Annotated in this window: 46 protein-coding genes; 21 read left to right on the forward strand and 25 right to left on the reverse strand. The window is 72.0% G+C overall.

Annotated features, from left to right (window positions below; translation table 11 throughout):
* Positions 1–122: 122 nt before the first annotated feature.
* The gene (locus tag ACH5AO_RS00635; protein ID WP_398920305.1) at positions 123–296 is read right to left on the reverse strand and encodes a Sec23/Sec24 zinc finger-containing protein; all 174 of its coding nucleotides are present in this window, start codon (positions 294–296) and stop codon (positions 123–125) included.
* Positions 297–547: 251 nt separating this feature from the next.
* Here ACH5AO_RS00635 and ACH5AO_RS00640 point away from each other — a divergent pair, with 251 nt between their 5' ends.
* The 3 genes from ACH5AO_RS00640 to ACH5AO_RS00650 all read left to right on the forward strand — a co-directional run bounded on the left by ACH5AO_RS00640 (position 548) and on the right by ACH5AO_RS00650 (position 1803).
* On the forward strand, positions 548–781 hold the full coding sequence (locus ACH5AO_RS00640) for a hypothetical protein (RefSeq protein ID WP_398920306.1): 234 nt from the start codon (positions 548–550) through the stop codon (positions 779–781).
* The gene (locus ACH5AO_RS00645; RefSeq protein WP_398920308.1) at positions 778–984 is read left to right on the forward strand and encodes a DUF397 domain-containing protein; all 207 of its coding nucleotides are present in this window, start codon (positions 778–780) and stop codon (positions 982–984) included. The genes ACH5AO_RS00640 and ACH5AO_RS00645 overlap by 4 nt, the downstream gene beginning before the upstream one ends.
* A 150-nt stretch (positions 985–1134) precedes the next feature.
* A complete protein-coding gene (locus tag ACH5AO_RS00650) occupies positions 1135–1803 on the forward strand; it encodes a hypothetical protein (RefSeq protein WP_398920310.1) in 669 nt (222 codons plus the stop codon).
* 77 nt (positions 1804–1880) lie between these two features.
* On the opposite strand, the gene ACH5AO_RS00655 is transcribed toward ACH5AO_RS00650, so the two are convergent.
* On the reverse strand, positions 1881–2009 hold the full coding sequence (locus ACH5AO_RS00655) for a hypothetical protein (protein ID WP_398920313.1): 129 nt from the start codon (positions 2007–2009) through the stop codon (positions 1881–1883).
* A 277-nt stretch (positions 2010–2286) separates the two neighbouring features.
* Here ACH5AO_RS00655 and ACH5AO_RS00660 point away from each other — a divergent pair, with 277 nt between their 5' ends.
* Together ACH5AO_RS00660 and ACH5AO_RS00665 are read left to right on the forward strand one after the other, a co-directional pair.
* Positions 2287–3147, forward strand: a complete 861-nt coding sequence (locus tag ACH5AO_RS00660; RefSeq protein WP_398920315.1) for a helix-turn-helix domain-containing protein — start codon at positions 2287–2289, stop codon at positions 3145–3147.
* Complete coding sequence (locus ACH5AO_RS00665) at positions 3144–3350, forward strand: DUF397 domain-containing protein (RefSeq protein ID WP_398920317.1); 207 nt, start codon at positions 3144–3146, stop codon at positions 3348–3350. The genes ACH5AO_RS00660 and ACH5AO_RS00665 overlap by 4 nt, the downstream gene beginning before the upstream one ends.
* Positions 3351–3434: 84 nt before the next feature.
* Here ACH5AO_RS00665 and ACH5AO_RS00670 read toward each other — a convergent pair whose 3' ends face one another.
* From ACH5AO_RS00670 to ACH5AO_RS00680, 3 genes are all read right to left on the reverse strand, one after another.
* Entirely contained in the window at positions 3435–7754 is a 4320-nt protein-coding gene (locus ACH5AO_RS00670; protein ID WP_398920319.1) for an Eco57I restriction-modification methylase domain-containing protein, read from the reverse strand.
* The gene (drmD, locus tag ACH5AO_RS00675) at positions 7751–10999 is read right to left on the reverse strand and encodes a DISARM system SNF2-like helicase DrmD (RefSeq protein WP_398920321.1); all 3249 of its coding nucleotides are present in this window, start codon (positions 10997–10999) and stop codon (positions 7751–7753) included. The genes ACH5AO_RS00670 and drmD overlap by 4 nt, the downstream gene beginning before the upstream one ends.
* 139 nt (positions 11000–11138) lie before the next feature.
* Entirely contained in the window at positions 11139–12404 is a 1266-nt protein-coding gene (locus ACH5AO_RS00680) for a protein kinase (RefSeq protein ID WP_398920322.1), read from the reverse strand.
* Between the two features lie 358 nt (positions 12405–12762).
* Here ACH5AO_RS00680 and ACH5AO_RS00685 point away from each other — a divergent pair, with 358 nt between their 5' ends.
* On the forward strand, positions 12763–14772 hold the full coding sequence (locus tag ACH5AO_RS00685; protein WP_398920324.1) for an N-6 DNA methylase: 2010 nt from the start codon (positions 12763–12765) through the stop codon (positions 14770–14772).
* A 42-nt stretch (positions 14773–14814) separates the two neighbouring features.
* On the opposite strand, the gene ACH5AO_RS00690 is transcribed toward ACH5AO_RS00685, so the two are convergent.
* From ACH5AO_RS00690 to ACH5AO_RS00710, 5 genes are all read right to left on the reverse strand, one after another.
* Complete coding sequence (locus ACH5AO_RS00690; RefSeq protein WP_398920327.1) at positions 14815–16182, reverse strand: erythromycin esterase family protein; 1368 nt, start codon at positions 16180–16182, stop codon at positions 14815–14817.
* A gap of 193 nt (positions 16183–16375) precedes the next feature.
* On the reverse strand, positions 16376–18757 hold the full coding sequence (locus ACH5AO_RS00695) for a glycoside hydrolase family 3 N-terminal domain-containing protein (RefSeq protein ID WP_398920329.1): 2382 nt from the start codon (positions 18755–18757) through the stop codon (positions 16376–16378).
* Positions 18754–19572, reverse strand: coding sequence for a carbohydrate ABC transporter permease (locus ACH5AO_RS00700; RefSeq protein WP_030868196.1), 819 nt, complete (start codon positions 19570–19572; stop codon positions 18754–18756). Before ACH5AO_RS00700 ends, ACH5AO_RS00695 begins: the two co-directional genes overlap by 4 nt.
* On the reverse strand, positions 19569–20525 hold the full coding sequence (locus tag ACH5AO_RS00705) for a carbohydrate ABC transporter permease (protein ID WP_398920332.1): 957 nt from the start codon (positions 20523–20525) through the stop codon (positions 19569–19571). The genes ACH5AO_RS00700 and ACH5AO_RS00705 overlap by 4 nt, the downstream gene beginning before the upstream one ends.
* 10 nt (positions 20526–20535) lie before the next feature.
* A complete protein-coding gene (locus ACH5AO_RS00710; RefSeq protein ID WP_398920334.1) occupies positions 20536–21840 on the reverse strand; it encodes an ABC transporter substrate-binding protein in 1305 nt (434 codons plus the stop codon).
* A 138-nt stretch (positions 21841–21978) separates the two neighbouring features.
* On the opposite strand from ACH5AO_RS00710, the gene ACH5AO_RS00715 reads away from it, so the two are divergent.
* Positions 21979–23001 carry a LacI family DNA-binding transcriptional regulator gene (locus ACH5AO_RS00715; protein ID WP_398920335.1) on the forward strand — a complete coding sequence of 341 codons (1023 nt, stop codon included), beginning with the start codon at positions 21979–21981 and terminating at the stop codon, positions 22999–23001.
* Between the two features lie 581 nt (positions 23002–23582).
* Here the strand turns inward: ACH5AO_RS00715 and ACH5AO_RS00720 are convergent.
* The 4 genes from ACH5AO_RS00720 to ACH5AO_RS00735 all read right to left on the reverse strand — a co-directional run bounded on the left by ACH5AO_RS00720 (position 23583) and on the right by ACH5AO_RS00735 (position 28402).
* Positions 23583–25019, reverse strand: a complete 1437-nt coding sequence (locus tag ACH5AO_RS00720; RefSeq protein WP_398920337.1) for a GH1 family beta-glucosidase — start codon at positions 25017–25019, stop codon at positions 23583–23585.
* A 59-nt stretch (positions 25020–25078) separates the two neighbouring features.
* Positions 25079–26002: a carbohydrate ABC transporter permease gene (locus ACH5AO_RS00725; protein ID WP_398920339.1), complete on the reverse strand. Its 924-nt coding sequence runs from the start codon at positions 26000–26002 to the stop codon at positions 25079–25081.
* 12 nt (positions 26003–26014) lie between these two features.
* A complete protein-coding gene (locus ACH5AO_RS00730) occupies positions 26015–27001 on the reverse strand; it encodes a carbohydrate ABC transporter permease (protein WP_398920341.1) in 987 nt (328 codons plus the stop codon).
* Between the two features lie 93 nt (positions 27002–27094).
* Positions 27095–28402: an ABC transporter substrate-binding protein gene (locus tag ACH5AO_RS00735; protein WP_398920342.1), complete on the reverse strand. Its 1308-nt coding sequence runs from the start codon at positions 28400–28402 to the stop codon at positions 27095–27097.
* A gap of 302 nt (positions 28403–28704) precedes the next feature.
* Here ACH5AO_RS00735 and ACH5AO_RS00740 point away from each other — a divergent pair, with 302 nt between their 5' ends.
* The 4 genes from ACH5AO_RS00740 (at position 28705) to ACH5AO_RS00755 (ending at position 31615) form a co-directional block, all read left to right on the forward strand.
* The gene (locus ACH5AO_RS00740) at positions 28705–29718 is read left to right on the forward strand and encodes a LacI family DNA-binding transcriptional regulator (RefSeq protein WP_398920344.1); all 1014 of its coding nucleotides are present in this window, start codon (positions 28705–28707) and stop codon (positions 29716–29718) included.
* 79 nt (positions 29719–29797) lie between these two features.
* Positions 29798–30118: a DUF2795 domain-containing protein gene (locus ACH5AO_RS00745; RefSeq protein WP_398920346.1), complete on the forward strand. Its 321-nt coding sequence runs from the start codon at positions 29798–29800 to the stop codon at positions 30116–30118.
* Between the two features lie 445 nt (positions 30119–30563).
* Positions 30564–30959, forward strand: coding sequence for a DUF2267 domain-containing protein (locus ACH5AO_RS00750; protein ID WP_398920348.1), 396 nt, complete (start codon positions 30564–30566; stop codon positions 30957–30959).
* 14 nt (positions 30960–30973) lie between these two features.
* Positions 30974–31615, forward strand: coding sequence for a dienelactone hydrolase family protein (locus tag ACH5AO_RS00755; protein ID WP_398920349.1), 642 nt, complete (start codon positions 30974–30976; stop codon positions 31613–31615).
* Between the two features lie 67 nt (positions 31616–31682).
* Here the strand turns inward: ACH5AO_RS00755 and ACH5AO_RS00760 are convergent, their stop codons facing one another.
* From ACH5AO_RS00760 to ACH5AO_RS00785, 6 genes are all read right to left on the reverse strand, one after another.
* Positions 31683–32672: a polysaccharide deacetylase family protein gene (locus tag ACH5AO_RS00760; RefSeq protein ID WP_398920351.1), complete on the reverse strand. Its 990-nt coding sequence runs from the start codon at positions 32670–32672 to the stop codon at positions 31683–31685.
* A 26-nt stretch (positions 32673–32698) separates the two neighbouring features.
* Positions 32699–33703, reverse strand: a complete 1005-nt coding sequence (locus tag ACH5AO_RS00765; protein ID WP_398920353.1) for a glycoside hydrolase family 11 protein — start codon at positions 33701–33703, stop codon at positions 32699–32701.
* A 399-nt stretch (positions 33704–34102) separates the two neighbouring features.
* Complete coding sequence (locus ACH5AO_RS00770) at positions 34103–34726, reverse strand: hypothetical protein (protein ID WP_398920355.1); 624 nt, start codon at positions 34724–34726, stop codon at positions 34103–34105.
* Positions 34727–34769: 43 nt separating this feature from the next.
* Entirely contained in the window at positions 34770–35573 is an 804-nt protein-coding gene (locus ACH5AO_RS00775; RefSeq protein ID WP_398920356.1) for a rod shape-determining protein, read from the reverse strand.
* Entirely contained in the window at positions 35570–35941 is a 372-nt protein-coding gene (locus ACH5AO_RS00780) for a TraR/DksA family transcriptional regulator (protein ID WP_398920358.1), read from the reverse strand. Before ACH5AO_RS00780 ends, ACH5AO_RS00775 begins: the two co-directional genes overlap by 4 nt.
* Positions 35942–35984: 43 nt before the next feature.
* Positions 35985–36308, reverse strand: coding sequence for a TraR/DksA family transcriptional regulator (locus ACH5AO_RS00785; RefSeq protein ID WP_398920360.1), 324 nt, complete (start codon positions 36306–36308; stop codon positions 35985–35987).
* 270 nt (positions 36309–36578) lie between these two features.
* On the opposite strand from ACH5AO_RS00785, the gene ACH5AO_RS00790 reads away from it, so the two are divergent.
* From ACH5AO_RS00790 to secD, 4 genes are read left to right on the forward strand one after another with little or no spacing between them, the layout of a single operon-like run.
* A complete protein-coding gene (locus tag ACH5AO_RS00790; protein WP_398920361.1) occupies positions 36579–37556 on the forward strand; it encodes a HAMP domain-containing sensor histidine kinase in 978 nt (325 codons plus the stop codon).
* Entirely contained in the window at positions 37553–38239 is a 687-nt protein-coding gene (locus ACH5AO_RS00795; protein ID WP_398920363.1) for a response regulator, read from the forward strand. The genes ACH5AO_RS00790 and ACH5AO_RS00795 overlap by 4 nt, the downstream gene beginning before the upstream one ends.
* The gene (locus ACH5AO_RS00800) at positions 38236–38631 is read left to right on the forward strand and encodes a hypothetical protein (RefSeq protein WP_398920365.1); all 396 of its coding nucleotides are present in this window, start codon (positions 38236–38238) and stop codon (positions 38629–38631) included. Before ACH5AO_RS00795 ends, ACH5AO_RS00800 begins: the two co-directional genes overlap by 4 nt.
* A gap of 45 nt (positions 38632–38676) precedes the next feature.
* Complete coding sequence (gene secD / locus ACH5AO_RS00805; RefSeq protein ID WP_398920367.1) at positions 38677–40992, forward strand: protein translocase subunit SecD; 2316 nt, start codon at positions 38677–38679, stop codon at positions 40990–40992.
* Positions 40993–41205: 213 nt separating this feature from the next.
* Here secD and ACH5AO_RS00810 read toward each other — a convergent pair whose 3' ends face one another.
* Positions 41206–43089 carry an ABC transporter ATP-binding protein gene (locus ACH5AO_RS00810; RefSeq protein WP_398920369.1) on the reverse strand — a complete coding sequence of 628 codons (1884 nt, stop codon included), beginning with the start codon at positions 43087–43089 and terminating at the stop codon, positions 41206–41208.
* 168 nt (positions 43090–43257) lie between these two features.
* Here ACH5AO_RS00810 and ACH5AO_RS00815 point away from each other — a divergent pair, with 168 nt between their 5' ends.
* The 4 genes from ACH5AO_RS00815 to ACH5AO_RS00830 all read left to right on the forward strand — a co-directional run bounded on the left by ACH5AO_RS00815 (position 43258) and on the right by ACH5AO_RS00830 (position 48780).
* Positions 43258–44157 (forward strand): YbhN family protein, encoded by a 900-nt coding sequence (locus ACH5AO_RS00815; protein WP_398921062.1) that lies wholly within the window; start codon positions 43258–43260, stop codon positions 44155–44157.
* A gap of 210 nt (positions 44158–44367) precedes the next feature.
* A complete protein-coding gene (locus tag ACH5AO_RS00820; protein WP_398920371.1) occupies positions 44368–45477 on the forward strand; it encodes a mechanosensitive ion channel family protein in 1110 nt (369 codons plus the stop codon).
* A gap of 147 nt (positions 45478–45624) precedes the next feature.
* The gene (locus tag ACH5AO_RS00825; RefSeq protein ID WP_398920372.1) at positions 45625–47844 is read left to right on the forward strand and encodes an NADP-dependent isocitrate dehydrogenase; all 2220 of its coding nucleotides are present in this window, start codon (positions 45625–45627) and stop codon (positions 47842–47844) included.
* A gap of 138 nt (positions 47845–47982) precedes the next feature.
* On the forward strand, positions 47983–48780 hold the full coding sequence (locus ACH5AO_RS00830) for an N-formylglutamate amidohydrolase (protein WP_398920374.1): 798 nt from the start codon (positions 47983–47985) through the stop codon (positions 48778–48780).
* Between the two features lie 234 nt (positions 48781–49014).
* On the opposite strand, the gene ACH5AO_RS00835 is transcribed toward ACH5AO_RS00830, so the two are convergent.
* Genes ACH5AO_RS00835 through ACH5AO_RS00845 form a run of 3 tightly spaced genes read right to left on the reverse strand, consistent with a single transcriptional unit; the run spans position 49015 to position 51547 of the window.
* Positions 49015–49476 carry a hypothetical protein gene (locus ACH5AO_RS00835; RefSeq protein ID WP_398920376.1) on the reverse strand — a complete coding sequence of 154 codons (462 nt, stop codon included), beginning with the start codon at positions 49474–49476 and terminating at the stop codon, positions 49015–49017.
* A 5-nt stretch (positions 49477–49481) separates the two neighbouring features.
* A complete protein-coding gene (locus tag ACH5AO_RS00840) occupies positions 49482–50057 on the reverse strand; it encodes an RNA polymerase sigma factor (RefSeq protein ID WP_398920378.1) in 576 nt (191 codons plus the stop codon).
* 59 nt (positions 50058–50116) lie between these two features.
* Positions 50117–51547, reverse strand: a complete 1431-nt coding sequence (locus tag ACH5AO_RS00845; protein ID WP_398920379.1) for a S8/S53 family peptidase — start codon at positions 51545–51547, stop codon at positions 50117–50119.
* A 166-nt stretch (positions 51548–51713) separates the two neighbouring features.
* On the opposite strand from ACH5AO_RS00845, the gene ACH5AO_RS00850 reads away from it, so the two are divergent.
* Positions 51714–54287: a CHAT domain-containing protein gene (locus ACH5AO_RS00850; RefSeq protein ID WP_398921064.1), complete on the forward strand. Its 2574-nt coding sequence runs from the start codon at positions 51714–51716 to the stop codon at positions 54285–54287.
* A gap of 183 nt (positions 54288–54470) precedes the next feature.
* Here ACH5AO_RS00850 and ACH5AO_RS00855 read toward each other — a convergent pair whose 3' ends face one another.
* Positions 54471–56174, reverse strand: coding sequence for a LuxR C-terminal-related transcriptional regulator (locus ACH5AO_RS00855; protein ID WP_398920381.1), 1704 nt, complete (start codon positions 56172–56174; stop codon positions 54471–54473).
* Between the two features lie 95 nt (positions 56175–56269).
* Between ACH5AO_RS00855 and ACH5AO_RS00860 the strand changes: the two genes are divergently transcribed.
* Positions 56270–57352 (forward strand): M12 family metallopeptidase, encoded by a 1083-nt coding sequence (locus ACH5AO_RS00860; protein ID WP_398920383.1) that lies wholly within the window; start codon positions 56270–56272, stop codon positions 57350–57352.
* Positions 57353–57671: the final 319 nt, after the last annotated feature.

Below are 57671 nucleotides of genomic sequence, written 5' to 3' on the forward strand. Positions count from 1 at the left end.
ACGATCCATGGTGAAGACCTCGCGGCACACGCAACGCCCGACTCAGCTGTCAGGCACGACTGCCAGGACCGTGCACCTCATTGCGTTAGCCGTTCTTGACGTCGACGGGTGTGGGGGCACTCCTACCCGAGGAAGTCCTCGTGGGAGTCGTAGATGTTGTCCCTCGAAATGCTGTTCTTGTGGCCGCAACCTTCGCACTTCCAGATGTACTTGCTGTCGTCGAAGCCCGACTGCGTGTTCAGATGCTCGTTGCACCGGTCGCAGAACCAGTCGACATCCGGGAATCTTCCGCTCACTGCTCTGCTTCTCCCTGACTTCCTCAGACATCCATGACGCTCCGGTCGACCTGCCTGTGACGCCCTCCTGATCGACACGCGCAGGGAGCATTCGCCCAGCCGGACGCGAACGACGCGTACGAGAACAGTATCTTCTCCATGTACTGAGTTCACAAGGTGCTCAGCGATCTCATCGTCATCTGCTGTCTCTCTGTGGTATCTCGGCAGATGGGACGCGATACGGGTGAGAGCAGGGGCGCCACCTTGCCCCAATGCCCCCTGCAATCGACTTTCGCCTGGGGCTCAACGGAGCCTTCGTGGTGGTGGAGACGGAGGAGCACCGGCGCTTCGGACACGTGGAGTCGCAGGGCATCGGCATGGTGGTGGACGAGGTGGGCTCGGCCAGCCACCTCTGCCCGCGTCATGGGATGCTGCGGTCGCAGGCCCTCGACACCGAGCAGCCCGCACGCCTCATTGAACGTCCGGCAGGAGGGACAGCGACGTGAGCACCGATCGGGCAAAGAGCAGCAGCGAGCATCTGACCTGGATCAAGAGCAGCTACAGCGGATCAGGCGGCGGTGACTGCGTGGAAGTGGCCACCTCCCTGAGCGTCGTGTACGTACGGGACTCGAAGGCCGTCGGCGGTGGCCCCGTGCTGCGGGTCGGCCGGGACGGGTGGGCCGCGTTCGTGGCGCGCGCGGCCGGGTGACCCCGGAACATCCACGGACGGACAGACACCGGCATCAACCTGATGGGTGAAGACGTCAGCAAGGCAGAAGGGGATACACCGGGGTGCGTGTACGGAGGGCCGGCAGCAGCATCGAGGCCTCTGTCGACACGCGCTCTCACCCGGGAATCCGTGAGGGCCCGGCAGTTCCTCGCCGCGGGCGAGTGGCGCCTGTCCCCGGCTGACGCCGAGGCGGTAGTGGCTGTCCTCGCCCGCCTCACCGCCCCGCTCCCGACCCGGCGGGGCACAGCGGCGCGGACCAGGGCGACGGACCGCGACAGACGACTTCAACGCATACTCCGGACCACCGTCCACCACCTCGACGCCGGTGCCGTCAGCCCGTCTGCCGCCGCCCTCCTGGCCGCCGTCGCCCGCGCTCTGCTGCCCTGGCACGCGGCCCCGAACCCGCCCCTCGCGGCCGCGGCTCCGAGGTACGGCATCACGCCGGACACGACGGAACGCGCGGCACCGCCGACCGAAGCGGGCGAAGCCCTGCTCCCCGGCCTGACCGCGCTGTTCACCGCCCTCGCCGCGACGGACGCGCCCGGAGCCGTCCCGCTCACACCGCCGGTCGAGTCCTGGCAGGCCCGTCACGCGGGCAGATTCCGTCACTACACCCGACCCGCGCGGGATGTCTGGGCGGCCGAGACCGTCGGCTGCCCGGAGTGCGGGGGCAAGGACGGCCCGTGGACGGTGACCTGCGACTGGCACCGGGCCACGTTGGGCTGCCCGTGTGGGGCGGTGCTCCGTGAGCACGGCCCCGCCTTCTCCGAGATCTGGCTCGTCCTGCCGGACACCTGACCCGGCCCGCGGGCCGGTGCGTCGCGCGGGCGGCACCCTGCTCGGACAGACGGGGCGTCCGGCCGTCGGCCGCGTCATTAGCCGTTGGTCAGCAACTGGTCGATCCAGCTCGTCACCCGGTGCTTCACCGCGTGCCGGCGGTTGCAGTACTCGCGCCACCGGCGCTGCTCCAACGGGCGCTCGCACCACTTGCACATCTGCCTCACGGCGCCCATCCCATCATGCCGCGATCGCAGGGCGGCATGGAGCGAGGTCCGTTCCGAACGCCGGCCCGGCCGGCACCGAGCCGCCCGCGATTCCGCCGTGTTCCGCGGGGGCGGGTCCTCGCCGGGCGCGGTTGTACGGGGTTCTGTACGGCTGTTGTACGGGGCCGGGGCCGTACCCATGACGTCGCGGCTCGCGTTGAACAAGGTCCCGGCGGCGGGCTGAGCGTCGCTGCGGTACGAACGAGCGGGGTGCGGTGCGGGACGGAAGGGCGTGGGCATGAGCACGGTGCGGGAGACACGGAGTGGCCGGGCGGCGAAGGCGAAGGAGGAGGGCGGGGGTGATCTGCCGGGGGCGTGGGCGGCGTACGGGAGGCTGCTCCAGCATCTGCGGAAACGGGCCGGACTGAACCAGCAGCAGCTCGGGGAGGCCATCGACTACTCGATGGAGCAGGTCGCCTCGGTCGAGCAGGGGCGACGGCCGGCGAAGGCCGCGTTCACGCGGGCGGCGGACCGGGTGTTGGAGGCGGGGGGAGTTCTGGAGGTGCTCCAGGACGAGGTGGATCGGGCGAAACTGCCGCGCTTCTTCCGTAACTTCGCGCTGATTGAGGCGGAGGCGGTGAGCCGTTTCGACTATGAGCCCCTGCTCGTGCCAGGGCTGTTGCAGACGGAGGCGTACGCGCGGGCTCTGTTCTCCGGGCACTGCCCACCGCTGAACGAGGAGATCATCGACCAGCGTACGGAAGCACGGCTCGGGCGGCAGAAGCTGCTGGCACGAGTGCCGCTCCCAGAGTTGTCCTTCATCATCAATGAGGAGGCGCTACGGGATCCGGTGGGCAGCCCCGAGGTGATGCGTGCACAGTGGCAACGAGTACTCGAAGTAGCCGCGTTGCGGAACGTGGAGGTGCAGGTCATGCCCGCCCAGCGGGGCTTCCACCCTGGCAAGAACGGTGCGTTCGTAGTGGTGGAGACGCACGAGCACAAGCACCTCGCATACTTCGAGTCCCAAGGTGTCGGGTGCGTCGTCTCGGAGCCCACCGACGTCAGTACCTTCGCCTTGCGATATGGCAAGCTGCGATCGCAGGCCTTGAACGTCGAGGAGTCTGCGCGACTCATCGAGCGGATGGTGGGAGAGACATGAGCGTGGAGCGGATGGCCGAGCACGTGGACGGGCTGCACTGGTTCAAGAGCAGCTACAGCGGATCGGACGGCGGCAACTGCGTAGAGGTGGCCGCAGGTCTGGAAGCCGTGTACGTCCGGGACTCCAAGGTTGCGGGCGACGGACCGATGCTGCGAGTCGGCCGGGACGAGTGGGCGGCGTTCGTCGCGCTCACGGCGGGATAACGCCGACCAGGACTCCCGAGCGAACAACGGGCTGGTTCACGTCACTTGAGGTGACGTGAACCAGCCCGTTGTCATGCCACCGGCTCAGAAGAGGGCGCCCTCGGCGCCCTCACCGAAATCCGACCCACCTCGCGCAGCCACCTGTTCCTTGCGCTTCCGGACGGCCTCGGGGGAGGGCAGGGGCAGGTCGGGGTACTTCTCCCTGGCCTTCTTCTCCGTCACTCCCTTGTGCAGACCGAGGTGCACCTCGTCGGCGTACGCCTGGTGGTTCAACTGACGTAGACGGTCAATGATCTCGGTCCGAGCGAGCAGGCCGATGGTGTATCGGGTGCCCTGGTCGGTCTCGTGGAAACCGTGATCGAGGGTGAAGGTCTCGTGGGCTGGGTCCGCGGGCGAAGTGCGTCCGGTGTCATCCAAAAGATCGTGCCAGTTGTAGGCTTCAATAGTGGCTTTATCGATCTCCTCGTGGATCCGGCGAAGCCCGATGATGTCCTCATCTTGGCAGTCGGGATGGTGGACGAGGTTGTAGGTCTCGGTGAGACCCATTGCTCGACTGAGCATCAGCTCACGGCGGTAGGTATCTAGATATGCGCCAGCGGCACGGAGCCGTGCGGTGAGAGGAGGGCGGACCAGGGTTTCAAAGATGTCGGTGGGCGTGTAGCGAAGATCGCCCTTCATCGTAGAGGCGCGATCAATGGCCCACCAGTAGTGAGGAGAACTGGAAAGAACAGCAAGCAATGCAAAATCGTCGGACGCAAATACACAGAGCATGTGTGAAAATACCTGGCCAGTCGGCACCATCACAGGCATCACTGACTTGCTGGTACTGGCGACTACGATGCACTGAGACAGGTTAGCGATCGCGGTTTCCAAACCCGGTGCGCGCTCGGCATACTGCCACCATCGCTCACGACGAGCCTTCCTGTTGTTCTTGTCTCGTTCAGGCTTCACCTCTCGAAGGACCTGCCGATAAGCGTGGACATAGTCCTGAGCGGTCTCTAGAGACCAGTTCCGGAAGTTAATGATCCAGCGATCACTGGAATGGCGCAGATCGTTATTTACATCCTGACCGTTCAGAAACGGATACACCACAGAAGCATATTTATCGTCACTCTCGATCCATTCTCGAGCAACCGACTCGGCAAGAGTGAACCCCATACCATCCACTTTGCACCCGTTGAAGGAAGCACTCGAATTCCTCACCAAGCTCCTCCCCCAGGAATCCTCCCGAGTGACAGGGTTAAGAGATGTGGAGATACCGCGCGGTACCACCACGCCTCCCAATACTCGCTGAGCTTTGTCGGACAGAGAGTGGAAGCTAATCCAGACTGCACAATACTCGAGTTGCGCCGACCGAGCTGGCCAAGGTTCGCTCTTTACCGCTCTTCGGATCAGGCCACCCCCCTGCTGAACCTGATCCAATCCCACCTCTCTCGTGTCCCCCTGGGCAAGGGTGTTCGTTGCGATCAGACCAATCTGACCGACCTCATTCAGCAACGAACAGACCCGGAGCAAGAAATATGCCACCAAGTCAGCATTACCTCTCACTCCACCGGCGAGGTACTCAACGAGAGTTTCGCGATAACCCTCTCCCATGGCTCCAGTGATTTTACTACCTCCCAGGAAGGGGGGGTTTCCCACTATTGCGTCAAAGCCACCTCGACTACTGAAAACTTCAGGGAAAACCAACGGCCAATGCACTGGATGCCGTTCAAGCGCCTCACCTGGCAACTCTGCTGCCAACCACTCCCCCGCCGTAGCCCGTGCCTCACGCACCACGTCAGAGTCGTCCTCGACTCCGTCCTCCATGATTCGCTGGACGATCCACGCAGCACGCGGAAACAGATCTCTGACGCGCTCACCGCCGTCCTCCTCATACCAAGGCACCCGCCTCGAGGCGCAAGTAGCCAGCGCAGCCCCCGCAATCAGGTCACCCACCAACCGCAACCGCCGCGAGTGCCGGTTGACCTCCTCCAGCCGCTCCCGCTTCTTCTGGAGTGCCGGAAGGTCGACGCCCTTAATCGCGGTGATCGCCAGACGCTCGCTCGTCAGTTGGTCGACCAGCTCCCGTGCCTGCTCGGCCAGGACGTCGGTCTGCCCCTGCGGCTTCATGTGGACGGACTGGAGCTGTTCCATGGTGTGCACGCCCAGCAGCGAGTCACCGCACACCAGCCGGTCGTCCAGGAACGTGAAGGGCCGCTCCGGGTCCATCGACACCAGCCACAGCGACAGCTTGGCCATCTCCACGGCCATCGGGTTGATGTCCACGCCGTACAGGCAGTGCTCGATGATCTGGCGGCGGGCCTCGACCACCACCGGGTCCTGTTCGGCGTCGGCCGCCGTCACGGCGTCCACGGCGCGTCCGGCCCGGTAGACCATCGCGTCCGTGCGGCCCTCGTTCTCCCAGGCCTCGATGAGACGGTCACCCAGATAACGGCACGCCGCCACCAGGAACGCCGCCGAGCCCATCGCGATGTCCGCGACCTTCAGGTCCAGGATCTGGTCGGCCGACTTCAGGCGCCACTCCCCCGTGTCCGCCGTCTGGAGCGGGCCCGGCTCGTACACCAGGGGCTCCAGCGCGTGTAGCACGACCTCCTCCGCGAGGAAGCGGGGCGTGTAGTGCGTGCCCGTGTTCTTCCTCAGCGAGGACTCGGTCACGTAGAGCGCGCCGTTCGGGATGACCGTCGGCAGGCCGCGCAGGTCGTCGCGGAGGATGCCGACGAACGGGAGCAGCCGCTCCGTCAGCGCCGGGTCCTTCGTGACCGCGTTCAGGCGGCGACGGGCCTCGGCCGCGTCCTCCGTGCCCAGCGGGGCGAGCTTCTTCTCCAACTGGCCGGCCGTCGCCGGGGGCTTGGGGTCCTTCCACTTCTCGTGGACGGCCTTCGCCAGCGCCTTCGGCGAACCGCCCGCCTTCGCCGCCAGCGACTCCAGCTCCCGCAGCGGGACCTCGTGTTCCAGGCCCTCCGGGCCGATCAGGCCCACCATGTGCTCGGTGGCCCGGCGTCCGTCGAAGGACAGCAGGCCCTCGTACACGTAGCCGATCTGCTCGACGTCCAGCGCGCGGAAGCTGAGGGTGCGGACCTCGCGGTCCTTGCCCTTGCCGACGCGGACCTCCTGCACGGCCTGGAGCATGTGCAGGACGGTGCGGTCGTCGATGGGGAGGAGCGGGGTGGTGCGCTCCAGCCACGGGTACGTGTCCGGGTCGAAGATCGAGCCGTCGTAGGCGGGCAGGCGGAAGCCGGAGCCCGGGTGGTCCACTCCCCCGTGCACGGCGTGGAAGAGGGCGATGAGGCGGTGCCAGGCGGACGTCGTGTGTTCGAGGGACGTCTCGCCCTCCTCGTCCGCCCGTGCCTTCAGCTCGTCGCGCAGGAAGCGGGCGGAGTACGAGCGGGCGTACACCTCGTTGTCGGCCGGGAGCAGGCCGCGCTCCTCGGCGAAGAGGAGGAAGACGACGCGCATCATCACCGCGACCGCGCCGCGGTAGATCTCGCCCGCCGGCACCCCCGACGCGTGCAGTCCTGCCGCGCCGTTCTCGACGGCGCGCACGTCCGCGCGCCCGATCGCGTCGACGAGGAGTTCCACGGCCTGCCGGACCTGAACGCCCAGCGCCTCGGTGACGTCCTCGCCCGCCGCGAGGCTGGCCTTGAGCAGGCCGACCAGGGTCTCGGGCTCGTCGTACTCGAAGAAGCGGCGGCGGCTCAGCAGCGAGGCGAACGCGCGGACGACGTTGCGTTCCGCCGCCTCGTTCCAGCCGATGGAGTCGAAGACGGCAGTCGTCGTGACACCGCCGAGCGGGGCCCAGACCAGGCACCACCAGCGACCGTCCGTGACCAGGCCCAGCGGCACCCCGTGGTGGCGGAGCAGCCGCGCCAGACGGTCGGCCGGAGCGGCGGCCCAGTCGCCGCCACCGCCCGCCCGCGCGGTGGGCGCGGTGCCGGCCGGGACGGTGACGCCGAGGAGCCGTACGCGCTTGGCGGCCGATTCCACGTCGGGCTCGGCGGCGAGGTCGGCGCCCGGTTCGACCAGCGCGAAGTCGGGGCGGACCTCGGTGTTGTGCTCCGCCACGCGCAGGGTGAGGCGGTCCAGGCCGTGGTGCTCGGACTCGCCCGCGCGGAAGGTGAGGGCGTCGTCCCAGCCGAGCAGACGGCGCAGGACGTACGCCACCCACGCGTCGCGTCCGGCGACGGTGTCGGTCTGCCAGTCGGCGTGGTGGGCGCGCAGGCGGGCGCGCTCGTCCTTCTCCAGGGCGTCGAGCTGGGGCCAGGCGCGCAGCAGGACGGGCATGGTGAGGAAGGGGCCGGAGACCTCGGTGAGGTCCAGCCACTCCTGGTGCTGCCGGCGGCCGTCGGCGGCCTGGGCCTTGGCGGCGGCTACTCCACGGCTCATGGGGCGGCGGGGGCTCATCGGCGGGCTTCCTTTGCGGGGACGACGAAGACGACGGCGGCGGGGAAGAGGTGCGAGCGGGGTTCGCGGTAGCGGGCGGCGATGGCGGCGAGTTCGCGCTCGCGCTCGGCGGGGAGGCCTTCGAGGCGGTGCTGCCAGCGCTGGCGGTCCTCCTCGAACTGGCGGCGTTCGTGGCCGGTCAGTTCGTGGGTGGTGAGGAGGGCGAGCTGTTCGCCCTCGCCGTCGCCCTCCTCCTTGAGCTTGGTGCGCAGGGTGTTCTCGAAGCGGTCGAGGGTGGCGGTGATGCGGCGCTCCTCCTCGGCCCGGCGGTCGGCGAGGCGGCCCTCCAACTGGCGGCCGCGTTCGGTGGCGCGTGCCCTGAGGGAGTCGTACAGCGGCTGCTGGAGTCTCGGCCAGGCCTCCGTGAGTTCCCTGCGCAGGTGCGGGGCGGCCTCCGTGCCCTGGGTGAGGGCCTGGGAGAGGACCCGGCCCTGCTCGCCCACCGACTCCCAGCGGCGGAAGCGGCCCGTGTCGCCGAACCAGCCGCCCGCGTACAGGACTTCCTCGTGCAGGCGGGTGCCGTCCGTACCGACGAGGACGTAACGGGCGTACGCGGAGACGAGGGTCGTGGTGACGGCGGGGTCGTCGGTGACGACGGCGGTGACGCGGCTCAGGCCGACCGAGTCGGCGTTCCAGACGGCCGCGGTGAGCAGGCGTGTGGAGAGGGCGACGAGGGGGTGCTTGAGGTGGGCGAGGACCACGTCGTCCCTGCCCTGCGCGGCGACCTGCGGGGAGAAGGTGAGCGGGCGCTGCTCGCCCTCGCGGAGCTTGTGCGCGAGACCGCGGGTGGCCCGCTCCCAACTGCCGGACAGGGGCTGGACGTCGAAGAGGTCGCCCGGTTCGAAGTCCTCGGCGCGGACCGTGGACGGCAGCAGCGGCGGCTGGTGGTCGAGGGCCAGGGCCGTGTCGACGACGCGCTTGATGTTGACCGGGGTGAGGCCCAGCGTGCCGACCGTCTCCTCGTACTGGTCGGCGAGCCGCTTCGTCTGCGCGGTGACGTTCTGCTCGGGGGCGACGTCGCCGCCCGTGCGACGGCCCTTGATGGGCTTCGGCCTGGCGTTCTCGATGTCGACGGGGGCGGTGTCGCCGGTCATGCGGCGCTGTACGGCGTCGGCGAGGACGGCGTTGACGGAGCCCAGGTCGTGCTCCATGCGGGCGACCTTCTTGGCGACGCGGGAGAGGAACTCCAGGTCGGCCTCGTAGGAGCCGGCCTGCGCCTGCTGCCAGCCGGAGCCGATGAAGTGGAAGATCTCCGGGTCCTTCTTCTGGCCCCAGCGGTCGATGCGGCCGATGCGCTGTTCGAGCTTGTTGGGGTTGAAGGGGATGTCGTAGTTGATCAGGCGGTGGCAGTGGTTCTGGAGGTCGATGCCCTCGCCGGCGGCGTCGGTGGCGAGGAGGATGCGGACCTTGCCCTCGGGACGGGACGGTTCGGTCTGGAAGCCGAGGCGGATGCGCTCGCGCTCCTCGGCGGAGAGGCCGCCGTGCAGGCGCTCGACGCGGCCGCCGTCGGTGAGTTCCTCCGCCTGGAGGAGGTCGTGGAGCCATTCCTGGGTGTCGCGGTACTCGGTGAAGACCACGACCCGTTCGTTGGTCCAGTGCCTGCCGTCGGACGTGCGGCAGATGGCCTTGATCTCGCGGATCAGGGCCTCCGCCTTGGAGTCGGGGGCCGCCTCGTGGGTGAGGGCCCAGCGCTCCATCTCCTGGAGCAGGTCCAGTTCCTGGCCGTCCTCGGCCGGGGTGAGGGAGGTGGAGCGGGTCAGGGCGTCGTCCTCGGCGTCGACCAGGCCCGTGTCGTCGAGGTCGGCGACCAGGTCGGCGAACTCCTCCAGCCACTCGGGGACCTCGGCGGCGGCCGAACGTCCGCGGGCGGGGCCGCCGGTGTCCTCCAGATGGGAGAGGTACACCTGGACGGTGTGCAGGAAGGCGGCCGGGGAGGAGAAGAGGCGCTTCTTCAGCAGCAGGGTCACCAGGTCGGCGGCGCGGCGGCCGCCCCGCGCCTTCGGGGTGAGCTTCTTGCGGCGCAGTTCGGCGAACGAGCCGAGCAGCTCGTGGATCGCGCGCTCCTGCTGCGTGTAGTCGACGGAGAGCTCGCGGGTGACGCGGGTGCGGAAGCGGGGCGTGCCGTCGGCGTTGGTGACCGTCGACTTCAGACGGCGTACGACGGTGTCCTTCAGCGCCTCCTTGTCGGGGTCGACGCCGCGCGCGAAACGCTGGTCGTCGATGAGTTCGAGGAGGGCCGTGTACGACTCGGGGTAGCCGTTGTGCGGGGTGGCGGAGAGGAAGAGGCGGTGCTCGAAGTGCGGGACGAGGCGCCGGATCAGCTTGGTCTGCTGGGAGTCGACCGCGTACACCTGCTTGGGCGCGGCGGGGGCGACGTGGTGGGCCTCGTCGAGGACGAGGAGGTCGAAGAAGCGCTTGTGCTCACCGTCGGGGCTCTCCTCGGGGGCGCCGATGACCTCGTCGAGGAGGCGCTGGGCCTTCTGGCCGCGCAGCCAGGGCAGGGAGACGATGGTGAGCGGGTGCACGCGGAACGGGTTGGCCGCCGTGCCGTGGGTGCGGCGCAGGCGGGCGCAGTGCTCGGAGTCGACGATGGTGAACTCCAGGCCGAACTTCTCGGCCATCTCGTCGCGCCACTTGAGGGTGAGGCCGGCCGGGCAGACGACCATGGTGCGGCGGGCCCGGCCGCGCAGCAGCAGCTCCTGGACGACGAGTCCGGCCTCGATGGTCTTGCCGAGGCCGACGTCGTCGGCGAGGAGGAGGTTGACGCGGGGCGCGCCGACGGCGCGGGAGACCGGCTCCAGCTGGTACGGCTCGACGGCGACGCCGGAGCGGAACGGGGCCTGGAGGGTCTTGGCGTCGGCGGAGGCCACGGCGGACCAGCGGACGGCGTCGAGGAAGGCGGCGAGGCGGTTCGGGGAGTCGTAGGCGCCCGTGGAGGCGTCGGGGAGGGAGCCGGCGGGCAGGACGCGGCGGCCGGGCTCGACCTCCCAGATGACGGAGAGGGTGTCGCCGAAGCGGCCGTCGGCGACGGACTGGAGGTGGACGAGGGTGGCGGGCCTGCGCTCCTCCGCGCCGTCCTGGGCGGGCGGCGAGGGTTCGACACGGGCGACCACCCAGGACTGGCCGCGCACCTCGACGAGGTTGCCCTCCTCGGGGAGCCGCTCGGCCCCCGTCCGCTCGGTCTCGCGCTGGGCTGCTGGCGTCATGGGCGCTGTTCCCCTCGGGTGTCTCCTGCGGCCGTCCGTAGACAGTGTCCTGTCTCCCCTCCGGGCGGCGCCGCCGCAGCGTAACACGCAGTATTGGCTGTGAACATAGATTACGAAATCATCGGGTGCCGGGGGCGGGTCACGCGATACGGTCGAGCCGGGCCAGCAGGGCGCGGGCGCGTCCGTGCCGGGGCTCGGGGCCGGGGAGGATCCGGTCCTCGTCGTCGGCCAGCCGCCGCAGCAGTTCCCTGGCCGCGTGGCGCTCGCCGGTGCGGGCCAGCAGGACGGCGATCTCGTACCGGGTGTCCAGGACTGCGGGGTCGTCGGGGCCGAGGAGGCTGCGCTGCTCGGCGAGGACCGACCTCAGTTCGTCCAGTGCCTCGCGGGTGCGGCCGAGGCCGCCCACGCACAGGGCGTGTCCGGCGCGGGCGGCGAGGGCGTCGGCCCGGCCGAGGCCGGGGGCGGCCAGGAGGGCGCCGTACTCCTCCAGGGCGCGGGCGGGCCGGCCCGACCGGCGGACGCGGTCGATCTCGGCCAGCCGGGGGTGCGGGATCACCGGCTCCGTCGGGTGCGCCGGGGCGGCGGGCGCCCAGGCGGCCGCCCGCGCGGCCACCTCGGTCGCGGAGGCGGGACGGTTCTCGGGCCTCTTCTCCAGCAGCGCCTCCGCCAGTTCCCGCAGTCCGGCCGGGACGCCGGGGCGGCGCTCGTCGAGCGGCGGCACGGGGTCGTGCGCGTGCCGGTGGTAGAGCAGGAACTGGCTGCCGGCGGCGAAGGGCGGGGCGCCGGTGAGCAGTTCGTACAGGACACAGCCCAGCGAGTAGAGGTCGCTGGCGGGGACCGTCTCCCCCACGGCCTGCTCCGGGGCCATGTACATCACCGTGCCGGGCGTGCCGTTCACCGCGGTGAAGCGGGTCTCGCCGGGCTGCGGATCGAGGGCGGCGGCGACACCGAAGTCGAGGACCTTGAGGTCGCCGTCGGGGGTGAGCATCAGGTTCGACGGTTTCAGGTCCCGGTGCACGACGTTCTCGGCGTGGGCGTGGGCGAGCACCTCGGCCGTGCGCCGGGTGACGTCCGCGGCGCGCTCGACGGGCAGCGGGCCGTCGCTCCCGAGGACGGCGTCGAGGGCCCGGCCCGGGACGAGGTCCATGACCAGGTAGAGCCGGCCCTCATGGGTGCCGTGGTCGTGGACGGCGGGGATGCCCGGGTGGCGCAGGCGGGCGGTGAGACTCGCCTCGCGCAGGAAGCGGCGCTCCAGGGAGGTGATGTCCGAGAGGCCCGGGCGGGGCGAGAGGAGCTTCACGGCGACCTCGCCGTCGCGCCGCGGGTCGTACGCCGCCCACACGACCCCCATGCCGCCCCGGCCCAGCTCCCGGGTGAGCTCGTACCGTCCCAGGCTTCGCCGCATCGCGCCCGTCCCCAGTCCCAGTCCCGGCGCCCCCGGCGCCCTTCACTCCCCTGCGTCCGGGGGCGAGCTCGCGCACCCGGCCGGCGGGGTCATTTTCGCACCTTTCACACAGGGCTCGGTCCTTGTGGGAGGAGGAGGGGACAACGGGGGTCCTGCGGTGCGGCGGGCCGGGGGCCAGGTCCCGCAGGCCGGACGGGACGTCCGCATTTCTCCCGTGCTCCACGGTTTTCACACAGCGACCCGGACATTTGCATTGTGAACAAAGTCAATGAGCGTAGTAGCCTCTCCTGTATATCCATCCGGAGACCCGTCCACCGCCGGCCCGCACACCAGCGCCCCAGCACCTCGGAGACTGTCGATGAGTAGCACCGGCTCCGTACCCGTCAGCCTCGCCGAGATCGCCCGGATCGCCGGCGTGGGGCGTGCCGCGGTGAGCAACTGGCGGCGGCGCCACGACTCCTTCCCCACCCGCATCGGCGGCACGGACGTCAGCCCCCAGTTCTCCCTGGCCGAGGTCGAGCGGTGGCTGAGGGACAACGGCAAACTCGACTCCATCGGGGGACGCGAGCTTCTGTGGCCCCGGTTCGAGGCGCTGGGCAGCAGGGACGAGTCGGGCCTGGCCATCGCCGAGGCGGCCCGCCGCATGCGCTCCCCCAAGACAGACGGACCGCACGCGGAACTCTCGGCGGAGGCCGAGGAGTTGGCGGCCGAGGCGGCGGCGTTGGGGCGGGACGAGGGGGCGCGCGAGACGTTCGAGTTCCTGCTGCAGCGGTGGCTCGAGACGCACGTACGCCAGCTGAGTACGACACCTGCGCCGCTCGCCGCGCTGATGGCGCGGATCGCGCTCGACGTCCGCGTCGGCGGGAGCGGCGAGGACGCCGGCGAGGAGGCGGGCGAGAAGCTCACCGTCCTCGATCCGGCGTGCGGGACGGGGCACTTGGCGGCCGCCGCCGTGCGGGAGGGCGCGGGCTCGGGTCTGTCGGTGCTGGCGTGCGAGCGGGATCCCGCCCTCGCCGCGCTGGCGTCGGCGCGGCTGGCGTTCCTCACCGACGGCCACGACGTCCGTACGGAGATCGTCACGGCGGACGCCCTGCGCGAGGACCCGTTCACCGGGGCGCGGGCGGACATCGCCCTGTGCAACCCGCCGTTCAACGAACGCGACTGGGGCTACGCGGAACTCGCCACCGACCAGCGCTGGACGCACGGCCTCCCGCCGCGGACCGAGCCCGAACTGGCCTGGGTACAGCACCTGTTCGCCCACCTCAAGCCGGGCGGGGCGGCCGTCGTCGTCCTGCCCCCGGCGGTCGCCTCGCGCAAGGCGGGCCGGCGCATCCGGGGCTCCCTGCTGCGGACCGGCGCGCTCCGTGCCGTGGTGGCCCTCCCGCCGGGCAGTGCCCAGCCGCACAGCGTCTCGCTCCAGCTGTGGATCCTCCGGGCCGCACCGGACGGCTCGGCCGCGGTCCCGCCCGGACAGGACGTGCTCCTGGTCGACGCGACGCGCTTCGTCAGGACCGGCACACGTGAATCCGGCCCCCACTGGGAGCCGTTGCGGGCCTTCGCCCTCTCCGCGTTGGAGGCTCTCGACCGCCCGGACGCCGAACTGCCGGACGGGGCCGTCCGCGTCCCCCTCATCGAACTCCTGGACGACGAGGTGGACGTCACCCCCGGCCGGTACGCGTCGGTGACCGCCGAACCGACCGGCCTCGAACTCGCGGCGGCCTGGCGGGAAACGGCAACGGCGCTGACCGACCTGGCCCGCCTGGCCGGACGGCTGTCGGAACTGAGGTTCTCGGCCGACCTGCCGCAGACCACGACCAGCGTGGGCGACCTCGCCAAAGCCGGCGCCCTGTCGCTGCGTTCCGGACAGCAGGCGCCGGACGGCGCGACGGCGCCCGGCAAGGACTCCGTGCCCCTCCTCACCGTCGCCGACCTGCTGACGGACGGCACCCCCAGCGGGCTCGTCGCCGCCGGATCGGCGCCCGTGATCGTCGAGGAGGGCGACGTCGTGGTCGCCGGTGTCGTACGCGCGTACCGGGCGTGGGTGCACGAAGGGCCCCCGACGGCCCTGGGGCCGCAGCTGTACGCGCTGCGGGTGGACTCGGCCAAACTGAACGCGCACTTCCTCGCCGGCTGTCTGCGCGCGCCCTCCAACGGACGCCAGGCGGGCACCCACGCCTCCAGCTCGTCACGGGTCGACATCCGGCGCCTGCAGGTCCTCCACCTCCCGCTGCGGGAGCAGGAAGCGTACGCCGAGGTCTTCCGGAGCCTCTGGGACTTCGAAGCACGGCTCGGCAGCGCCGAAGGACTGGGCAGGAGACTGGTCAGCGACGTCTCCGACCTCCTCGCGGCCGGCGGGCTCGGCGTCTGACCCCAGCCGGGGTCCCCCAGTGTTCTCGCGTCCGGCCGGGGATCACGGGTTGCCCAGGTACGTGGTCGCCTCGACCTCGTTCAGGTGGATGAGGACGTCGTGGGCCTCGCCGAGGGCGATCCTGTACTCCACGGGGTCGGGCCAGCCGGCGCCCACGCTCCAGGTGGGGCGGGGCTCGGCCAGCCAGGTGCGTACGGAGCGGGGCGCGGTGCGCATGTCCAGGATGTAGTCGCGCTGGCGGGCCCGGTCCAGGGTGTGTTCGTTGGAGCCCGGCTTCGCGGCGTCCACGCGGTAGGTGCGGATCACGCCGTCGTCGGTGCCGAACGCCTTGAAGGCGCCGCTGTGGAAACTGAAACCGACGCTGACGTACTCCCCGCCCAGCGCGTCGCGCAGGAACGCGCCCTGCGTCTTCGGGTAGCGCGGGTCGAAGGAGTCGTAGGAGACGTGGGTGTTGTGGGCCGACAGCAGGATCCGGTCACCGGTGTGCCGGTGCCACCAGGCCACGTTCTCGGCCATCACCCGGTCGCGGTACTCCATCATCCTGATGACCTGGGCCTCGTCGGTGACGTCGTAGGAGTACCCCTCGGCCATCTGGTGGATGGCCCTCGCGTGCTGGACCACCCGGACGTGTTCCCGCCGGCTCTGCCCGTGGGCCACGCGCTGGTCGCGGAGCAGTTCGTACGCCTCCCGGGTGCGCTCGGCGCGCTTCCTGCGTTCCGCCAGGGGGAGTTCGAGGTACCGCTCCAGGTACGTGGCGGCGTCGGTGGCCGGTGCCAGACCCTCGTAGAGGGCGGTGACGCGGGCCTTCAGGCGCGGGTGGGTACGGGCCACGTGATTGGTCACCCGCCGGTACAGCTCCGGTCCGGCGTAGCCCATGTCGTTGCCCGCGAAGCGCACCGGGTCGGTGGGGTGGTGGCGGTTGTAGGCGCGCATCCACTCGATGAGGTCCAGGTAGTCCGCGTTGTTCCAGATGCGGTAGGAGCCCTGGAACTCCTCGCGCGCCATGCGGGCGAGGTCGCCCTTGCCGTGCAGCACGTACTCGTCGATGCGGACGCCGCTGCTCCAGGGCAGTTCCAGGGAGAAGGTCCGGAAGCCCTTCCGTTCGACCAGGTGGCGCAGGACCCGGTGCTTCATCCGGAAGAAGTCCCGGGAGCCGTGGGTGGCCTCGCCCAGGCCCACGACCTCGGCGTCCCCGACCATGCGGCCCAGCGCGTCCAGGTCCCGCAGGCCGCCTTCGGGGTCGGTGCTCCTGAGCGTGTGGGCGCTGCGTCCGATCGCGTCGGCCACGCTCGTCACGGTCGGGCCGGAGGAGTGTTCCGGCGTGCCGGCGGTGGCCGGGGCGGCGACCGTCACGGCGGTCAGGGAGAGGAGGAGGGCCGAGGAGAGCACTGCTGCCTTGCGTGGTGTCATGCCCCACAGGTTTTCGTGCGCGTGAAGGCGTGCGCCAACCCGTGGGCTGCCCGCTTCCGGGTACCGCAGGCACTACCCGGCGAGGGGTGCTCCCTGGGGGGAGGGGCGGCCGGACGGTGCGGGGACGGGGCCGGCGCGACGCGGAACAGCCCCCGGCCGGTACGGACCGGCCGGGGGCTGTGTCGGATCGGGCTCAGCCCTGTTCCACCGGCTCCTGGGTGAAGGCCGCGTGGAAGCGGCGGGTGTGGTCCACCCGGCGTTCCGGGCCGGTCAGGGTGACCGTCGCCGTCAGGCGCGCGTCGGTGCTCGACGCGGCGAGGCGGAGTTCCAGGTCACCGGGTTCGACGATCCGGCGGCCGTCGCGGCCGGTGAAGGAGGCCACGTCGGCCGGGACCGTGACGCGGACCCAGCGGGACTCGCCCGGCTCCAGCTCCACCCGGGTGTAGCCGACGAGCCGCTGCACCGGCTGGACGACGGAGGCGACCGGGTCGTGCAGATAGAGCTGGACGACCTCGGTGCCGGGCCGTTCGCCGGTGTTGCGGACCGTGAGGGCGAGACCGAACTCGCCGTCCGTGCCCGCCTCCCGTGCGTCCACCGCGAGGTCGCTCCACGCGAAGCTCGTGTACGTCAGACCGTGGCCGAAACCGAACGCCGGGGTCGGGTCGATGTTGGACACCTCGCTGACCTGGGCGAGCCGGGCACCGAGGTAGGTGGTCGGCTGGGAGCCCGGCCCGCGCGGCACGCTGACCGGGAGCCGCCCGGAGGGGCTGGTGCGGCCGCTGAGCACACCGGCGATGGCGTGGGTGCCCGCGACTCCGGGGAAGAAGGACTGCACGATCGCCGCGGACTCGGTGACGGCCCGGCCGAGCGCGTACGGCCGGCCGGCGAGCAGGACGGTCACCACCGGCGTGCCGGAGTCGAGCAGCGCGTCGAGCAGCTGCTGCTGGGCGCCGGGCAGGGCGAGGGACTCCGCGTCGCAGCCCTCACCGCTGGTGCCGCGGCCGAACAGGCCCGCCCGGTCGCCGAGGACGGCGATGACGATGTCCGCCTCCTCGGCCGCGTCCACCGCCTCGCCGATGCCGGAGAGGTCCCCGTCGTCGACACCGGTGCCGCGGACGGTCGTGATCTCCGCGTCGGGGAACTCGGCGGCCAGGGTCTCCCGCAGGGTGGGCAGGTCGATGCCGACCGGGACGTCCGGGTGCTGCACGCCCACGTGCTGGGGGAAGGAGTAGCAACCCAGGACGGCGGTGCCCTCGGCCGCGTTGGGGCCGACCAGGGCGATGCGGCGGGGCGCGGCGAGCGGCAGGATGCCGTCGTTGGTGAGCAGGACGACCGCCTTCTCGGCGATCTCGCGGGCCAGCTCCCGGTTCTCGGGCCGGTCCAGGTCGATCCGGCCGCGCAGGGCCTCCGGGTCGTCCAGGTCCACACCCTCGAGCGCGGGCGGCACCGGGCTCCAGTCCGGGTCGAGCAGGCCGAGCGCCGCCTTCTGGCCGAGGACGCGGCGCAGGGCGCGGTCGATGAGCGCCTCGGGGACGCGGCCGTCGGTGACGGCCTCGACGAGCGGCGCGCCGAACGTCTTGACGGTGGGCAGTTCGACGTCGACACCCGCCTTGAGCGCGGCGCCCGCGGCGTCGGCGAAGTCGCCCGCGACGCCGTGCAGGGTCTTGAGGAAGGCGATGCCGAAGTAGTCGGCGACGACCGTGCCGTCGAAACCCCACGTGTCGCGGAGCAGCCCGGTCAGCAGGTCCTCGTCGGCCGCGGAGGGGACGCCGTCGGTGTCCGTGTAGGAGTGCATCACGGAGCGGACGCCGCCCTCGCGGATCGCCATCTCGAACGGCGGCAGCAGCACGTCGGCACGCTCACGCGGCCCCACGGAGACGGGGGCCAGGTTGCGTCCGGCTCGGGAGACCGAGTAGCCGACGAAGTGCTTGAGGGTGGCGACGATCCCGGCGGACTCCAGACCCTGGACGTACGCGGTGCCGATGGTGCCCACGAGGTACGGGTCCTCGCCGATGGTCTCCTCCACCCGGCCCCAGCGGGCGTCACGGACCACGTCCAGGACGGGGGCGAGCCCCTGGTGGACACCGACGGAGCGCATGTCGCGGCCGATGGCGGCGGCCATCCGGCGCACCACGTCCGGGTCGAAGGTGGCGCCCCAGGACAGCGGAACCGGGTAGGCGGTGGCGCCCCAGGCGGCGAAGCCGGCCAGGCACTCCTCGTGCGCGACCGCGGGGATGCCGAAGCGGTTCGCCGAGGTGATGCGGGACTGGGTGCGCAGCAGGGAGAGCGCGCCCAGCGCCGGGTCGACGGGTGCGGTACCGAAGGGGCGGGTGAGCTGGCCCAGTCCGGCGGGCAGGAGCTCGTCGAGGTCGACGGCCTCCTCCATGTCGTGCTGGTGCGGGGCCACTTCGCCGCCGTTGGCGGACGCGCCGACCCACACGCCGTACAGCTGGGCGATCTTCTCCTGGAGGGTCATCGCGCCGATCAGCGCGTCGACCCTCGCGGCGACGGGGTGGGCGGGGTCGTTCCAGAGGGGGATTTCGGGGGTGGTCTCTACGGCCACGTCGGCAGTCACTTTCCTCCGACGCCCATCAGACCCTGGACCAGGGCACGACGGGCGAACAGATAGACGAGCAGGATGGGCACCATGGACAGCACCACGGCTCCCAGCAGACCGGGGATGTCGATGCCGTGCGCGGTCTGGAAGTTGTACAGGCCCAGGGTGACCACCTTGGTGGAGTCCGACTGGGTCAGGACGAGCGGGAACAGGAAGCCGTTCCACGCCTGGAGCGCGGAGAAGACCACGATCGTGGACAGTCCGCCCCGCGACAGCGGCAGGACGAGCTGGAAGAACATGCGCCGCGGGGTGGCGCCGTCCATGGCCATGGCCTCGTACAGCTCCGGGGAGATGTCACGCATCGCGCCGCTGAGGATCAGCGCCGACATCGGCAGGCAGAACGCGGCCGTGGGCAGGATGACGCCCAGCAGGTTGTCGTACAGCCCGGCTTCGCTGATCAGGTAGAACATCGGCACGATGACGGCCTGGGCCGGGATGGCGAGGCCGAGCAGGAACAGCCGGAAGACCGCCGACGTGGCCCGGCCGCGGCTGCGGACGATCGCGTAGGCGAGCGGCGGGACCAGCAGCAGCACGATGCCGATCACACAGGCGGTGACGACGAGCGTGTTGAGGAAGTACTGGCCGAAACCGGAGTCGAAGGCACCGGTGTAGTTGTCCAGCGTGAAGCTGTCCGGGAAGGAGACCGGGCCGTTCTCGGCGTAGTCCTGGCGGGTGCGCAGGGTCGCGGCCAGCATCACGTACAGCGGCAGACCGACCAGGAACAGCCAGAAGAGCGAGCCGACGCCGGCCACGTAGTTCGGTCGGCGCCTCATGACACACCCTCCATGGAGCTGCGCATCTTGTCGTAGCCGGAGACCCGGACGACGATCAGCGAGATGATCGTGGACGCGACGACCAGGGCCAGGGCGATCGCGGAACCGGTGCCGTAGTCGAAGCTCTTGAACGCCTTGTCGTACATGTAGTAGGCGCTGATGGTGGTGTCGGTGCCGGGGCCGCCCTGGGTCAGGATGAGGACCGTCTCGAAGGTGGTCAGGCCGCCGACGATCATCAGGATCATCGAGGTGATCATCGAGTTGCGCAGCTGCGGCAGTGTGATGTGGAAGAACTGCCGGTAGCGGCCCGCCCCGTCGATCTCCGCGGCCTGGTAGAGCACCTGGGGGATCGCGCGGGCGGCACCCTGGTAGATCAGGGTGTGGAACGGGGTGAACTGCCAGGTGCTGACGAACGCCAGCACCCCGATGGCGGTGGCCTGTTCACCGAACAGGTTGCCGTCGCCGAAGAGCCAGCCGGCCTCGGCCGGGATACCGAAGTTCGGGTCGAGCAGCGCCCGCCAGAGCACGGAGACGGCCGTCGCGGACAGCAGCAGCGGAATGAAGTAGATGACGGAGAGCACGGCCCGGTTGCGCTGGTGGCCGGCGGCCCAGACACCGAGCAGGATGCTCAACGGCGTCTGGAGGACCACGCCGAGCACGGTCAGCAGCAGGGTCAGCCAGATGCTCTTGAGCATCACCGGGTCGTCCATCAGGCGCGACCAGTTGTCCATGCCGACGAACTCGGGCGAGCTGAGCCCGTCCCAGGTCATGAAGGACAGCACCGCCACCATGATCAGCGGGACGATCGCGAAGAGGGTGAAGAACACTGCGGCGGGCAGCGCCCAGACGGAGCCGGGGCGGCCCACCTTCGTCGCGGACGGGGCGGGCGGCCGCCGCCGGGACCCCTTGCGGGGTCCGGCGGCGGGCCGGGCGCTCTTGATCTGTGTGGTCATGAGCCGTTCGTCACTCGGTGGGGAGGGCCTGCATGGCCTTGATGAAGCCGTCCGTGTCGAGCTGTCCGTTGAAGAACTGCTGGACGGCCTTGTGCAGGTCCGAGCTGGCCTTCTGCGGGTACGCCTGGTCCCAGGAGAGCTGGAACGACGGGGCGTCGGCGACCAGGTCGTACTGGAAGCGCGAGTACTCGGGGGAGCCCGCGCTCTCGATGAACTTGTCGGTGTTGGTGGTGGTCGGCAGGTTGCCGATCTCCAGGTGCGCCTTGACGAAGTCGTCGGAGTACATGAGCTTCAGGAACTCGGCGACGGCCTCGGGGTGCTTCGTCTTCTTCATCACCGAGTAGTAGTTGTTGGTGTTGCCGGCGACGTTCTTCGGGTCGCCCTTGCCACCCGGAACGGCCGGGAAGGCGCTGTAGCCGAGGTCCTTCTCGGCGAAGTCCTTGTGGTCCGTGAGCTGCTGGGAGTAGTACCAGGAACCCATCAGCTCGAAGCCGGCCTTGCCCGAGGCGACGAGCTGGACCGAGCCGCCGTTGGTGTACTTGACGGAGTCGTAGTTCTCGCCGAAGGCGCCGGCGTCGACGAGCTCCTTGATCATGTCCAGGGCCTTCTTCGCGTCCGGGCTCTCCCAGGCGCTCTTGTCGCCCTCGACGGCCTTCGCGAACAGCTCCGGACCGGCGATGCGGTCGAAGAGGTACTGGAACCACATCTGCGTCGGCCAGATGTCGCCGCCGCCGAGCGCGATCGGCGTGACGCCCTCGTCCTTGAGCTTCTCCACCGCGTCGAGCAGCTCGTCCCATGTCTTCGGCGGCTGGACGCCCGCCTTCTTGAGGACCGCGTTGTTGTGGAAGAGCAGGACCGGCTGGGTGCCGCGCATCGGGACGCCGTACGGCTTGCCGTCGACGACGGCGTTGTTGAAGACGGACGGCAGGAACTTGTTCTCCAGGTCCGGGTTCTTCTTGATGAAGTCGTCGAGCGGCATCAGCAGACCGGCCTTGACGAACGGCTTGATGCTGCCGCCGCCCCAGTTGAAGAAGACGTCCGGGGCCTGCGGGGTGCTGATGATCGTCTGCAGCTTCTGCTGGTAGTCCGCACCGGGGATGGTGTCGAGGACGACCTTGACGTCGGACGTCTTGTTGAACTTGTCGACGAGCTGCTTCTCGACCTTGTTGCTGGCGTCCCCGTAGACCAGGACATGGATCTTGCCGTCGTCCGCCGACGCCCCGCCGTTCCCGTCGCCGCAGGCCGAGAGGCTCAGTGCGAGGGTGAGCGTCGCACCGCAGGCGACCAGTCTGGGCAAGCGCGCACGTGTCTTCATCGTTCGCCTTTCGAAAGTTTCGGCGTCATCACCGAAAGTCCATGCCGTGGGACAGTAGGTCAGACCCGTGTTTCGGTCAACGGTCGGAACCGTACTCATCCAAACCGTTATCGACATGCGGTGCCCTATCCTGCGGGTATGCACGATGATGACGAGGTGAGCGGCAGAGTGACCCTGGCCGCGGTCGCGAAAGAGGCCGGTGTTTCGATGCCGACAGTTTCGAAGGTCCTCAACGGCCGTTCGGACGTCTCCCGCGCGACCCGGGCCAAGGTGGAGCGGCTGCTGGAGGTCCACGGCTACCGCAGGCGCACCCAGGCCGCGTCCCGTTCCCCGCTCATCGAACTCGTCTTCCACGAACTGGACAGCATCTGGGCGATGGAGCTGATCAGGGGCGTGGAGAACGTCGCCAGGGAGAACCGCGCCACGGTGGTGCTCACCGAGAGCGGCACCCGGCACACGCCCGCGCCGGAATGGCTCCCGGGCGTGCTGCAACGCAGGCCGCTGGGCGTCGTCCTGGTCTTCTCCACGCTCCCGGAGGACGTCAAGCGCCGCCTCAGGGCGGCCGCCATCCCCTTCGTCGTCATCGACCCGGCGGGCGACCCCGACCCGGACGTGCCCTCGGTCGGCTCGGCGAACTGGGCCGGCGGTCTCGCCGCCACCCGCCATCTCACCGAGCAGGGGCACGAACGGGTCGCGATCATCACCGGGCCCGAGGACATGCTGTGCTCACTGGCGCGCCTCGACGGCTACCGCTCGGCCATGGCGATGGCGGGCCTGGAGGCCGATCCTCGGCTGACGCGCTTCGGCGACTTCCACGTGCAGGGCGGCTTCGAGCACGCCATGGACCTGCTGGAGGGGCCGGACCGGCCCACGGCGGTCTTCGCGGGCAGCGACCTCCAGGCGCTCGGCGTGCTGGAGGCGGCCCGGGTCAAGGGCCTGCGGGTGCCGGAGGACCTGTCGGTGGTCGGCTACGACGACGTGCCGCTGGCGCAGTGGTCGAGCCCGCCGCTCACCACGGTCCACCAGCCGCTGCGGCACATGGCCGAGGAGGCCGCCCGGATGCTGCTCCGCCCGGACGACCCCGGCACGGCCGCCCAGCGCATAGAACTGGCGACGCACCTGGTGGCGCGGCAGAGCACGGCTCCGCCCAAGGAGGCGTGAGGGACGCGGGGCGGACGGGGGACGCGACGCCCGTGCGCGTCGCCCACCGCTTCGGGCGGTCGGCGGGTGCGGCCTGGAGGGCGGTGGACAAGGCCGAGGAACGCAAGGGGGGTTCGAATGTTTCGAAACTCCTCGGAACCGCGCCGACTCGGCATATGAGCTGTTCCCAGCGGTGTCAGCCTCTGGCCGCGCGGGCATACGCGTTGCGCCCCGGCCGATCGAGCCGAAATGTTGCGGGCGGTTTTCGTTCGGACCGCGTGGCGGTGGCCGCCGGGAGGTTCCGCAGGAGCGCCGGGCGGCGCGGCCGGGGTCGGCGGGATGACGCGGGCCCCGGCGGAGGTGGTCCCGCCGAGCGTCGGCCGCCGCCTGCTGATCGGCACGGCCATCTGAGGAACCGGCGCGCTCCCGAAAGGGACCGGCGTGTGGGCCGGTCCCGTTCCGGTGGCGCCAGCGAAGTCCCCTCGTCGCCGAGGCGCCGCCCGCCCGCCGTGCCGCACCGGGGCCACTCGGTCCCCGGTGCGGCACGGCGGGCACGGGTATGACGGGCAACGGGCACGGCGTGCACCGCCGTGCCCGTCCGGTCAGGCGCCGGGCAGGACGCCGGTGCGGGCCACCTCGGAGTACCAGCGGGCGCTGGCCTTCGGGATGCGGGTGCCGGTCGGGTAGTCCACGTAGACCGCGCCGAAGCGCTTGCCGTAGCCGTGGGCCCACTCGAAGTTGTCCAGCAGGGACCACAGGAAGTAGCCGCGCACGTCCGAGCCGTCCAGGATGGCCTGGTGCACGGCGGCCAGGTGGCCGCGCACATAGGCGATCCGGGCGGGGTCGTTGACGTTGCCGGAGGGGTCGGCGTAGTCGTCGAAGGCCGCGCCGTTCTCGGTGATGATCAGCGGCAGCTCCGGGAAGTCGGACGACAGCCGGCGCAGCAGGTCGTACATGCCGGTGGGGTCGACGGCCCAGCCCATGGCGGTGGTCTCGCCGGGCGGCTGGTGGAAGGCGACCTTGTCGGCGCCCGGCCAGGGGCTGTGGGGGCTGTTGCCGTGACCGTCCGAGTTGTGGGTGCCGCTGCCGTCGGCCTCGGAGACGACGGTGGGCGAGTAGTAGTTGACGCCGAGGAAGTCCAGCGGCTGGTGGATCCGCTCGAGGTCGCCGTCGCGCACGAAGGACCAGTCGGTCAGCGCGGCGGTGTCCTTGAACAGGTCCTCCGGGTAGGCGCCCTGGAGCATCGGGCCGGTGAAGACCCGGTTGGCGAGCGCGTCGATCCGGCGGACCGCGTCGGCGTCGCCGTCGCTGCCGGTGAGCGGGCGGACGTGGTGGATGTTGAGCGTGACCGAGCACTGGGCGGCGGCGGGAAGGCGGTCCCGCAGCGCCTGGACGGCCAGGCCGTGGCCCAGGTTGAGGTGGTGGGCGGCGCGCAGCGCGGCGACCGGGTCGGTGCGGCCGGGGGCGTGCACGCCGGAGCCGTAGCCGAGGAAGGCGCTGCACCAGGGCTCGTTGAGCGTCGTCCAGGTCTTCACCCGGTCGCCGAGGGCGTCCGCGGCGAGGGCCGCGTACTCGGCGAACCGCTCGGCCGTGGCACGCTCGGGCCAGCCGCCGGCGTCCTCCAGCTCCTGCGGGAGGTCCCAGTGGTAGAGGGTGGCGACGGGCTGGATGCCCTTGTCCAGCAGGTCGTCGACGAGGCGCCGGTAGAAGTCCAGGCCCTTCTGCACGGCGGGGCCGCGCCCGGTGGGCTGGATACGGGGCCAGGCCAGGGAGAACCGGTAGGCGCCCAGGCCGAGTTCGGCCATGAGGGCGACGTCCTCGCGCCAGCGGTGGTAGTGGTCGGTGGCGATGTCACCGGTGTCGCCGTTGCGGACCCGGCCCGGGGTGCGGGCGTAGGTGTCCCAGATGGACGGCGTACGGCCGTCCTCGGTGGCGGCTCCCTCGATCTGGTAGGAGGCGGTGGCGGAGCCCCAGAGGAAGCCCTTGGGGAAGGTGCGGGCGGCGTCCGGGGCGGACGCGGTCTGCTGTGCGGTGACCACGTAAGTCCTTTCGGGGTGAGGGGAGTTCGCAGGCCGGGGCCTGACGGAGTGGGGACGGGTCAGCCCTTGACGGCGCCGGCCATGATGCCGCTGACGATCTGGCGGCCGAAGACGATGAACATCGCCAGCAGGGGCAGCGTGCCGAGCAGCGCGCCCGCCATGATCAGCGACTGGTCGCGGACGTAGCCCGCGCTGAGCTGGGTGAGGGCGACGGGGACCGTCGGGTTGGTCATGTCGAGCACCACGAACGGCCAGAAGAAGTCGTTCCACGCGTGCACGAACGTGATCATGAACAGCACGGCCATCGCGGGCCGTGCGATGGGCAGCACGATGCTCCAGAAGATCCGCAGCGAGTGCGCCCCGTCGACGCGGCCGGCCTCGACGAGTTCGTCGGGCAGCGCCTCGGACAGGTACTGCCGCATGAAGAACACGCCGACGGCGCTCACCAGCGTGGGGAAGATGACGGCGGGCAGCTGCTGCGACCAGCCCAGCTCGGACATCATCATGAACAGCGGGACGACGCCGAGCTGCGGTGGCACCATCATGGTGCCGATCACCAGCATCAGCAGGACGTTGCGTCCCTTGAACCGCAGCTTGGCGAAGGCGAATCCGGCCAGCGTCGCGAACAGCACTGTGGACAGGGCGATCACGCCGGCCACGATCAGGCTGTTGATCATGGCCTTGCCCATCGCGGCCTCGTCCCAGGCGCGGGCGAGGTTGCTGAACAGGTTCGGGCCGGGCAGGAACGGCGGCGGTGTCTGGCTGACCCGGGTGTTGTCGGTGGAGGCCGCCACCATCGTCCAGTACAGCGGGAAGATCGACAGCACCGCCATGACGACGAGCAGGACGTAGGCGAGCGGGCCGGCGTGGTGCTGGCGGCCGGCACCCTGGCGCAGCAGCCGGCGGCCGCTCCGGCTGGCCGGCTTGTCGACGGGGGTCCGGACCGGGGTGTCCGTCCGGACCGGGAGGCTGTTGGTGGTCATGATGACTCCAGGTCAGGACGTGCGGGAACGCAGGCGCTTGATCAGGCGCTGTGCCACGAAGGCGAGGACGAGCAGCATGAACATCGCCCAGGCGACGGTCGCCGAGCGGCCCATCTGGTAGTTCTTCCAGCCCTCCTCGTACAGCAGCAGGCCCAGCGTCTGGTACTGGTTGTCGGCGCCGCCGGTGACACCGTTGGGGCCCTGGCCGAAGATCAGCGGCTCACCGAAGAGCTGGGTGGCGCCGATGGTGGAGAGCACGATGGTGAAGACGATCGTGGAGCGGATGCCGGGGACGGTGACGTGGGTGAACTGCTTCCACCGGGACGCCCCGTCGAGGGAGGCGGCCTCGTACCGCTCGGCCGGGATGGCCTGCATCGCGGCCAGGTAGAGCAGGGCGTTGTAGCCGGTCCAGCGCCAGATCACGATGGTGGAGATCGCCGCCTGGGCGGGCCACTTGTCGGCCTCCCAGTCCACCGGGTCGATGCCGACCGAGCCGAGCGCCCAGTTGATCATGCCGAAGTCACGCTCGAAGATCATGGTGAAGACGAGCGCGGCGGCGGCGACCGAGGTGGCGTACGGGACCAGCGAGGCCACGCGGAAGAACAGCGAGGCGCGCATGCGGTAGTTGAGCAGGTGCGCCAGGCCGAGCGCCATCATCAGCTGCGGAACCGTGGAGATGATCCCGATGGTGATGGTGTTCTGCAGCGCGTTCCAGAACCGTGAGTCGCCCCAGAGTTCGACGTAGTTGTCGAACGCCACCCACTCCATCATGTCGAGGGTGGCCAGTTCCACGTCGTGCAGGGAGATCCACGACGTGTAGACGAGGGGGTAGAAGCTGAACGCGGCGAAGACGACGAAGAACGGCGCGACGAACGCGTACGGGGCGCCCTTGACGTCCAGCCGGTGCAGCAGGGCGCCGCGCCGGCGGGGGGTCTTCCCGTCGCCCGTGGTGCCCGGCGGCTCCTCGCCGGTCAGGGCCTTGGTGGTGGAGGTGGCCACCGGACTTTCCTTCCTGAGAGCGGATGGGTGAGCCGGACCCCGGGCCCGTCGGCGGGATGCCGAGCGGGCCCGGGCGGCTGCGAGGGCGTCGGGTCAGCCGACCGCCTTCTCGATGCGCTCCGTGGTGGTCTCCCACGCCTTGTCACGCTTGGTGCCCTGCTCGACCAGGGCCAGGCCCTGGGAGAAGGTGTCCTTGATCGTGCCGTCCTTGCGGCCGAGGATCTGCTTGTCCGGGATCTCCTGCGCGGCGGCACCGAAGATCTGGCCGATCGGCGCCTTGTTGAAGTACTCCGACGTGGCGTTCCTCACGTCGTCGGTCTGGAGCGCCTTCTCGGAGGACGGGATGTTGCCTATCTCCTTGAAGATATGGGCCTGCTGCTCCGGCGCGGTCAGCCACGCGACGAGCTTCTTGGCCTCCTCCTTCACCGGGCTCTGCTCGATCACCCCGAGGAAGGAGCCGCCCCAGTTGGCGCCCTGGGGAGCCCGGGCGACGTCCCACTTGCCCTTGTTGGCCTCACCGGCCTTCTCGCTGATGTGGCTGAGCATCCAGGCCGGGCAGACGGCGGTGGCGAACGTGCCGTTGGCCAGGCCGGGGTCCCAACCCGGCTGGAACTGACGGAGCTTGGCGGTCAGTCCCTCCTCGGCGGCATCGGCGGACAGGGCCCAGGCGTCCTTGACGGCCGGGTTCTTGTCGTAGATCAACTCACCCTTCTCGTCGTAGTACTGCTCGGGGTAGCCGTAGACCATGGCGTTGAACAGGCCGCTGGCCGAGTCCGTGAACGCCACCTTGTCGCCCTTGAAGTCCTTCTTGAAGATGCGGCCGGTCTCTACGTACTTCTTCCAGTCGCCCTCCCACAGCTTGCCGACCTCTTCGCGGTCGGTGGGCAGGCCGGCCTGCTCGAAGTAGTCCCTGCGGTAACAGACGGCCATCGGGCCGATGTCGGTGCCCAGGCCCAGCACCTTGCCGTCCGCGGTGCTGATCTGCGACTGCTTCCAGGGCAGGAAGTGGTCGGTGCCCGCCATGCCGGCGAAGTCCGCGAACTTGTCCGCCTGGGTCTCGGTGATCTCCTTGGCCCGGCCGATCTCGATGCCCTGGATGTCCTTCAGGCCGTTGCCGGCGGCGAGGTGGGTCTGCAGCGCGGTGTAGTACGTCTGCTCGTCACCGGCGATGTCGGCCTTGATGTCGACATTCGGGTTCTCCTTCTCGTACTGCTCGAGAAGGCCGGTCTCCTTGAGGCCCATCACGCCGTACAGGCCCATGGTGATGGTGACCTTGCCGTCCTTCTTGCCGCCGCCGGTGACCGAGTCGTCACCGCCGCCGCAGGCGGCGACCAGTGCCAGCGCGCCGGCGGCCGCGACCGTCGCGACCGCCTTCCTGCGCAACGAACCGTAAGTGCCCATGGATCTCCTCCTAGCGACGGCGCTGACACATCGGAGTGACAAGTTCTGCGATGACTACAGCGGCTCTGATAGGGATGGGAACGTACCCATTCCGGGGTGGGCACGTTCCCACCGCGCAACGAAGACTCATGGCTAGCGGATAGGTCTGTCAATAACTTGAAACCAACTTGTCGTCCCGTACCGGGTTCCGCGGCCGTCGCCCCGCCCCCGGGGGGTGCTGCGCCGACGGCCGCGTCTGCAAGAATTGCCGCAGGTCAACTCCGCGACAGGCAGCGCCGTCGCGGCCGCCCAGGGGGGAGCACATGAGCGGCAATCGCCGTCCGACCATCAAAACGGTCGCCGCCCGCGCCGGCGTGGGCCGCACCACGGTCTCCCGCGTCGTCAACGGCTCGGACCTCGTCAGCGCCGACGCCCGCGCGAGGGTCCTGGCCGCGATCAAGGAGCTGAACTACGTCCCCAACTCGGTCGCCCGCGGCCTGGTGACCAACCGCACCAACGCGGTGGCCCTGGTGATCCCGGAGTCGGAGAGCCGGCTCGGTTCGGAACCGTTCTTCGCCGCGCTGATCCGCGGCGTCAGCGGCGCCCTCACGGAGAGCCGGACCCAGCTCCAGCTCATGCTCGTCCGCGACCAGGCCGAACGCGACCAGCTCACCGAGACGGTGGCCACGCACCGCGTGGACGGCGTCCTGCTGGTCTCCGTGCACTCCGACGACCGACTGCCGGGCATGCTGGAGGAGATGGGCCTGCCGACCGTGCTGGCCGGCCGCCGCGACGCGGGCGAACAACTGAGTTACGTCGACTCCGACAACGCCGGGGGCGCCACCGCGGCGGTACGGCACCTGCTGCACCGCGGCCGGACCCGGATCGCCACGATCACCGGCCCGCTGGACATGGACGTCAGCCGCAGCCGGCTCGCCGGCTGGTACACAGCACACCGGGAAGCGGGGGTCCCCGCGGACGGACTCCTGGCCGAGCAGGGCGACTTCACGGAGGAGGGCGCCTGCCGGGCCATGGCTTCGCTACTTGAACGCGCCCCGGACCTGGACGCCGTCTTCGCCGCCTCCGACCTCATGGCGGTCGGTGCCCTGGCCGAGTTGCGCCGACGGCGGCTGCGGGTGCCCGAGGACGTCGCCGTCGTCGGCTACGAGGACTCCGTCCTCGCCCGCCACACCGCCCCGCCCCTGACGACGGTGCGCCAGCCGGTGGAGGAGATCGGCCGCACCATGGCCCTGATCCTCACCGGCATCACCCAGCGGGGCGAACCCCGGCAGCAGCGGACGCTGCCCACGGAGCTGGTGGTGAGGGAGTCGTCGTAGCGGGGCCCGTGCGGAGGTGAGGGAGGGGCGAGGGCGGTTACCCGGGAGGTCCCAGTACCGCGATGAGGGAGAAGGAGCCATGGCCCACAGGACGAGCGCCCGGGACGTGGTGAACGCCATCAAGGACGTCGGTTTCCCGGCCGGCAAGGACGACCTGGTCCAGGCGGCGAGCCGGTCGGGGGCCCCGCCGGACGTGGTCAAGGCGCTGCGCGGCATTCCCGCCGAGCAGTACGCCAACCGTGAGGAGGTGGCCCGGTCGGTGCGCGTGGACCCCGATTCCGACCTCGGCACGAGTCCCGCGCAGCAGGCGGAACAGGCCCGTGCGGGCGGCAGGCAGGGACAGTCCCAGCACCTGCGTGAGGTACCGAAACCGCCGGTGGAGGAGGAACTGGACCGCTGATCCCGGCGGACGACGCGGGTGCGCCGCGCCGGTGGCCGTCCCGGGGGCGGGGTGCCGGGAGCGGAGCCCCGGGCCGGCTGCCCGCGCGGCTCACCCATGACCGCGCGGCCTCCCCGCGGTCCGGCCACCCACGGCCGGTGCGCCGCCGACCGGTGACAGCCCCGCCACCGGTGGCCGGACGGCCGGGCGGCCGGGCGGCCGCCACCGCCGGTGCGGAGCCCACGCGGCTCACCCATGGCCGTACGGCCTCCCCGCGGCCAGGTCGCTTACGGCCGGTGTGGAGCCGGGTGGTGGCGGCGCTGCCACGGGTGGTCGCCGCCGTCGGTGACGAACCGGTGTCCGTTGGTGCGCGCCCGTTCCGGGTACTCGCCCGTCGCCCGACCACCGACCACCGCGGGTGACCGCACCGTGCGGGTGACCGCGCCATGGGGAAGGACAGCGCCTCATGCAGCACGACGAGTTCATCGGGAAAGTACAGGCTCTCACCAGGCTGCCGGACCGGGGAACGTCCGAGCAGGCGACCCGGGCGGTGCTGAGCACGCTGGCCGAGCGGCTGCCGTCCGGGCTGGCGGCCCATGTGGCCGCCCAGCTGCCGCCGACCCTGGCCGCGCCCATGCGGCAGACCACTTCGGGCGAGCGCTTCGACCTGACGACGTTCGCCGGCCGGATCGCCGGTCGCGCGGAGACGGACGAGGACGCGGCCGTGCGCGAGGCCGCCGCCGTCCTGGAAGTGCTCGACGCGGCCCTCACTCCGGAGCTGACGGAGAAGCTGGTCGCCGCGCTGCCCAGGGACATCGGCAACCTGCTGCCCGCCGGACGGGCCACCGACGACGCCGACTGAGGAGGTGACCGGACATGGTCTCCGAGTCCGTGACGGTCCCCTCGGGTGCGGCAGCCCTGTTCGGGGACCTGGTCGTCCCCGCCGGGGCACGCGGAGTGGTGCTGTTCGCGCACGGCAGCGGCAGCTCACGGCTCAGCCCCCGCAACCGGGCGGTCGCCGAAGCGTTGCAGGGGGCGGGGTTCGGCACGCTGCTGCTGGACCTGCTGACCCGGGAGGAGGAGCTCGAGGACGACGCGACGGGCCGGCACCGCTTCGACATCGGCCTGCTGGCCCGGCGGCTGGCACATGCCGTCGACTGGCTGGAACGGCGCCCGGACAGCATGGACCTTCCCGTGGGCCTGTTCGGGGCCAGTACGGGAGCGGCGGCGGCCCTGGTGGCCGCCACCGAGCGCCCCGGGCGGGTCTCGGCGGTCGTGTCGCGGGGCGGGCGCCCGGATCTGGCGGGCGACGCGCTCGGCCTGGTCGCGTGCCCGGTGCTGCTCGTCGTGGGCGGCGACGACGAGACGGTGCTCGATCTCAACCGCGAGGCCGCCGGCCGGCTGTCCGCGGCACACCACCTCCACGTGGTGCCCGGCGCGACCCACCTCTTTCCCGAACCCGGCGCGCTGGAACAGGTCGCCGGGCTCGCCGCCGACTGGTTCCGCGACCACCTCTGACCGGGCGCGGGGGGGGGGGGGGGGGGGGGGGGGGGGCCGGGGGGGGCCCCCCCCCCCCGCCCCGGTCTCAGCCCGTGCTGCAGGAGACGGTCGGCCAGTTCCAGTTGCCGTTGGCCATGATCGTCACCCCCCAGTTGTTGCCGCTGCCGTTGGGCTTGGCGACGAGGGTCTGGCTGTTGGGGTAGGAGGTGCTGGCGTTCCAGGTCGAGGAGACCTTCGCCGGGGACGGCACGTTCATGGTCACCGTCCAGTCGCTGCCGCCGCTGACCGAGACGTTGAGGTTGTAGCGGTCGCCCCAGCGGTTGCCCGCGGACAGGGTGGCGGTGCAGGGGGTGCCACCACCGTCTCCTCCCCCGTCGCCGGAACCGTCGGGGGCGACGGCGCGGCCGGTCTGCGGGGAGATCATGCCGGCGCACAGGCCCCGGGAGGCCAGGTTCTGCGCGATGCGCGGGATCGCGGCGATGGTGTTGGCCGGCCAGTCGTGCATCAGGATGACCTGCCCGTTGGTGAGCCGGGAGGCGGCCTGCACGATGGCGTCGGTGCTCGCGTTGTTCCAGTCCTGCGAGTCGACGTCCCAGATGATCTCGGTCAGGCCGTACTTGGCCTCGACCGCGCGCAGCGTCGAGTTGGTCTCGCCGTACGGCGGGCGGAACAGCTTGGGCGTGCCGCCGCCGGCGTTGGCGATCGCCTGCTGGGTGCGGGCGATCTCCGAGTCCATCTGGGACTGGCTCAGCTGGGTCATGTGGGGGTGGGTGTAGCTGTGGTTGGCGACCCACATGCCGGCGTCGACCTGGGCCTTGACCAGGGAGGGGTTGGCGGCGGCGTACTGGCCCTGGTTGAACATCGTGGCCCGCAGCCCGTTCTGCCTGAGCGCGTTGAGCAGGTTCATGGTGCTGCCGGTGGACGGGCCGTCGTCGAAGGTGAGTCCGACGTAGCCGTTGCAGGCGGCGGCCTGCGCCGGTGCGGCGTCGAGCGTCGCGCCGGCGGTGCCGGCCAGGGTCAGGGCGGCGACGGCCAGTCCCGACACCAGGGACCGGGGGACTTTTCCGGTGGTCATCTGCGGTGGTCCTCCTCGTTGAAGGGTCAGCCTGCGCTGCAGGAGACCGTGGGCCAGGTCCAGTTGCCGTTCGTCATGATCGTCGTGCCCCAGTTGTCGCCGCTGCCGTTGGACTTGGCGACGAGGGTCTGGCTGTCGGGGTAGGACGCGCTGACGTTCCAGGTCGAGGAGACCTTCGCCGGGGAGGGGACCCGCATCGTGACGGTCCAGTTGCCGGCGCCGCTCACCGAGACGTTGAGGTTGTAGCGGTCGCCCCACTTCTCGCCGGCCGACAGGGTCGCGTTGCAGCCACCACCGCCACCGCCGCCGCCACCGCCGCCGCCCCCGCCACCACCGGAACTGCCTTCACTCACGGTGATGTTGGAGCTGCCGCTGCTCTGGTAGCCCTCGGTGGCCATGATCATGTAGTTGTGGCTTCCCAGGTTCATGCCCTTGCTCGCCCAGGCGTCGAAGTGGTTGCCACTGGTGATGGTGCCGCCGGTGCGCCTGGACTGGCGGACGCTCCAGTACTGGTCGAAGGTCCTGGTGCCCTCGATGGAGGGGGCGTTGTACCGGGTCGTCCTGTAGATGTCGTACGTGCCGCCGTCACTGGTGACGGTGCCCTTGTACTCGCCGGTGGGCCGGTAGGTGCCCCAGTTGTCGACGATGTAGTACTCGACGAGCGGGCCGGTGGTCCATCCGTAGAGCGTCAGGTACGCGTTGCCGGACGGGTTGAAGGAACCGGAGTAGCTGACGGTCTTGCGGCCGCCGGTGCTCCAGCCCTTGCCGGCGACGAAGTTGCCGGTGTTGCTCCACCGGGTGCTGTAGTTGCCGCCGGAGCCCAGGTCCATGGAGACGGTTCCCTGGGAGTCGGTCCAGAACGAGTACCACCAGCCGTTGTTGGTGCCGGTCTGGTTGGTGGTGACGGCGGTGGCGGTGGTGGCGGTCAGGAGCAGTGCGGTGACGGCGGCCAGGGCGACGGTCCAGACGCTTCTGACGCTCAGCAGCAGGCGGCCGCGTCTGCGGCCCCCCGGTCGGGCGGACATGTGCATGGAGTGCGCCTCCTGTGCGGCTCGGTGGGGGTTCGATGCCGCACAGTGTTGGTCTGCACGCGTCAACCGTCAACGGTTTCGGTAAGACTTTCGAAATCTTCGCTTGATCAAAAGAGCGAAAGGGTCTGCGTTTTTCCAGTTCAAACCTGGCTCTGAACCGGTCGAACGAGATGGTGACGTAACAGAAGACGAGCACTCACCGAACCCGTCCACCACGTGAGCGAAAGTTTCGGAGACGGCAGTGCCTACGCGCTTCTGATGCCGCCTCCGCCCGGCGGCCACGGTTCCGCTCCCCTTCGGTCCTTCAGGTCGGAAGCCGGGAACCAGGCACCCCGGACAAGAGGTCACGCGGTGGCCGCACGAGACGAACGTGTTGCCAGGCTCCGGCAGTTCACCGGTTCAGGTCGGTGTCGTCCAGCGCGGGGCCGTCTCCGCCCAGGCCGTGTCCCAGTCGGCGAGGTTGCGGCGGCGCAGGGCCAGACCGGTCAGTGCGTGGGCGGCGGCACCGGTGAGGGCGACGCCGATGGCGGCGAGGAGGGCCCAGCCCAGGGTGCGGCTGCGGACCTCCTCGCGGGTCAGCGGCCGTTCCGTCGCCTCGCCGTCGGCGGTGACCCAGACGCGTACGGTGTCGCCGGCGGTCAGTCCCGGCCGGACCTCCGCCCGTGTGGTGCGGGTCCGCCCCTCGCGGGTGACCACGCGGACCTCGACCGGGTAACGGGTCTTCTTCTCCTCGTCCGAGCCCGGTTCGGGGTGGCGCGGGGCGTCCCGGACGAGGGTCGCGTCCGTCTCGTACCGGGTCAGGTGCTGGTGACGGGCGGTGTCCTCGTAATGCCGGCGGGCGGTGTCGCCGACAAGGACGGCGGCCACGGGGGCCACGGCCAGTACGACGATCAGCACCCCGAGGCCGAACCAGGCCTGGAGCGTGTCGGTGCGGCGGCGCAGGGGGTTGCGCCGCCAGCGCCACAGCAGGGGGCGCGGGGGCGGGCCCGGGGGCGGCTGTGCCGGAGGTAGCTCGCCGGCCACGTCAGGGCTCCTTCCGGTGGCGGGGCGCGGGCGGTCGGGTCGGTCAGAAGGTTCCGGTGACCGAGGGATGCTGGTGCGCCGAGGCGAGGAGGCCGGCGGCGCCCCGGACGGCGGCGGTGTGCGGCGACGGGACCTGCTGGACCGCGCAGCCCAGGCCGGCGGGGAGGCCGCGGGTGATGTCGGGGCGCAGCGCACCGCCGCCGGCCAGCAGGACGCCCCGGCGCAGGGCTGTACGGGTGAGCGCGGTGCGGTCCTGGCGCAGCATCGCGCTCACCATGCCGGTCACCGCCGCGGTGACGTCGCCGGGCGGCGTGCCGTCGGCCAGGTCGGTGGTGCCCAGCGCGGTGCGGCGGGCGTCGGTGACCGCGCCGTCCACGAGCAGCACCACCTCGGTGAGGTGGGCGCCGATGTCGACGACGAGCAGCGGCCGGATGTGGTCGGCGCCCGCCGCCAGGGCCACCGCGCGGGCGCCCGGGACGGTCAGTACGGCGCGCGGGCGGAGGACCTCGACGGCCGTGCGGGCAGCGGTCCGGAAGGCGAGCCCGTCCAGGACCGGCGCCGTGACGACGACCAGCGGGCGGCCGGTCCGGGGCAGCCGGTGCCCGAGCAGCCGCTCCAGCATCCTGGCCGTGCCCGGTACGTCGACGATCGTGCCGCGCTGGACGGGGTGGACCGCGCCGGTGCCCGGGAAGGTCACGGTGGGCACGTCGAGGACCATGCCCCGCCCGGCGATCCACGCGCGGGTGCGGGCGCTGCCCAGGTCGAGGGCGACCCCCGGGCGGCGCCGGCACGGCGGCCGGTGCCGGTGCCGTACCGGCTCCGGGAGGGAACGCCGGATCACGGTCACCGGCCGGCCTCCCTCACCTGCTGGCAGCGCCCGCAGTAGCGGGCCTGGGGGACGATCAGTAGGCGGTGGCGTTCGACGGCGCGGCGGCACAGGTGGCAGGTGCCGTACTGCCCGGAGTCCATTCGGGCGAGCGCCGCCTCGACGTCGGCGAGCACCATGCGGGCGGACGCCGCGAGCTTGACGCCCACCTCGATCCGGGCGGCGTCCGCCTCCCGGCGCCGGTCGTCGGCACGGTCCGAGGAGTGGACGGCGAACTGCCGCAACTGCTCCTGCCGGAACAGCCGCTGCTCGTGCAGGTTCTCGCGCAGCGCGGCGAGGTCCTCGGGGGTGAGGACCGTGTCGCGCTCGCCGATGGTCTGGTGGGTCACCACTGCACCCCTTGGGCAGAGCGGGAGAGGAGGACGGACGGGATCAGGCGCGGCCCTGGCAGCCGACGCAGTACCGGGTGTGCGGGAGGATCTCCAGCCGCTCCGGCGGTACGGCCTTGGAACAGCCCAGGCAGGTGCCGTAGGTGCCGTCGTCGACGCGCGCGAAGGCCTCGTCGATCTCCGTGAGGACCCGCTCGATGGCGTCCCTCTGGTTGGACACCAGGTGGTCGCCGGGACTCTGCCCGGTTTCGTCGAGGGCCTTGAGCTGCGCCAGCCGGGTCGTGCGGGCGTGTTCGAGGCGCCGGCGGACCTCGTCGGCGGCCGGGTGGGCGGTACGGGGTTCGGTGCGGGGCAGGTCGAGCGACACGGACGGTTCTCCTCGGTGACGTACGGATGACGCCTTCACCCTCGTCCGTCTCCGTCCCGGCGGCCATCGGGCGCGGTACCCATCCGCGCGGGGTCCGAGGACCCACCGCGTGCGGCATGGGTCGGGCGGGCCGCGGGAAATGGGGCGCGGGGCCCATCGACCGGAGCCCGGCCCCGGTGCACGCTGGCCGGTGTCCGCCGGGACTAGGGGCCACTGACACGTCAGCGGGCGCGGTGACCGACAGTAGAGGCAGACGAGAAAGAGGAAGGCGTGACCTCCGTGTCCCTGTACTGGCGGATCTTCGGGCTCAACGCGGTGGTGCTGGGCGGTGCCACCGCGCTGCTGCTGTGGGCTCCGGTGACCGTGTCCGTTCCGGTGCTGCTGACCGAGGCGGTGATCCTGGTGGGCGGTCTCGGCGTCATGCTCGTCGCCAACGCGGCCCTGCTGCGCATCGGCCTCGCCCCGCTGGACCGGGTGACGCGGCTGATGACCACCGTCGACCTGCTGCGTCCCGGTCAGCGGCTGCCCGTGCGCGGTGGCGGCGAGGTCGCCGAACTGGTCAGCACGTTCAACTCGATGCTGGAGCGGCTGGAGGGGGAACGCGTCGCGAGCAGCGCCCGCGCCATCCTCGCCCAGGAGGGCGAGCGGCGCCGTATCGCCCAGGAGCTGCACGACGAGGTCGGGCAGAGCATGACGGCCGTGCTGCTGGCCCTGAAGCGGGCGGCCGACGAGGCGTCCCAGCCGCTGCGCGGTGAGCTGCAGCAGGCGCAGGAGATCACCCGGGAGAGCCTCGACGAGGTGCGCCGGCTGGTGCGCCGGCTGCGTCCGGGCGTCCTGGACGATCTGGGCCTGGTCAGTGCGGTCACCTCGCTGGCCACCGAGTTCGCCACGCACACCGGGCTGCGCGTGCTGCGCCGCTTCGACTCCGATCTGCCCGCTCTCGACCACGAGACGGAGTTGGTGATCTACCGTGTGGCGCAGGAGGGCCTGACCAACGCCGCGCGGCACGCCGAGGCGCGGTGCGTGGAGGTGAGCCTGCGCGGTGCCGACGGGTGCGTCGTCCTCGAGGTGGCCGACGACGGCCGCGGCATCGGGGCCGCGCGCGAGGGCGCGGGGCTGCGCGGGATGCGGGAACGGGCCCTGCTGATCGGGGCCTCACTGGACATCTCGGGCCCCGACGGGGCCTCCGCGCCGCCGGCCGGTACCCGGATCCGGCTGACCGTCCCCACCGCCAGGAAGCAGTCATGAACCACCAGGACATCCACGAGGACCACCGGACGGACGCCACGATCCGGATCCTGCTCGCCGACGACCACGCGCTGGTGCGGCGCGGCGTCCGGCTCATCCTCGACGGGGAGCCGGACCTGGAAGTGGTCGCCGAGGCGGGGGACGGTGCGGAGGCGATCGCCATGGCCCGCGCCCACGACGTCGACCTGGCCGTCCTGGACATCGCCATGCCGCGGCTGACCGGCCTGCAGGCGGCCCGCGAGCTGACCGCGCTGAAGCCGGGGCTGCGCATCCTGATGCTGACGATGCACGACAACGAGCAGTACCTGTTCCAGGCGCTCAAGGCCGGGGCCGGCGGTTACGTGCTGAAGTCCGTCGCGGACCGGGACCTGGTCGCCGCGTGCCGGGCCGCGATGCGGGACGAGCCGTTCCTGTACCCGGGGGCGGTGACCGCCCTGATCCGCAACTACCTCGACCGGGTGCGGCACGGAGAGGAGGCGCCGGAGCGGTTGCTGACCCCGCGCGAGGAGGAGGTGCTCAAGCTCGTCGCCGAGGGCCACTCGTCGAAGGAGATCGCCGAGCTGCTGTTCATCAGCGTCAAGACGGTGCAGCGGCACCGCGAGAACCTGCTGCACAAGCTGGGGCTGCGGGACCGCCTCGAGCTGACCCGCTACGCCATCCGCGCCGGGCTCGTCGAGCCTTGACCGCCGACCGGCGGGGACGCTCCGCCCGCCTTCCGTACCGGGCCGCCGCGGCGGCCCTCGCCGCGTTCGCGGCCGTGCTGCTGGCCCTCGGGTTCACCGGCGGCACGGAACCCGTCCCCGCCGCCCCACCCGCCCCGTCGGCGTACGAGTCCGACACCCGTCCGTACGGCGACGACGCCTACGTCGGTGCCCGCGCCCTGCTCACCAGGCCGGAGCGGGACGCCGGTGAGCGGACGGTGCCCACCGGGCATCCGCTCCTCACCGCGGCGTACACGCCGCCGGTCCCGCCCCGCCCGGTCCGGCCCGCGCCGGCGGCCGGGCACGCGCCGCCCGCCGCCGCGCACACGCCGTCGGACCTGGGGCGTGCCCCGCCCTCGACCTCCAGCACCTGAGATTCCCCTCTTCCTCTTCTTTCCGCGTGCCTGCTGGAGGCATCTGTGAAACGTCCCGCCCGCGTCAGGGCGTTGTTCGCGCTCGCCGTGATCGCCTTGTCCGTGTTCGTCGCCGTCACCGTTCCGGTCCGTCTGGGCCTGGATCTGCGGGGCGGCACCCAGATCGTGCTGGAGACCCGTTCCACCGAAACCGTGAAGGCCGACGGGGCGGCCACCGACCGCACCCTGGAGGTGCTGCGCGGCCGTGTCGACGCGCTCGGCGTCGCCGAACCGAGCATCGTCCGCTCCGGGGACGACCGGATCATCGTCGAGCTGCCCGGCGTACAGGATCCGCGCAAGGCGGCCGACGTCCTCGGCCGTACCGCGCAGCTCTCCGTGCACGCGGTGCTCGGTGCCGCCGCCGAGTCCGACAAGGCTCGGGCGAAGGGCGAGCGCGTCCTGCCCGACGAGCAGTCCGGTGAACGGCTCCGGCTGGCCGCCGCGTCGCTGACCGGCCAGGACGTGAAGGACGCCGAGGCCCGCTTCGACCCGCAGAGCGGTGCCGGCTGGCACGTCACCGTGGACTTCGAGGACGGCGAGGGCTGGGCGAAGCTGACCGGTGAGGCCGCCTGCAACCCGGCGGGTGACCCGAAGCGCCGGGTCGCGATCGTGCTCGACGACAAGGTCATCTCCTCGCCGCAGGTCGACCCGTCCGTCGCCTGCGGCGCGGGCATCACCGGCGGGTCCACCCAGATCACCGGTTCCTTCACCAGTGACGAGGCCAAGGAGCTCGCCCTGCTGGTCAAGGGCGGCGCCCTGCCGGTGCCGGTCGAGACGGTGGAGCAGCGGACCGTGGGCCCGACGCTGGGCGCCGAGGCCATCGAGGCGAGCGCCTGGGCGGCCGTCGTCGGCACCGCGCTGACCGCGCTCTTCGTCATCGTCGTCTACCGGCTGATGGGCGTCCTGGCCACGCTGGCCCTGCTCTGCTACGGCCTGATCTCCTACGCCGGTCTGGCGGCCCTCGGTGCGACGCTGACCCTGCCCGGTCTCGCCGGTTTCGTCCTGGCCATCGGCATGGCGGTGGACGCCAACGTGCTGGTCTTCGAACGGGCCCGGGAGGAGTACGGCAGGCGCAACCGGCCCAGCGGCCGCTCGGCGCTGACCGCCGGTTTCAAGGGCGCGTTCAGCGCCATCGCCGACTCCAACGTCACCACGCTGATCGCGGCGGCGCTGCTGTTCCTGCTCGCGTCCGGTCCGGTGAAGGGCTTCGGCGTCACGCTGGGCATCGGTGTGCTCGCGTCCATGATCAGTGCCCTGGTGATCACGCGGGTGCTCGCGGAGTTCGCGGTGGCCCGCCACTGGGTGCACCGGCGTCCGAAGGTCACCGGTCTGGCCTCCATCGGCCGGGTCCGTACGTACCTCACCCGCCGCGACCCGCAGCTCATGCGGCGTCCGCGCCGCTGGCTGGCGGTGTCCGCCGTGGTGCTCGCCGTCGCCGGCGCGGGCATCGTGGTGCGCGGGCTGGACTTCGGTGTGGAGTTCACCGGCGGCCGGCTGATCGAGTACTCCACCCGTGAGGCCGTCGACCCGGACCGGGCCCGGGAGGCGCTGGCCGACGCCGGTTTCCCGCAGGCGGTCGTGCAGTCCTCCGGCGACGACGGGCTGACGGTGCGCACCGAGGAGCTGACCGACGCGGAGGCGGTCGAGGTGGCCGACGCCGTCGCGGAGGTCGGCGGCGGGGCGGAGAAGGTCCGCGACGAGCTGATCGGCCCGAGCCTCGGCGACGAACTGCGGCGCAACGCGCTGATCGCGCTCGGTCTGGCGCTCGGCGCCCAGCTGCTGTACCTGGCCTTCCGGTTCCGCTGGATGTTCGGTGCGGGCGCGGTGGCCGCCCTGGCGCACGACGTGGTGATCCTGACCGGCGTCTTCGCCTGGCTGGGCAAACCGATCGACGGTGTGTTCCTGGCCGCGCTGCTCACCGTGATCGGTTACTCGGTGAACGACTCCGTGGTGGTGTTCGACCGGATCCGCGAGCTGTGGCGCAAGGACGGCAGGGCGCCGCTGGCCCAGGTCACCAACCGGGCGATCCTGCAGACGGTGCCCCGTACGGTCAACACCGGTATCGGTGTGATCTTCATCCTGGCCGCACTGGCCCTGCTGGGCGGCGACTCGCTCACCGACTTCGCGCTCGCGCTGCTGATCGGCATGCTCGTGGGCACGTACTCGTCGGTCCTGACCGCCTCGCCGCTCGCCGTCGAGCTCGGCGCGCACACCGGTGGCGGCAAGGGCGGCCGGGGTCGTGGCCGGGGCGGTTCCGGGCGGGTGACGTCCCGCGCGGCGGAGCGCCCGGAGCGGACCGGGGCCGCCGCGCGGGCCCGGTAGGAACAGCGGGAAGCGGGGGGGCGGGGGGGGCCCCCCCCCCCGCCCCGCCCCCCCCCCCCCCCCCGCCCCGCGCCCGGGTGAGGCGGTAGGACCTGGTGCGGGGCCGCCCGGGGGGGGGGGGCGGGGGGGGGGGGGGGCGCGCCGGGGGGGGGGGGGGGGGGGGGGGGGGGGGGGGGGGGGGGGGCGCCCCCCCCCCCCCCCCCGGCACCACCCCTACGCCGTCACCGTCTCCTGTGACTGCCGTTCGAACTGAGTGCGGTACAGCTCGGCGTAGCGGCCGTCGGCGGCCAGCAGCCGCTCGTGCGTGCCGCGTTCCACGATCCGGCCGGCCTCGACGACCAGGATGAGGTCGGCGGCGCGGACGGTGGAAAGCCGGTGGGCGATCACCACCGCCGTCCTGCCCTCCAGCGCCTCCGTGAGCGCCTCCTGCACGGCCGCCTCGGAGGTGTTGTCCAGGTGGGCGGTGGCCTCGTCGAGGATGACGACGCGCTGGCGGGCCAGCAGCAGCCGCGCGATGGTCAGGCGCTGGCGTTCACCGCCGGAGAGCCGGTAGCCGCGTTCGCCGACCACCGTGTCCGGGCCGTCGGGCAGGGACCGTACGAGGGTGTCGAGGCGGGCGCGGCGCAGGGCGTCCCACAGCTCGGGCTCGCTCGCGTCCGGCCGGGCCAGCAGCAGGTTGGCGCGGACCGTGTCGTGGAAGAGGTGACCGTCCTGGGTGACCATGCCGACAGTGGCGCGCAGGGAGGCGGCGGTCAGGTCGCGGACGTCGACGCCGCCCACGCGCACGGCGCCGGCATCGACGTCGTACAGCCGTGGCAGCAGTTGGGCGATGGTCGACTTGCCCGCGCCGGAGGAGCCGACGAGGGCGACGGTCCGCCCGGGTTCGGCGCGGAAGGAGATGCCGTGCAGGACGTCGTCGCCGCCGCGCGGATCGAGGGTGGCGACCTCCTCCAGGGAGGCCAGGGAGACCTTGTCGGCGGACGGGTAGCCGAAGCGGACGTCGTCGAACTCGACGGAGACCGGCCCCTCGGGCACCTCCCGCGCGTCCGGCTTCTCCCTGATGAGCGGCTCGAGGTCCAGGACCTCGAAGACCCGCTCGAAGCTGACCAGCGCGCTCATCACCTCCACCCGTGCCCCGGCGAGCGAGGTGAGCGGCGCGTACAGCCGGGTCAGCAGCAGCGCCAGCGCCACGACGGCGCCCGGCTCCAGGGTGCCGCCGAGGGCGAGCCGGCCGCCGAGGCCGTAGACCAGGGCGAGGGCGAGGGCGGAGACGAGGGTGAGCGCGGTGATGAACACCGTCTGCGCCGTGGCCGTGCGCACGCCGATGTCCCGCACCCGGCGGGCGCGCAGCGCGAACTGGGCGGACTCCTCCTCGGGGCGTCCGAACAGCTTGACCAGGGTGGCGCCGGGGGCGGAGAACCGCTCGGTCATCCGGGTGCCCATGGCCGCGTTCAGGGCGGCGGCCTCGCGCTGCATCCCGGCCATGCGGCGGCCCATGCGGCGGGCCGGGACCACGAACACCGGCAGCAGGACCAGCGCGAGCAGGGTGATCTGCCAGGACAGGGTGAGCATCACGGCGAGGGCGAGCACGAGGGTGACCAGGTTGCCGACCGCGGTCGCCAGGAGGGTGCTGAAGGCCCGCTGGGCGCCGATGACGTCGTTGTTGAGACGGGAGACGAGCGCCCCCGTACGAGTGCGTGTGAAGAACGCGACCGGCATCCGCTGCACGTGGTCGAAGACCGCGGTCCGCAGGTCGAGGATGAGTTCCTCGCCGAGGGCCGCCGAGAGTCTGCGGCCGAGCACGCCGAGGGCCGCCTCCACGACCGCGATCAGCGCGATGAGCAGGGCCAGACGGACCACCGTGCCCCCGTCGCCGCCCGAGACGATGGTGTCCATGACGCGCCCGGCGAGCACGGGGGTGGCGACGGCGAGCGCCGCGGTCGCCGTGCCGAGGAGCACGACCAGGGTCAGCCGGCGGCGGTGGGGGCGGACGAAGGCGCCGATCCGGTGCAGTGTCGCCCTGGTGAGGGGGCGGTGCTCGTCCTCCGCGGTCATGACGCCGCGCAGCTGTGTCCACGCCGTGGTCTCCATGCTCATGCACACGAAGGTAGGACCTCAAGCATGGTTGAGGTCAAGGGCGGGCCGGTCCCGCTCCCCCGGCCGCCGCCCAGCCGTAAGCGGACGTCCCGGCCGGTGCAACCCGCCGTTGGTGCGCGGCGGTCAGGGTCGGTGGACGTGACGGGGACGATCCGCCGGGTCCTGATGGTGTTGCCGCTGCTGCTCGTGACCGTGGTCGCGGTGCGGCACCGGTCGGTGCTGGCCGAGGGGTTCGGCCAGCTGGGGACCGCCCGGTGGCCCTGGCTGCTCGCCGCGGCCGGCGCCACCTGTCTGACCTGGGTGGCGGCCGCGTGCACCCGGCAGGGCGCGGTCCCCGAACGGCTGCCCGCGCGGCGGCTGCTGGCCACGCAGTTCGCGGCGGGCGCCGCGAACCACCTGCTGCCGACGGGGCTGGGCGCGAGCGCGGTCAATCTGCGGTTCATGACGGTGTGCGGGCTGCCGGCGGCCCGCTCCTCGGCCGCCCTGGCGCTGTACCTGCTGGCGGAGTCCGTCGGCCGGGTGGGGCTGCTGGCCGCCCTGCTCGTGGCGTTCCCCGGCGCGCTGCGGTTCGGCTCCCTGCTGCCCGCGGGGTGGCTCGGCCCGCTGCTGCTCGCGGCCGGCGCGGTGGTGGTCGTCGCGGTGGTCGTGCTCGCGACCGTACGGCGGCTGCGGTCGGTGGTGCGGTCGTTCCTGCGGACGGCGCTGGGCGAGGCGCGGTCGGTGCACGCCCTGCCCTCCCGGGCGCTGGCGCTGTGGGGCGGGGCGCTGGCCTTCCCCGCGCTGCAGGCGGCCGCGCTGGTGCTGGTGGGGCTGGCGTTCGGGCTGCCGGTGCCGCCGGCCCACATGGCGGTGGCGTATCTGGCGGCGACGGTCGCGGTGGCGCTGGTGCCCACTCCGGGCGGGATCGGCTCGGTGGAGGCGGCGCTGGTCGTGGCGCTGGTGGCGGTGGGCGGGGCCGCCGCCGCGGCCACGGCGGTGGTGCTGGTCTTCCGGATCATCACGGTGTGGCTGCCGCTGCTGCCGGGGGCGTTGACCCTGGGCGCGCTGGTGCGGCTGAAGGTGATCTGACCGGCGGGTTCCGGCCCTCGGCCCGTGCGCGGGGCCGTGCGACCGAACGCGGTACGAACCGCCCTGCGGAATGCGGCAGGATGAGCGATCGCGCCGACCGCGGGTCAGGGACGGTCGGCGCGACGTACATTCGTAGAACTCGAGCAGGTGACGACACGTGACACGACTTCACATACGGCCGTCGGCCAGGGCGTTCGCCGGGGGTGAGCGGTGACCCGCGCGCTCACCGGCCACGACCTGCTGTACGCCGGCATCGCCCTCGCGGCCGGCCTGCTGGCGGCGTTCCTGCTGCGGATGCTGCTGCGCTGGCTGGGCCGGCACGCGGACCGCACCCGCTGGCGCGGGGACGACGTCCTCGTGGACGCGCTGCGCATGATCGCGCCGTGGGCGGCGATCGCGGGCGGCGCGGCCTCCGCGGCGGCGGCGCTGCCGCTGACCCGCACCGTGCAGCACAGCGTCAACCAGGCGCTGACGCTGATGGTCATCTTCGCCGCGACGATCTCGGCGGCCCGGGTGGTGGCGGGACTGGTGCGCTCGGTCACCCAGTCCCGCTCCGGGGTCGCCGGGTCGGCGACCATCTTCATGAACATCACCCGGATCCTGGTCCTGGCGATCGGTTTCCTGGTGGGGCTGCAGACGCTGGGCATCTCGATCGCCCCGATGCTCACCGCCCTCGGCGTCGGCGGTCTCGCGGTCGCGCTGGCCCTGCAGGACACGCTCGCCAACCTGTTCGCGGGCATCCACATCCTCGCCTCCAAGACCGTGCAGCCCGGGGACTACATCCAGCTGAGCAGCGGCGAGGAGGGCTACGTCGAGGACATCAACTGGCGCCAGACGACGGTCCGCAACCTGTCCAACAACCTGGTGGTCATCCCGAACGCGCAGCTCGCCAAGACGAACATGACGAACTTCATGCGTCCCGAGCAGCAGCTGACCATCCTGGTGCAGGCCGGGGTGTCGTACGACAGCGACCTGGAGCAGGTGGAGGAGGTGACGAAGGAGGTCGTCGCCGAGGTGATGACCGAGATCACCGGCGCCGTGCCGGAGCACGAGCCGGCGGTGCGGTTCCACACCTTCGGGGACTCCCGCATCGGCTTCACCGTCATCCTGGGCGTCGGCGAGTTCAGCGACCAGTACCGGATCAAGCACGAGTTCATCAAGCGCCTGCACCGCCGCTACCGCGAGGAGGGCATCCGCATCCCGTCGCCGGCGCGGACGGTGGCGCTCCAGCAGGGCTCGGTGGTCTTCCCCCAGCAGCGCGGCGCGGACGCCTCGGCGGACTCCGCGCCGGACGACATGACCATCGCCCGGCCGATCTGAGCCCACCGTCCCGGGTGATCTCCCGCCGCGCCGGTGAGGCCGCGGCGGGAGGTCGGCCGGAACTCGGCGCGGACCCCTGTCGAGCCCCGGTCGATCACGAGATATCTTGATGTCGAGCAATGTTGCAGACGTGGAGCGGAGCACCCGGTGACTGACTCGACCATCATCTACACGCACACTGACGAGGCCCCGGCCCTGGCGACGTATTCCTTCCTGCCGGTGGTCCAGGCGTACGCCTCGCAGGCGGGTGTCACCGTGGAGACGCGTGACATCTCGCTGGCCGGGCGCATCATCGCCCTGTTCCCGGAGTACCTGTCCGAGGACCAGCGCGTCCCGGACGCCCTCTCGGAGCTCGGTGAGCTGGCGAAGACGCCGGCGGCCAACATCATCAAGCTGCCGAACATCTCGGCGTCGATCCCGCAGCTCAAGGCCGCGATCGCCGAGCTGCAGGACCAGGGCTACGCGCTTCCGGCCTACCCGGACGACCCGAAGACCGACGAGGAGCGCGACATCCGCGCCCGCTACGACAAGGTCAAGGGCTCGGCCGTCAACCCGGTGCTGCGCGAGGGCAACTCCGACCGCCGCGCCCCCGCCTCGGTGAAGAACTACGCCAAGAACCACCCGCACCGCATGGGCGCCTGGACCGCCGAGTCCAAGACCAACGTCGCCACCATGGACGCGGACGACTTCCGCTCCACCGAGAAGTCGGTCGTCATCGCCGAGGACGGCGCGCTGCGCATCGAGCTCAAGGGCGACGACGGCTCCACCACCGTGCTGCGCGAGTCCGTCCCCGTCCTCAAGGGCGAGGTCGTCGACGCCTCCGTGATGCGCGTCGCCGCGCTGCGCGAGTTCCTGAGCGCGCAGGTCGCCCGCGCCAAGCAGGAGGGCGTGCTGTTCTCCGTGCACCTGAAGGCCACGATGATGAAGGTCTCCGACCCGATCGTCTTCGGCCACGTGGTGCGCGCCTTCTTCCCGAAGACGTTCGCGCAGTACGGCGACAAGCTCGCCGCGGCCGGCCTCACCCCGAACGACGGCCTGGGCGGCATCTACAAGGGCCTGGAGGCCCTGCCCGAGGGCGCCGAGATCAAGGCGTCCTTCGACGCCGAGCTCGCCGAGGGCCCGGCGCTGGCGATGGTCGACTCCGACAAGGGCATCACCAACCTGCACGTCCCCTCGGACGTCATCGTCGACGCCTCCATGCCGGCCATGATCCGCACCTCCGGCCACATGTGGGGCCCCGACGGCCAGGAGGCCGACACCCTCGCCGTCCTGCCGGACTCCAGCTACGCCGGCGTCTACCAGGCCGTGATCGAGGACTGCCGCGCCAACGGCGCCTACGACCCGTCCACCATGGGCTCGGTGCCGAACGTCGGTCTGATGGCGCAGAAGGCCGAGGAGTACGGCAGCCACGACAAGACCTTCGAGATCCCCGTCACGGGCACGGTCCGCCTGGTCGACGGCAACGGCGACGCCCTCATCGAGCAGGCCGTGTCCGCCGGTGACATCTTCCGCGCCTGCCAGACCAAGGACGCCCCGATCCGCGACTGGGTGAAGCTGGCCGTCACCCGCGCCCGCGCCACCGGCGACCCGGCGGTGTTCTGGCTGGACGCCACCCGCGCCCACGACGCCAACCTGATCGCCAAGGTCGAGCAGTACCTGCCGGAGCACGACACCGAGGGCCTGGACATCCGCGTCCTGTCCCCCGTCGAGGCGACCAAGCTGTCGGTGGAGCGCATCCGCCGCGGCGAGAACACGATCTCCGTCACCGGCAACGTGCTGCGCGACTACCTGACCGACCTCTTCCCCATCCTGGAGCTGGGCACCAGCGCCAAGATGCTGTCGGTCGTGCCGCTGATGGCGGGTGGCGGCCTGTTCGAGACGGGCGCCGGCGGCTCCGCGCCCAAGCACGTGCAGCAGCTGGTCAAGGAGAACTACCTGCGCTGGGACTCCCTCGGTGAGTTCTTCGCGCTGGTGCCGTCCCTGGAGCAGTACGCCTCGGTCACGGGCAACACCCGCGCCAAGGTCCTCGCCGACGCCCTCGACCGCGCCACGGCGACCTTCCTCAACGAGGACAAGTCCCCGACCCGTCGCGTCGGCGGCATCGACAACCGCGGCAGCCACTTCTACCTGTCCCTGTACTGGGCGCAGGAGCTGGCCGCGCAGAGCGACGACGCGGACCTGGCGAAGGCGTTCGCGCCGCTCGCCGAGACGCTCGCCGCGAACGAGGCGAAGATCGTCGACGAGCTGAACGCCGTCCAGGGCAAGCCGGCCGAGATCGGCGGCTACTACCAGCCCGACCCGGCCAAGGCCGCCGAGGTCATGCGTCCGTCCACCACATGGAACGAGGCGCTGGCGTCCCTGAGCTGACGCGAGCGGTCCCTCGGTGCTCCGCCCCGGCCGGCCCCGCGCCCGGCCGGGGCGGAGCCGTCTCCCGGGGCGTTGTCAGTGCCGTATGGCACGGTTGATCATGCCGTGAACCACTGACCATGCCTTGGGAGCAGTTGCATGACCGATGTGTCGTCGTCCTTCGCTTTCCTCTCCGGTGATCCGGACTCCCCCGTGATCCTGCACGTGCCGCATTCCGCGCGGGAGATACCGGGGGACGTACGGGCCGGGATCGTGCTGGACGACGCCGGGCTGGAGCGGGAGCTGGACCACATCACCGACTCGCACACCGCGTCGATCGCCGAGGCGGCGGCCCGGGCGGCCGGTGTCGCGCCGTGGCGGTTCGTGAACCGGTTGTCGCGGCTGGTCGTCGATCCCGAGCGGTTCCCGGACGAGCGGGAGGAGATGCTGGCCGTCGGCATGGGCGCGGTCTACACGCGGACCACGCACAAGGACGTGCTGCGGCCCGACGGGTTCGACGCCGAGCCGCTGATCGAGCGGTACTTCCGCCCGTACGCGCGGGCGATGACCCGGGCCGTCGCCGACCGGCTCGCGGCGACCGGCCGGGCCGTGATCATCGACGTGCACTCGTACCCGAGCGCCCCGCTGCCCTACGAGCTGCACGGCGACGGTCCGCGGCCGGAGGTCTGCCTGGGCACCGACTCCTTCCACACCCCGCCCGGGCTGCTCGCCGCCGCCCGCGAGGCGTTCGCGCCGTGCGGGGAGACGGGGCTGGACAGCCCGTTCGCCGGGACGTACGTGCCGCTGGAGTTCTACGGCAAGCGGGCGGAGGTGTCCGCCCTGATGGTGGAGATCCGCCGGGACACCTACATGACCGAGCCGGGCGGTCCCGCGGGAGAGGGCCTGTCCCGCCTCGCCTCGGCACTCGCCACCTTGATCGACGCGGCCTCCCACTGAGTCGGGCGCATCACCGCTTCCGGCACGTACCAGCCCCTTCGGCACATACCAGCCCCTCCGGCGCTTGAGGAGCGGGGGTCCGGGGGCAGCGCCCCCGGGATGGGACGGGTAAGGGCGGCGGGGGGCGAGGAACCGGCCCCGGCACAGCAGCCGCCGCCGGTCCGCCGCACAGCGACCTCGAAGGGCCGGGAACCGGGGAGGCGCGACCGCCCCTCGGCTCCCCGCCCGGAGGGGTCAGGCGCGGAGCCACTCCGTGACGACCACGTCGTCGTCGGTGCGCAGGCGCAGGGCGAAGGGGCCGGAGGGCGGGGCGGCGGCGGTGAAGCGGCCCAGGTCGTCGGTGGTGAGCGGGACGCCGGTCTGCGGGCCGCCGAGCACCTCGACACGGGCCGGCCGGGGCGGCAGCACCTGGCCCATCAGGCCCTCCGCGGTCACCTCGACGTCCAGCGTCACCTCACCGGCGGTGAAGGTGAGCATGCGCGGCACGTCCGTGGCGCCCCTGACCGGGATGGCGTCGACCAGCGAGTCGAAGGTCAGCTCGGCCACGCGGGCGTCGAGGTCGTGCAGCGCGTAGGCGTCGACGGCGATCTGCAGCAGAGCGGGAGGCAGCGGGTCCAGGACGGCCGCCGCCTGCCGGAGTTCCTCCTCCAGCAGCCCGTCGTCGAAGTCCGCGTCACATCCCGCGCCGTCGGTCATGTCGTTCACATCGTCCCCCGTGCCTCGAGCCGGGCCCGCAGCCGGCGCAGACAGCGCTGGCGCAGCGGCCCGATGCTGCCCACCGCGATGTCGAGCGCGGCGGAGATCTCCTGATAACTGGGCGGCGGCGAGGCGATCAGCACGCGCAGCAGCTTCCTGCACCGATCGCCCAGTTCCTCGAACTCCTGCCACAGCCGCCGCACGCGTTCGCTCTGCGCCGCCGCCTCCTCCGACTCCAGCAGCGACTGCTCCGGCGCACCGTCCTCGCTGACCCGGTCCAGCAGCTGCGGATCGTCCGTCAGCATCAGCCGCCGCGCGTCCCTGTGCACCTTCAGGCACTCGTGCCGCGCGGTACTGGCCAGCCAGGAGCCCGTCTTCTCGGGTTCCCGGATCCGCCCCAGGTGCTGGGCGAAACGGAACCACACGGTCTGGTAGACCTCGTGCGCGTCGGCGTCGGAGAGCCGGTGCGCGCGCACCACGGACCACACCAGTGGGCCCAGCCCCTCCACGATCGCCTTCCAGGCCGCCGCGTCGCCGTCGACAGCGGACCGGACCAACGCGCCGACTTCACTACGCTCCACGGTCCCACCCCTCGTGTACGGCACGTCATCGTACGCCGTGGAGGGGAGGACTCCGGTCCTCATGCCCGTGCCGAGGGTGACGAGACCTGCACGGGGCGCCACGTGGGCGGAAGGAGCGCCGGGACGTGCGCCCCGCGCACTTGCGCGTACTCGGTGGTGGCGCCGAGCAGTTGCCGGCAGGCCTTGCGCGGGTCGGTCTCCGCCTGCGCGGTCATGTGGGCGGCGACCATGCCGGCGGCGACGGGGGTGGCGAACGAGGTCCCGCTCCACTGGGCGAGTCCCTCGAACATCACCTGGTCCGGCTTGCCGGAGCCGCCTTCCTCGCTCAACACGCCGGTGTGGCGCGGGTGGTGGCACGTGCAGGCGTACGTGAAGCCGTAGCGGCAGGCGTCGTAGGTGGAGTGCTGGTACACGTACGGGACGGGCGTGTCGAAGCCGGTGAGGGCGCTGGTGAGGCGCTCGCCGGGGGCGTAGGCCTTCACCCAGCCGCCGTGGTTGCTGAAGCAGGCGCCGAACTCGCCGTCCCCGCGCAGCGCGCCGACGGAGAGCACGGCGTTCTCGTAGCCGGGCAGATCGGCGTAGGCGGCGGGCCAGAAGGGCGTCGCGCTGGCGTTGTTGCCGGCGGCGGCGACCAGCAGGGTGTGCCGCTCACGCAGCTCCCGCATGAAGGCGTCGACGCCGAGGAGTCCGTCGGTGCGGCCGTTGGAGGTGCCGGCGGAGAGGCTGATGACGTCGGGCCAGCCGTCCCGGTCGACGGCCTCGAAGAGCTTCTCGCCGAACTCGGACTCCAGGACCGCGCCCGCGTCGTTGAGCGTGCCGCGGACGGTGATGTCGGTGTTGGGGGCGACGGCTGCGACGAGTCCGGCGATGAACGTGCCGTGCCCGCAGTACTGCTTCAGGACGCCGCCCTCCCCGCACTCCTCGACCTGGGCGTCGCCGTGGGTGTGGGCGAGCGGCGGGTAGGAGCGGTGGTCGTGCATGAGGCCGGTGTCGACGACGAGCACGCCGACGGCGGTGTCCGGGTCGTGCGCGGTGTCGGCGGCGGCCGGGTTGGGCCGTCCGCCGCGCGGTACGGGCACGGGCTCGTCGCCCGGGCAGGCGTTGACCGCGATCGACACCACGTGGTTGCGGCTGATCAGCCGGTGTCCGGCACGGCCTTCGACCGCCGACAGCGCGCGCAGCGCTCCCGCGACCGCCGGGTCGCCGCTGCCGTCGCCCCGGCCGGGGTCGGCGACCCGGATGCGGGTGATGCCGGAGCGGTTGGTCTCCGGGCTCGTCCGGCGCACCTGGTCCGGGGTGAGGCCGGCGAACGTGGTGAAGTGCCGTCGGACGGTGTCCTCGACGACGCGGGCCTCCTCGCCGTCGCGGGCGAGGACGACGCCCTTCTCGTAGAGGAACTCGCCCGCGTCGTCCGGACCCATCGCCAGGGGCACGTCGGGCATCGAACGCTGGATCTGTGCGAACTGCTCGCGGAATCGCTGTGGTGCCATGGCATGTCCTCCACTGGTGCGACGGCGGCCGGTGCCGCGGAGCTGTCGTGTATGCAGAGCCGGGGAGCGGGCGTTTGATACAACGCCACACCTGTGAGGCGTGGTTGCGGACCACTACCATCGTGGGGTGACAGCCGGAAGCGACACGGTGCTGGAACTGCTGCCGATGGTGTTCGCCGCCCCGGGTGAGGCGCTGGCGAGGGCGGAAGAGGTGCTGGGCGACCGTCCGCCTCCCCTGCACGCCTCCGTCGCCCATCAGGTGATCGGCATCTGGCAGCGGGACTTCGGCGACATGCGGCTGGCCCTGACGCATCTGCGCCGGGCCCGGGACTGGGCGGCGCGCGCGGACTCGGCCGAGCGGGAGGCGGACGTCCTCGCCACGCTCGGGGTCGCACTGGTGCACGCGGGGCGCACCCGGCAGGGCATGGAGGCGCTGGGGCGCGGTGTCGAGCGCGGCACCGGGCACACCCGCGCGCGGGTGCTGTTCCGCCGTGCGTACTCGTGGTGGGTGCTGGGCCATCACAAGGAGGCGCTGGAGGACGTACGGCGGGCCATTCCCGTACTGCGGCAGGCCGAGGACGTGATCTGGACGGCGCGGGCGCTGACCCTGCGGGCGACGGTGCACCTGGCGCTGGGTTCGGTGGAGCGGGCGAACGCCGACTTCACGGCGGCCGAGGCGCTGTGGGACACCACCGGGCAGGAGCACGACAAGGCGGACGCGGTGGAGAGCCGGGGGCTGGCCGCGTTCCGCGCGGGCGACGTCCCGGCGGCGCTGCGGCTGCTCGACGAGGCGGAGGAGCGGTACGCCAAGCTCGGCACGCCGACGTTCATGCTGAACATCCGGCGCTGCGAGGTGCTGATGGCGGCCGGTCTCGCCGCGGAGGCACTGGCCGAGGCGGACGCGGCGCTGCGGGCGCTGGACGGGATCGGCGGGCAGTCCACGCGCAGGGCGGAGCTGCTGCTGGCCGCCGCGCGGGCGGCCCGGCTGGCCGGTGAGCCGCAGACGGCGATCGCCCGCGCGGCGCTCGCGGTGCGGCTGTTCGCGGGGCAGCGGCGCACCTGGTGGGAGACGCACGCGCGGCTGGTGCTGATCGGGGCCCGGCACGCGGCCGGGCGCGGTTCGGGCCGGCTGGTCGCGGACGCGGCGGCGGTGGCGGAGAAGCTGGCCGCGCTCGGTGCCCCGGCCGCGCCGGAGGCGTCCCTGCTCGCCGGCCGGATCGCGCTGGAGCTGGGCTGGACGGCGGACGCGGAGCGGCATCTCGCGGTCGCCGCGCGGAGCAGGCACGGCGGGCCGCCGCTCGCGCGGATGACGGGCTGGGCGGCGCAGGCGCTGCGCGCCCGGGCCGCCGGTTCCGCGCGGGGCGTGCTGGAGGCCTGCCGGCGCGGTCTCGACGTGCTCGACGACCACCGGATGACGCTGGGCGCCTCGGAGCTGCGGGCCCGCGCCACCGCGCAGGGCGCGGAGCTGGCCGCGCTCGCGCAGCAGGCCAGTCTGGTCTCGGGCGGACCACGGCGGCTGCTGGTGTGGAGCGAACGCTGGCGGGCCACCGCGCTGTCCGCGCCGCCCACCCGGCCGCCCGCCGACCCGGCGCTGCTCAGCGGCATGACCGCCTACCGGGAGATCGCCGCCCGCGCGGAGGAGGCCCGCATGGAGGGCAGGCCCGTGCCGGCGCTGGAGCGGGAACAGCGGCGGCTGGAGCGGGAGATCCGCTCCCGGACGCTGCACATGCGCGGCGAGGCCCCCGACGGCGGTGACCGCTTGGACGTCGGCCGGCTGCTCGCGCGGCTGGGCGACAGCGGCGACGGACAGCTGGTGGAACTGGCCGTGCTCGACGGGCGGGTGCAGGTGCTGCTGTGCGGGCGGGGCAGGGTGCGGCGGTTCGAGGCCGGGCTGCTGGCGGCGGCGGAGACCGAGGCCGAGCACGTGCAGGCGGGGCTGCGGCGGCTGGCCCATCCGGGGGCGCAGGCGCGGCTGCCGGTGGTGGAGGCCGCGGGCCGCCGGCTGGAGGAGCTGCTGCTCGGTCCGGCCGCGGCGCATCTCGGTGACGGCCCGGTGGTGATCGTGCCGCCGGGGCGGCTGCACCGGGTGCCGTGGGCGCTGCTGCCCTCGCTGCGGGAGCGGGTGGTGAGCGTGTCGCCGTCGGCGAGCAGCTGGCTGCGCGCGAAGGAGACGGCGCCGCCGCCCGGGGAACGCCAGGTGCTGGTGCGCGGTCCGGGTCTCGCGACGGGTGGCGCGGAGGTGCCCGAGCTGGCCGGCCACTACGGCGGCGCGACCGTCCTGGAGCACGACGACGCGACGGTGCCGCGCGTGCTGCGGGAGCTGGACGGGGCGGGGCTGGCGCACATCGCCGCGCACGGCACGTTCCGTGCGGACGGCCCGCTGTTCTCGTCCCTGCGGATGGCCGACGGGCCGCTGATCGTGCACGACTTCGAGCGGCTGGACCGCAGCCCGTACCGCATCATCCTGTCCTGCTGCGACACCGCGCGGTTCGCCACGGTGGGCGCCGACGAACTCCTCGGCCTGGTCACGGCGTTGCTGCCGCTGGGCACGGCGGGGGTGGTGGCGTGCAGCGCCCCCGTCAACGACGCGGCGGTCGTCCCCCTCATGGTGGCCCTCCACAAGGCCCTCGGCACCGGCCTCTCCTTGGCGGAGGCCTTGCGCGACGCCCGCGCCGCGCTGCCGCCGGACGCTTTGCACCGGGCGACGGGCTGGGCCTTCACCGCCTTCGGGGCGGCCTGATCCCGCCGTGGGCGGCTGCGGGTGAGCCGTGGTCGCCCGCGCCCACGCGACGGAGCCGCACATCGTCGCAGCCCCGCGCCCCTTTGAGGTCGGTGCAGCTGATCCGCCTCAAGGGGCGCGGGGAACCGCGCGGGCGACCACGAACGACCCGCGGCCGCCGACGAGACGGAATCCGCCAAGCCGTCAGGCGGTCTGACGGGGCAAGGGGGCGCCCAGCCGGGTGTACGCCCCGTACAGGTGGTTGCCGACCGTGCGCACGGAAAGGGTGAGGCGTTCCGCGATCTGCCGGTTGCTCAGCCCCTCCGCGGCCAACGCGACGATCTGACGCTGGCGGGTGGTGAGTTCACCGAAGGCGAGGCCCGCGAGCGCCGGCGTGCGGGCGTCCTCGCAGCGGCGGGCGAGCGCGGCCGCACGGGTGCGCGCGGTGCGGGCGGCGTGCGGTTCCCGGTGGACGGAGACGGCCTGCGCGTGCGCCTCCGCGGCGAACAGCAGGAAGCCCCGCCGCTCGAGCTCCTCGCCCACCCGGTCCAGTGCGGGCCCGTCGGCCCGCGCGAGGGCGTCGGCGTGGTCGGCGAAGACGCCGGTGAGTCGGCCGGCGGCCCGTTCGGGGGTGCCGAGGCGTACGGCGTCGTACGGGTCGCCGTACGCCTCCGGGGTCCCCTCCGCGCGGGTGAGCTCGGTGCGGCAGGCCGGGTCGGCGGGGGCGGTGCGCAGGCCCTCGCGCGCCCATGCGGCCGCCTCCCGCAGTGCGCCGCGCAGCCGCGCGTACCGGGCGCGCAGGGCCGCGTACCCGGCCGGGACCGGCATCCCCTCGTCCACGAGCCGGTCCCCGACGGGCGCCGGCTCCGCCGTCACGTCGGCCCGTTCGATCCGCCGGGTCAGTTCCGCCGACTCGGCCTCCAGGGCGGGGGCGCGGTCCCCGGGGGTGCGGGCGAGCCGGCGGGCGCGCAGCCGGCCGGCGGCGGCTCGCAGGAGCGGGCCGTGCAGGGGGTGGGCGAGGCGGACGCCGCCGTGGTCGTCGACGCGGACCAGGCCCGCGGTCTCCAGGCGTTCCAGGACGGTGAGGTCGAGGTCGTCGCCGTCGAGCGGCAGGGGTTCGGCGAAGGCGAGGCGGTCGAGCGTCTCGCGCTCCTCGGGGCGGGCGCGGTCCAGGAGGTGGGCGGTGCGTTCGCGGACGGCCGGGGTCAGGGGCAGCGGGCCGCGCCCTTCCCAGGTGCCCGGTGTCCCGGTGGGCCGGCCGTGTGCGCGTACCGCGTCCAGGAGGTCCCGCAGCAGCCGCAGGTCCCCGTCGCACAGCCGGTGCAGCCGGTTCGCGGTGAGCGGCTCCGGGGCGGGGTCCGTGCCCGCCGCGAGCAGGCGCGCGGTGTCCTGCCGGGGCAGCGGCGGCAGGGCGAGCCGGGGCAGCAGTTCCCCGGTCCACAGCCGGGACACGGCGGCGGGCACCGGTTCGCCGTCGGCGACGACGACCAGCAGCCGGGTGTGTCCGTGCACGGCGAGCTGGTGGAGCAGGGCGGCGGAGGCGTCGTCGAGCAGATGGGCGTCGTCGACGAACAGCGTGCGCGCACCGGAGAGCCGCCGCAGGGCGTGGTGCAGGGTGACGGGCTCGGGCAGCAGCGGGGTGAAGGCGGCGAAGGGCAGGTACCGGGTGCCCGGCGTCCCGGTGACACGGGCGCAGTCGGTGCCCCGCACCGCCTCGGTGACGAGCCGGGTCTTGCCCCGTCCCGCCGGTCCGGTCACCACGAGCCCGCGTCCCGGGCCGGTCAGTGAGCGTCGTACCAGGTCGAGTTCGCCCTCCCGGCCGGTGAACGGCCAGGGCGGCCGAAGGGCCGCCGCCTCCTTCCCGTTCGGCTCGTACGGCCCGGTGGCATCCCGTCGCGAAGTCGTCACGAGAACAGGAGCACGGCTACTCACGCCTGATACAGGGCCACTTGAGCAGACCCCGACTCAGGCGCCCGGCCGCACCGCACGGCAGTCTGTGGTCCATGACCGTCCGCCATTGCTCGCTGCCGCCGCAGCCGGACCCCGCGTATCCGCCGGGCCTGGCCGCCGGGCGGCTCGGCGCGCTGATCGGCGGGCGGCGGCTGTGGGTCAACGGCACCGTGCTGCACTACTGCTTCTCCGGCGACACCGCGGGGTCGGAGATCGCCGTTCCCGGAACCGGGCGGACCCGGTGGGTGTCGTGGGGCGGGGCCGAGGAGCAGCGGGACGTCGTGCGGGAGTGCTTCGAGGAGTGGCGGGGGCTCGGGCTGGGCCTGACGTTCACCGAGGTCCACGACCGTACCGAGGCGGAGCTGCGCATCGGGTTCCAGCTCGGTGACGGCACCTGGTCGGCCGTGGGCAGGGACGCGCTCCGCGTCGGTGCGCACGAGCGCACCATGAACTTCGGCTGGGACCTGACCGCGCCGGGGGAACGCGCCACCGTCCTGCACCAGATCGGGCACGCACTGGGCATGCAGCACGAGCACCAGAGCCCGTACGCCGCCATCCACTGGGACGACGAGGCCGTGTACGCCGAGCTGGCGGGCCCGCCGAACCACTGGAGTCGGGACAGGACCTACCACAACATCCTGCGCAGGCTCGGCCCGGACGAGGTCAACGGCTCCGTCTGGGACCCGCAGTCGATCATGCAGTACGCGTTGCCGCCGGGGCTGATCCTGGAGCCGGAGCAGTACCACGGGGGCGTGTACCCGCCCGGCACCCTCTCCCCCGCCGACAAGGAGTTCGTGCTCCGCCGGTACCCGCCGGCCGATCCGCCGCGGCCGCCGCCGCTGGTGCCGTTCCGTTCGGTGCCGCTGGGTCTGGGCCCCGGCGAGCAGGCGGACTTCCGCATCGATCCGCCGGAGACCCGCGACTACACGGTGGGCACCTTCGGCGAGGCCGACCGGGTCGTCGTGCTCTTCGAGGAGCGGGACGGGGAGCCCCGTTTCCTCGCCGGCCACGACGACGGGGGAACCGCGCACAACGCGGCCATCGCGGTCCGGCTGGTCAAGGGCCGCCGCTATTACGTCCGTGTCCGCCTGTACTCCGCGTGGGGTCCGGGCGAGACGGCGGTCATGTGCTGGTGACGGCGCACGACGGCCGCCCGCGGAGATCCGAGCCACAGTCCGGCGCCGGGGGAAGCGGTCGGGGACGTCGCCTTCGGGGGAGGGCGGCGTCCCCGGCCCACGCCACGCCCGGTGTTCACCCGGTGTGGCGTGCGGCGATGACCGCGGCCGAGCCCTGCGGCGAGGGGCGCACGGCATCGACGACGGGGTGTGGGGGAGAATTCCAGCGGCGTCGGCGGCGGCGAGACCTCGCGTTGCAAAGCGCGCCGTGCGGGTGAAGAGTGGAATGACATCGGCCCCATATCACCCGATTTATCCGTCAATCTCTCCGCGGCGCCGC

It is taken from the genome of Streptomyces sp. NPDC018964, assembly GCF_044390325.1.
In the GTDB taxonomy this organism is placed as follows: Bacteria; Actinomycetota; Actinomycetes; order Streptomycetales; family Streptomycetaceae; genus Streptomyces.

Bases quoted from the DNA above. Each gene is read 5' to 3' on its own strand.
- ACH5AO_RS00765 (WP_398920353.1), bottom strand. From the start codon at position 33,703: ATGCACATGTCCGCCCGACCGGGGGGCCGCAGACGCGGCCGCCTGCTG.
- ACH5AO_RS00830 (WP_398920374.1), top strand. From the start codon at position 47,983: ATGACCGATGTGTCGTCGTCCTTCGCTTTCCTCTCCGGTGATCCGGAC.
- ACH5AO_RS00750 (WP_398920348.1), top strand. From the start codon at position 30,564: ATGCAGCACGACGAGTTCATCGGGAAAGTACAGGCTCTCACCAGGCTG.
- ACH5AO_RS00665 (WP_398920317.1), top strand. From the start codon at position 3,144: ATGAGCGTGGAGCGGATGGCCGAGCACGTGGACGGGCTGCACTGGTTC.
- ACH5AO_RS00680 (WP_398920322.1), bottom strand. From the start codon at position 12,404: ATGCGGCGAAGCCTGGGACGGTACGAGCTCACCCGGGAGCTGGGCCGG.
- ACH5AO_RS00845 (WP_398920379.1), bottom strand. From the start codon at position 51,547: ATGGCACCACAGCGATTCCGCGAGCAGTTCGCACAGATCCAGCGTTCG.
- ACH5AO_RS00640 (WP_398920306.1), top strand. From the start codon at position 548: ATGCCCCCTGCAATCGACTTTCGCCTGGGGCTCAACGGAGCCTTCGTG.
- ACH5AO_RS00740 (WP_398920344.1), top strand. From the start codon at position 28,705: ATGAGCGGCAATCGCCGTCCGACCATCAAAACGGTCGCCGCCCGCGCC.
- ACH5AO_RS00715 (WP_398920335.1), top strand. From the start codon at position 21,979: ATGCACGATGATGACGAGGTGAGCGGCAGAGTGACCCTGGCCGCGGTC.
- ACH5AO_RS00700 (WP_030868196.1), bottom strand. From the start codon at position 19,572: ATGAGGCGCCGACCGAACTACGTGGCCGGCGTCGGCTCGCTCTTCTGG.
- ACH5AO_RS00690 (WP_398920327.1), bottom strand. From the start codon at position 16,182: ATGACACCACGCAAGGCAGCAGTGCTCTCCTCGGCCCTCCTCCTCTCC.
- ACH5AO_RS00685 (WP_398920324.1), top strand. From the start codon at position 12,763: ATGAGTAGCACCGGCTCCGTACCCGTCAGCCTCGCCGAGATCGCCCGG.
- ACH5AO_RS00760 (WP_398920351.1), bottom strand. From the start codon at position 32,672: ATGACCACCGGAAAAGTCCCCCGGTCCCTGGTGTCGGGACTGGCCGTC.
- ACH5AO_RS00710 (WP_398920334.1), bottom strand. From the start codon at position 21,840: ATGAAGACACGTGCGCGCTTGCCCAGACTGGTCGCCTGCGGTGCGACG.
- drmD (WP_398920321.1), bottom strand. From the start codon at position 10,999: ATGACGCCAGCAGCCCAGCGCGAGACCGAGCGGACGGGGGCCGAGCGG.
- ACH5AO_RS00745 (WP_398920346.1), top strand. From the start codon at position 29,798: ATGGCCCACAGGACGAGCGCCCGGGACGTGGTGAACGCCATCAAGGAC.
- ACH5AO_RS00810 (WP_398920369.1), bottom strand. From the start codon at position 43,089: ATGAGCATGGAGACCACGGCGTGGACACAGCTGCGCGGCGTCATGACC.
- ACH5AO_RS00660 (WP_398920315.1), top strand. From the start codon at position 2,287: ATGAGCACGGTGCGGGAGACACGGAGTGGCCGGGCGGCGAAGGCGAAG.
- ACH5AO_RS00705 (WP_398920332.1), bottom strand. From the start codon at position 20,525: ATGACCACACAGATCAAGAGCGCCCGGCCCGCCGCCGGACCCCGCAAG.
- ACH5AO_RS00725 (WP_398920339.1), bottom strand. From the start codon at position 26,002: ATGACCACCAACAGCCTCCCGGTCCGGACGGACACCCCGGTCCGGACC.
- ACH5AO_RS00850 (WP_398921064.1), top strand. From the start codon at position 51,714: ATGGTGTTCGCCGCCCCGGGTGAGGCGCTGGCGAGGGCGGAAGAGGTG.
- ACH5AO_RS00835 (WP_398920376.1), bottom strand. From the start codon at position 49,476: ATGACCGACGGCGCGGGATGTGACGCGGACTTCGACGACGGGCTGCTG.
- ACH5AO_RS00670 (WP_398920319.1), bottom strand. From the start codon at position 7,754: ATGAGCCCCCGCCGCCCCATGAGCCGTGGAGTAGCCGCCGCCAAGGCC.
- ACH5AO_RS00860 (WP_398920383.1), top strand. From the start codon at position 56,270: ATGACCGTCCGCCATTGCTCGCTGCCGCCGCAGCCGGACCCCGCGTAT.
- ACH5AO_RS00735 (WP_398920342.1), bottom strand. From the start codon at position 28,402: ATGGGCACTTACGGTTCGTTGCGCAGGAAGGCGGTCGCGACGGTCGCG.
- ACH5AO_RS00795 (WP_398920363.1), top strand. From the start codon at position 37,553: ATGAACCACCAGGACATCCACGAGGACCACCGGACGGACGCCACGATC.
- ACH5AO_RS00755 (WP_398920349.1), top strand. From the start codon at position 30,974: ATGGTCTCCGAGTCCGTGACGGTCCCCTCGGGTGCGGCAGCCCTGTTC.